General features: G+C 38.8%; 43 protein-coding genes and 4 tRNA genes (1 of these 47 running past the window's edge). 11 read left to right on the top strand and 36 right to left on the bottom strand.

Annotation, left to right across the window (positions count from 1 at the left end; genetic code table 11):
- Positions 1-115: 115 nt before the first annotated feature.
- From DW173_RS01500 to DW173_RS01525, 6 genes are all read right to left on the bottom strand, one after another.
- Positions 116-189: transfer RNA gene (locus DW173_RS01500), tRNA-Arg, on the bottom strand.
- A gap of 21 nt (positions 190-210) precedes the next feature.
- Positions 211-284 (bottom strand) — tRNA-Arg (locus tag DW173_RS01505).
- Between the two features lie 20 nt (positions 285-304).
- Positions 305-378: transfer RNA gene (locus DW173_RS01510), tRNA-Arg, on the bottom strand.
- Between the two features lie 79 nt (positions 379-457).
- Positions 458-2,758 carry a patatin-like phospholipase family protein gene (locus DW173_RS01515; RefSeq protein WP_008022360.1) on the bottom strand — a complete coding sequence of 767 codons (2,301 nt, stop codon included), beginning with the start codon at positions 2,756-2,758 and terminating at the stop codon, positions 458-460.
- Between the two features lie 171 nt (positions 2,759-2,929).
- Positions 2,930-4,975, bottom strand: coding sequence for a molecular chaperone HtpG (gene htpG / locus DW173_RS01520; RefSeq protein WP_117684117.1), 2,046 nt, complete (start codon positions 4,973-4,975; stop codon positions 2,930-2,932).
- Between the two features lie 133 nt (positions 4,976-5,108).
- Positions 5,109-7,637, bottom strand: a complete 2,529-nt coding sequence (locus tag DW173_RS01525; RefSeq protein WP_004314507.1) for an ATP-dependent Clp protease ATP-binding subunit — start codon at positions 7,635-7,637, stop codon at positions 5,109-5,111.
- Positions 7,638-7,991: 354 nt separating this feature from the next.
- Here DW173_RS01525 and gyrA point away from each other — a divergent pair, with 354 nt between their 5' ends.
- Both gyrA and DW173_RS01535 read left to right on the top strand, forming a co-directional pair.
- Complete coding sequence (gene gyrA / locus DW173_RS01530; RefSeq protein WP_008022356.1) at positions 7,992-10,568, top strand: DNA gyrase subunit A; 2,577 nt, start codon at positions 7,992-7,994, stop codon at positions 10,566-10,568.
- Positions 10,569-10,600: 32 nt separating this feature from the next.
- On the top strand, positions 10,601-11,815 hold the full coding sequence (locus DW173_RS01535; RefSeq protein WP_008022355.1) for a tetratricopeptide repeat protein: 1,215 nt from the start codon (positions 10,601-10,603) through the stop codon (positions 11,813-11,815).
- A gap of 232 nt (positions 11,816-12,047) precedes the next feature.
- On the opposite strand, the gene DW173_RS01540 is transcribed toward DW173_RS01535, so the two are convergent.
- The 19 genes from DW173_RS01540 to tsaD all read right to left on the bottom strand — a co-directional run bounded on the left by DW173_RS01540 (position 12,048) and on the right by tsaD (position 29,650).
- A complete protein-coding gene (locus DW173_RS01540; RefSeq protein WP_087318607.1) occupies positions 12,048-13,169 on the bottom strand; it encodes a universal stress protein in 1,122 nt (373 codons plus the stop codon).
- Positions 13,170-13,246: 77 nt separating this feature from the next.
- Complete coding sequence (locus DW173_RS01545) at positions 13,247-13,537, bottom strand: hypothetical protein (RefSeq protein ID WP_004295969.1); 291 nt, start codon at positions 13,535-13,537, stop codon at positions 13,247-13,249.
- Positions 13,538-13,666: 129 nt separating this feature from the next.
- Positions 13,667-14,500, bottom strand: a complete 834-nt coding sequence (locus DW173_RS01550; protein WP_004314372.1) for a tetratricopeptide repeat protein — start codon at positions 14,498-14,500, stop codon at positions 13,667-13,669.
- Between the two features lie 18 nt (positions 14,501-14,518).
- Entirely contained in the window at positions 14,519-16,339 is a 1,821-nt protein-coding gene (locus tag DW173_RS01555; protein WP_120143516.1) for a BatD family protein, read from the bottom strand.
- A gap of 31 nt (positions 16,340-16,370) precedes the next feature.
- A complete protein-coding gene (locus tag DW173_RS01560) occupies positions 16,371-17,093 on the bottom strand; it encodes a tetratricopeptide repeat protein (protein ID WP_008022343.1) in 723 nt (240 codons plus the stop codon).
- Between the two features lie 8 nt (positions 17,094-17,101).
- Complete coding sequence (locus tag DW173_RS01565) at positions 17,102-18,130, bottom strand: VWA domain-containing protein (protein ID WP_004314368.1); 1,029 nt, start codon at positions 18,128-18,130, stop codon at positions 17,102-17,104.
- A 45-nt stretch (positions 18,131-18,175) separates the two neighbouring features.
- Positions 18,176-19,159, bottom strand: a complete 984-nt coding sequence (locus DW173_RS01570) for a vWA domain-containing protein (RefSeq protein WP_004314367.1) — start codon at positions 19,157-19,159, stop codon at positions 18,176-18,178.
- 49 nt (positions 19,160-19,208) lie between these two features.
- The gene (locus DW173_RS01575) at positions 19,209-20,297 is read right to left on the bottom strand and encodes a hypothetical protein (RefSeq protein WP_120143518.1); all 1,089 of its coding nucleotides are present in this window, start codon (positions 20,295-20,297) and stop codon (positions 19,209-19,211) included.
- Positions 20,297-21,166 carry a DUF58 domain-containing protein gene (locus DW173_RS01580; RefSeq protein ID WP_004314365.1) on the bottom strand — a complete coding sequence of 290 codons (870 nt, stop codon included), beginning with the start codon at positions 21,164-21,166 and terminating at the stop codon, positions 20,297-20,299. The genes DW173_RS01575 and DW173_RS01580 overlap by 1 nt, the downstream gene beginning before the upstream one ends.
- Positions 21,167-21,249: 83 nt before the next feature.
- Entirely contained in the window at positions 21,250-22,245 is a 996-nt protein-coding gene (locus DW173_RS01585) for an AAA family ATPase (protein WP_004314364.1), read from the bottom strand.
- A gap of 240 nt (positions 22,246-22,485) precedes the next feature.
- Positions 22,486-23,904 (bottom strand): HU family DNA-binding protein, encoded by a 1,419-nt coding sequence (locus tag DW173_RS01590; RefSeq protein ID WP_049702830.1) that lies wholly within the window; start codon positions 23,902-23,904, stop codon positions 22,486-22,488.
- Between the two features lie 13 nt (positions 23,905-23,917).
- Positions 23,918-24,190, bottom strand: coding sequence for an HU family DNA-binding protein (locus DW173_RS01595; RefSeq protein ID WP_049703368.1), 273 nt, complete (start codon positions 24,188-24,190; stop codon positions 23,918-23,920).
- Positions 24,183-25,493, bottom strand: coding sequence for a 30S ribosomal protein S12 methylthiotransferase RimO (gene rimO / locus DW173_RS01600; RefSeq protein ID WP_015531108.1), 1,311 nt, complete (start codon positions 25,491-25,493; stop codon positions 24,183-24,185). The genes DW173_RS01595 and rimO overlap by 8 nt, the downstream gene beginning before the upstream one ends.
- On the bottom strand, positions 25,490-26,449 hold the full coding sequence (ftsY, locus tag DW173_RS01605; protein WP_009041129.1) for a signal recognition particle-docking protein FtsY: 960 nt from the start codon (positions 26,447-26,449) through the stop codon (positions 25,490-25,492). The genes rimO and ftsY overlap by 4 nt, the downstream gene beginning before the upstream one ends.
- A gap of 139 nt (positions 26,450-26,588) precedes the next feature.
- Positions 26,589-26,747 carry a DUF4295 domain-containing protein gene (locus DW173_RS01610; RefSeq protein WP_004295982.1) on the bottom strand — a complete coding sequence of 53 codons (159 nt, stop codon included), beginning with the start codon at positions 26,745-26,747 and terminating at the stop codon, positions 26,589-26,591.
- Between the two features lie 17 nt (positions 26,748-26,764).
- Complete coding sequence (rpmG, locus tag DW173_RS01615) at positions 26,765-26,953, bottom strand: 50S ribosomal protein L33 (RefSeq protein ID WP_002560155.1); 189 nt, start codon at positions 26,951-26,953, stop codon at positions 26,765-26,767.
- A gap of 21 nt (positions 26,954-26,974) precedes the next feature.
- Complete coding sequence (gene rpmB, locus DW173_RS01620) at positions 26,975-27,235, bottom strand: 50S ribosomal protein L28 (protein ID WP_004314359.1); 261 nt, start codon at positions 27,233-27,235, stop codon at positions 26,975-26,977.
- A 123-nt stretch (positions 27,236-27,358) separates the two neighbouring features.
- Entirely contained in the window at positions 27,359-28,591 is a 1,233-nt protein-coding gene (locus DW173_RS01625) for a competence/damage-inducible protein A (protein ID WP_049702831.1), read from the bottom strand.
- Between the two features lie 39 nt (positions 28,592-28,630).
- Entirely contained in the window at positions 28,631-29,650 is a 1,020-nt protein-coding gene (tsaD, locus tag DW173_RS01630; protein WP_120143520.1) for a tRNA (adenosine(37)-N6)-threonylcarbamoyltransferase complex transferase subunit TsaD, read from the bottom strand.
- A gap of 200 nt (positions 29,651-29,850) precedes the next feature.
- Between tsaD and DW173_RS01635 the strand changes: the two genes are divergently transcribed.
- Positions 29,851-34,305 carry a translocation/assembly module TamB gene (locus DW173_RS01635; protein WP_008771030.1) on the top strand — a complete coding sequence of 1,485 codons (4,455 nt, stop codon included), beginning with the start codon at positions 29,851-29,853 and terminating at the stop codon, positions 34,303-34,305.
- A gap of 91 nt (positions 34,306-34,396) precedes the next feature.
- On the opposite strand, the gene DW173_RS01640 is transcribed toward DW173_RS01635, so the two are convergent.
- Positions 34,397-35,254, bottom strand: coding sequence for a PepSY-like domain-containing protein (locus DW173_RS01640; protein WP_117684112.1), 858 nt, complete (start codon positions 35,252-35,254; stop codon positions 34,397-34,399).
- A 21-nt stretch (positions 35,255-35,275) separates the two neighbouring features.
- Positions 35,276-35,713 (bottom strand): PepSY-like domain-containing protein, encoded by a 438-nt coding sequence (locus tag DW173_RS01645; protein ID WP_008019169.1) that lies wholly within the window; start codon positions 35,711-35,713, stop codon positions 35,276-35,278.
- Between the two features lie 319 nt (positions 35,714-36,032).
- On the opposite strand from DW173_RS01645, the gene DW173_RS01650 reads away from it, so the two are divergent.
- From DW173_RS01650 to DW173_RS01660, 3 genes are read left to right on the top strand one after another with little or no spacing between them, the layout of a single operon-like run.
- Positions 36,033-37,184 (top strand): NEW3 domain-containing protein, encoded by a 1,152-nt coding sequence (locus DW173_RS01650; protein ID WP_117684111.1) that lies wholly within the window; start codon positions 36,033-36,035, stop codon positions 37,182-37,184.
- A 3-nt stretch (positions 37,185-37,187) separates the two neighbouring features.
- Positions 37,188-37,931, top strand: coding sequence for an ABC transporter ATP-binding protein (locus tag DW173_RS01655; RefSeq protein ID WP_004314352.1), 744 nt, complete (start codon positions 37,188-37,190; stop codon positions 37,929-37,931).
- Positions 37,924-38,880, top strand: a complete 957-nt coding sequence (locus DW173_RS01660) for an ABC transporter permease (RefSeq protein ID WP_007752792.1) — start codon at positions 37,924-37,926, stop codon at positions 38,878-38,880. The genes DW173_RS01655 and DW173_RS01660 overlap by 8 nt, the downstream gene beginning before the upstream one ends.
- A gap of 131 nt (positions 38,881-39,011) precedes the next feature.
- On the opposite strand, the gene DW173_RS01665 is transcribed toward DW173_RS01660, so the two are convergent.
- The 4 genes from DW173_RS01665 to DW173_RS01680 all read right to left on the bottom strand — a co-directional run bounded on the left by DW173_RS01665 (position 39,012) and on the right by DW173_RS01680 (position 42,970).
- Positions 39,012-40,286 (bottom strand): sensor histidine kinase, encoded by a 1,275-nt coding sequence (locus DW173_RS01665; RefSeq protein ID WP_007752795.1) that lies wholly within the window; start codon positions 40,284-40,286, stop codon positions 39,012-39,014.
- Positions 40,287-40,308: 22 nt separating this feature from the next.
- On the bottom strand, positions 40,309-40,986 hold the full coding sequence (locus DW173_RS01670; RefSeq protein ID WP_007752797.1) for a response regulator transcription factor: 678 nt from the start codon (positions 40,984-40,986) through the stop codon (positions 40,309-40,311).
- 211 nt (positions 40,987-41,197) lie between these two features.
- Positions 41,198-42,691, bottom strand: a complete 1,494-nt coding sequence (gene proS, locus DW173_RS01675) for a proline--tRNA ligase (protein WP_007752799.1) — start codon at positions 42,689-42,691, stop codon at positions 41,198-41,200.
- A 206-nt stretch (positions 42,692-42,897) separates the two neighbouring features.
- Positions 42,898-42,970 (bottom strand) — tRNA-Gly (locus tag DW173_RS01680).
- Positions 42,971-43,201: 231 nt separating this feature from the next.
- Here DW173_RS01680 and DW173_RS01685 point away from each other — a divergent pair.
- From DW173_RS01685 to DW173_RS01705, 5 genes are all read left to right on the top strand, one after another.
- On the top strand, positions 43,202-44,614 hold the full coding sequence (locus DW173_RS01685; protein WP_117684110.1) for a TolC family protein: 1,413 nt from the start codon (positions 43,202-43,204) through the stop codon (positions 44,612-44,614).
- A gap of 6 nt (positions 44,615-44,620) precedes the next feature.
- A complete protein-coding gene (locus tag DW173_RS01690) occupies positions 44,621-45,607 on the top strand; it encodes an HlyD family secretion protein (RefSeq protein ID WP_117684109.1) in 987 nt (328 codons plus the stop codon).
- Positions 45,608-45,629: 22 nt separating this feature from the next.
- Complete coding sequence (locus DW173_RS01695; protein WP_087322305.1) at positions 45,630-46,814, top strand: ABC transporter permease; 1,185 nt, start codon at positions 45,630-45,632, stop codon at positions 46,812-46,814.
- On the top strand, positions 46,798-47,970 hold the full coding sequence (locus tag DW173_RS01700; protein ID WP_117684108.1) for an ABC transporter permease: 1,173 nt from the start codon (positions 46,798-46,800) through the stop codon (positions 47,968-47,970). Before DW173_RS01695 ends, DW173_RS01700 begins: the two co-directional genes overlap by 17 nt.
- 241 nt (positions 47,971-48,211) lie before the next feature.
- Positions 48,212-52,201 (top strand): two-component regulator propeller domain-containing protein, encoded by a 3,990-nt coding sequence (locus tag DW173_RS01705; protein WP_120143521.1) that lies wholly within the window; start codon positions 48,212-48,214, stop codon positions 52,199-52,201.
- 148 nt (positions 52,202-52,349) lie between these two features.
- On the opposite strand, the gene DW173_RS01710 is transcribed toward DW173_RS01705, so the two are convergent.
- The 5 genes from DW173_RS01710 to DW173_RS01730 all read right to left on the bottom strand — a co-directional run.
- The gene (locus DW173_RS01710) at positions 52,350-52,769 is read right to left on the bottom strand and encodes a DUF1893 domain-containing protein (protein ID WP_008022321.1); all 420 of its coding nucleotides are present in this window, start codon (positions 52,767-52,769) and stop codon (positions 52,350-52,352) included.
- 8 nt (positions 52,770-52,777) lie between these two features.
- Positions 52,778-54,181: an aldo/keto reductase gene (locus DW173_RS01715; protein ID WP_055234984.1), complete on the bottom strand. Its 1,404-nt coding sequence runs from the start codon at positions 54,179-54,181 to the stop codon at positions 52,778-52,780.
- A gap of 19 nt (positions 54,182-54,200) precedes the next feature.
- Positions 54,201-55,709 carry a 4Fe-4S binding protein gene (locus tag DW173_RS01720; RefSeq protein WP_008022317.1) on the bottom strand — a complete coding sequence of 503 codons (1,509 nt, stop codon included), beginning with the start codon at positions 55,707-55,709 and terminating at the stop codon, positions 54,201-54,203.
- 189 nt (positions 55,710-55,898) lie between these two features.
- Positions 55,899-56,369 carry an MBL fold metallo-hydrolase gene (locus tag DW173_RS01725; protein WP_008022315.1) on the bottom strand — a complete coding sequence of 157 codons (471 nt, stop codon included), beginning with the start codon at positions 56,367-56,369 and terminating at the stop codon, positions 55,899-55,901.
- Positions 56,370-56,525: 156 nt separating this feature from the next.
- Positions 56,526-57,671: the end of a carboxypeptidase regulatory-like domain-containing protein gene (locus DW173_RS01730; protein WP_008022313.1), read on the bottom strand. 1,476 nt of this gene lie beyond the right edge of the window; only the last 1,146 of its 2,622 coding nucleotides appear in the window; its start codon lies off the right edge, out of view — the gene reads right to left on this strand; it ends in the stop codon at positions 56,526-56,528.

Here is a 57,671-nt window from a genome sequence, read left to right on the forward strand (position 1 = left end):
ATGATGCAAAAATAAGAATTTTAACGCAATCCCCCAAGGTTTCAGACTGAGCCCCGATTTCTTCGATGAAATGGGGGAAAAATAAAATCCTCCACATAAAATGCAGAGGATTAAGTGATCGCGACAGGATTCAAACCTGTAACCGGCTGATCCGTAGTCAGCTACTCTATTCAGTTGAGCTACGCGACCCTATAATTTGTAAGTTTTCAGTGACCGCGACAGGATTCAAACCTGTAACCGGCTGATCCGTAGTCAGCTACTCTATTCAGTTGAGCTACGCGGCCATTTTGTTAATTCAAAAAAGTGATCGCGACAGGATTCAAACCTGTAACCGGCTGATCCGTAGTCAGCTACTCTATTCAGTTGAGCTACGCGACCATTATTTCGTTTTAACGGGTGCAAAGATACGGACTTTTCCCGAACTAGCAAGCTTTTCAACGACTTTTTTTGTAGAAAATTATTCTATGAACCGATAATTGAATAGTTGCCAACCTATACTTAGTCCGACATTCCACTCCCTTTTCGGTGAGCTATAATGATTTACATATGCAGAGATGTCTCCAAAAGGTAATTGACATACAACAGAAATTTCTCCTAAATATTCAAACTTGGAGAAAGCTTTTCCATAATATGCTTTATTCAACGAGTTTTTTTCGATTGGATAAATGGGCATAAAGCCATAAAATTCTCCCCGAAGATGGAACATCTGGTTTAAACGGTAAATAGGCCGAATACCGGCTCCCACAAATTGATTGGCACGAAAGGCTTCGTTGTAGGTCAATTTACTGTGTAGCGTGGGCGAAAACTCTCCAGCCTGCATCATTGTGGCCGTATAGTTCTCGGAAAAGTTTTTAGAGGCATATAATGCCTTCAAATACCACCCTAAAACCCAATGTTCACTCATATTATGATATTTCTCTTTCATGTATGATAATTGTAACCATGAGTGATGGTCTTTATTATTGTTGTTGGTGGTACTTCCTTCGCCTGGGTAGAATCGCTCTTTTCCAACGAAGATCTGGGCAACAAGAGCTTCTCTGTATCCACGTGTAGGGTATTGTTTAGAATTTAGGGTGCTTCCATTAAAGCTGATTGATCCACCGAATAAATCATAGCGACTTTTGTCAAATTTGTCATTTCCAAAGTCAATGACGCTTTTCTGAAAATATTTATCTTCTATTTTCGCAATTCCGACCCCAAACTCTGCTCGCTTGCTCGAAAGGAAAGGTAATCCGACCTGCAATTTTAAGAAACGTTCGTCTTTCTGATTAAAGGCGGGTTTGTTATTTCGCGAGAAAAGTTTGTCTTTCTTGAAATAGTCGAAAGTACTGATTGAGCCTATAAGGCGGTATGAGGTAGGAATGGCAGTGGCGAAGTCAATTTTTGCCATAAACTGCACGTTATTATATACTTTTCCGAGTTGCCCGTCAAGGATAAACTCTTTGGCATAGTAGTTTAAATCCTGATAGCTAAGCCCCAGATAGATCTGATTGGAGTTGGAAGTGGATATATTTCCTCCCAACCGCACAGCAAAATTATTTTCTAATTTCACCTTTAAATGTAGATCGTAGGTATCGTCTTCCGGATTATAAATTGCATGTGGTATAATTTCGGAAATCATTTTATCAGATAACAATCGGAAATAACCTTGTTTTAAATCCTCATAAGTGAATTCTTTGTTGTCTGATTTATGAAATTCTCTTTTAATATATACTTGTTGTTGTGGATTAGCTCCGTCGATGATGATATTTTTAAAGCGTAGCTCCGGAAAATTACTCCGGTATACCATTCTTCTTAAACGTATATTGTCCAGATTTACACGCCGATGGATACGACTTTTGATTGAATCCATCATGCTGATGGTTCGATTATATCCTATATCGTGTAATTCGTCAATGCGTTGAAAATCCATTAGATTGACATTGTCATATTTGAACGTCATTAAAATCCCCATGGAGTCCGGAATGGAATAGTCGGTTTTCTGCATCACCATATTTTCAATTTGACTCATGAGGTCATTTTCTTTGGGTTTAGTGGGATTGGTTGACACGACGCTTCCTATGATGACATCCGGATGAAAATCATCTCTCATGACATCTGTAGGAAAGTTATTATAAATACCTCCGTCATAGGCTAATACATTGTCTATTTCAATAGGTTTAAACATGAATGGGAAGCTCATGGAAGCTCTGACGGCATCTCCTAAATCTCCTTCCTTCATGACTAATTGTTTCTTGTTGTATACATCGGACGCAATGCAGCGGAAAGGAACAAAAAGTTTATCAAAATCTCCCTTACAAGCAGCTGTGGCACGTGCATATAGGTCTACGAAAACGAGATTCATCTGAATCGGATTGACAACACTGGTAGGCAGGAATTGAGGTTTCAAACTTTTCAGTGAGTCTTTGAATGAAAAACGAATATTGAAGAATTCGGGAGTGGGAAGATTCTTTTTGAAGTGATATACATATTTCTCTTCCACTTCTCCGGAATACCATCGTTTAAAGTCTTCCGACTTGAGAAGTTCTACCATGTCGTCAGGAGAGTATCCCATAGCATATAAAGAACCGATAATGGCTCCCATAGAAGTGCCTGCAATGTAATCAATAGGAATGTTGTTTTCTTCCAAAGCGCGAATGATACCGATGTGTGTCATCCCTTTGGCGCCACCACCGCTTAATACAAGTCCTACTTTTTGGGCATGGATAGCCGGAATAATCAGCCATAAAGTAATTAACACTAAAAAAATCTTTCTCATAACCCAAATCAAACAATTGAATTTTTTGTCTATTAAGTGTTCAAATATATACAATACTTTTCAATTAATCGATATTTTACCGATCGTTTTAAATTGAAAAAGAGCATTACAACGTGTATTTAACGTTGAATGCTCTTTCTTGAAGTATGTGTAATGTTTAAAGGGGCGATATTAAATCAATTCTATGCTACGTTTTACGAAGTTATTCAAAGCTTCACCTCTTAGCATATTGTTTTGCAATAAGGCCAAATCGATCAGCTGGCGGATAACTTTATTATTGCTTGCGTAGCCGATAAAGATAGCTTCTTTCTTACTTTTCAGATCATCCCACTTCTTATCCAGATTGTTTAGTTCATCTTTTTCTGATGTGGGAATTTCTTCTTCTTTCTTATCCTTCTGCTTGTCTTTCAACTCGTTGCGTTGTTTGTTGACATTGTCCATTTCAGAAAGTATCGGAGCTACTTCTGCCTGACAAGCACTTTCTTCTTCATTCAATACCTGTTTTATCAACTTATGGTCTGAATTCAGAATTAGATTAAACATATCAGGCATTTCACCATAGAAACTCATTCCGGCCTGAATATTCGCCATTTCCTTCATACGACGCATATATTCGCTTTGAGTAATCATGACTGGAGCTGAATTTTCTCCTAATGCCTGTGTCATGACATTGAATTCAACTTTATCCATTTTAGGCAATTGACTCTTGAAGGCTGTTGTGATTGCATCCTGTTTATTGGCTTCCAACGTTTCACCTTTCTTATCTTCTTTTACAATAAGATTGTCAACGACATCGCTGTCTACACGAGTGAAACGGGATTTTTCAAGTTTTTGTTCCAGCATGCTCACCATAGCTACATCCAACTGGCCATCCATGAGCAGAACATTGTATCCTTTGTTGGTGGCAGCTTCAATATAACTATATTGCTCATCCTTGTTATTTGCATACAGATAGATTAGGTTTCCATCTTTATCTGTCTGATTATCTTTAATAAGAGTCTGATACTCTTCAAATGTGTAATGATTGTCATTTGTATCGGTGAAAAGGGCAAATTTTTGCGCTTTATCATAGAAATCCTCTTGTGTGAGCATTCCGTAATTGATAAATATTTTTAAATCATTCCACTTTTCTTCAAATTGCTTACGGTCATTCTTGAATATAGACTGTAAACGGTCGGAAACCTTCTTTGTGATATAAGTTGAAATCTTCTTCACGTTCGAGTCGCTTTGCAAATACGAACGGGAAACGTTCAACGGAATATCCGGAGAATCGATTACGCCATGTAACAAAGTCAGGAAGTCCGGCACAATACCTTCAACCGAGTCCGTAACATATACCTGGTTGCAATATAACTGAATCTTATTCTTATTTAATTCAATATTGCTCTTTACCTTCGGGAAATAGAGGATACCAGTCAAATGGAATGGATAATCAACATTCAGGTGAATCCAGAATAGTGGTTCATCAGACATTGGATATAACTTACTATAGAATGATTTGTAATCTTCATCCGAAAGTTCGCTAGGTTTACGTGTCCACAAAGGAGTGGTATCATTGATTATATTATCTTCGGCTGTTTCTACCTGTTTGCCGTCTTTCCATTCTTTCTTTTTCCCAAATGCAATGGGAACAGGAAGGAAGCTGCAATATTTCTTCAGAAGCTCGGAAATACGTGCTTCTTCGAGGAATTCTTTGCAGTCATCATCAATGTATAAGATGATGTCTGATCCACGATCAGCTTTTTCAATTTCTTCAATAGTGAATTCAGGGCTGCCATCACAAGTCCATTTTACGGCTTGTGCACCGTCTCTGTATGATTTAGTGATAATTTCCACTTTCTTTGCAACCATAAAAGCAGAGTAGAAGCCAAGTCCGAAATGTCCGATAATGGCATTTGCGTCATTCTTATATTTCTCCAGGAAGTCGTTAGCTCCTGAAAAGGCTATTTGATTGATGTACTTTTCAATTTCCTCTGCAGTCAAACCGATACCACGGTCGGAAATAGTAATGGTATCTTTGCCCAATTCAACGTGAACGGTTAAATCACCCAGTTCACCCTTAAATTCGCCAATAGAAGCAAGCGTATTCAGCTTTTGAGTGGCGTCTACCGCATTAGATACTAACTCGCGCAGAAAAATCTCATGGTCACTGTACAAAAACTTTTTAATGATAGGGAAAATGTTCTCTGTTGTAACCCCAATATTACCTTTTTGCATAATACGTATATTTTTTAGTTTATCTATTGATTAATTTTAATTGATGTTTGTTCAGATAGAGACAAAAAAAATGCCAGACCCGAAGGTCTGACATTATGGCATATTATTTTATTTTCTTATTCAGGAAATAATTTTATTCCGGAGTGACAACTTTCATCTCCAATTCACCTTTTTCTTCATTGAGAGATACCTGAATAGTATCTCCCTCTTTTAAAGAGGAGGAAATAATGAGCTCGGATAAGCCATCCTCCAGATAAGTTTGAATTGCTCGCTTCAAAGGACGGGCGCCATATTGTACGTCATATCCTTTGCCGGCGATAAATTCTTTCGCCTTATCTTCAATAACAAGCTTGTAACCAATAGATTCTATTCTATCATACAATCCTTTCAGCTCTATGTCTATAATCTTTGTTATTGCTTCCAGAGAAAGTTGGTCAAACGTGATTATTTCATCTACACGATTGATAAATTCGGGCGCGAATGATTTATTTAGAGCTTTTTGTATTACGCTTCGCGAGAATTCTTTATCATCCAGGCGGCTTTGTGTCGCAAAACCAACGCCACGTCCAAATTCTTTCAGCTGACGGGTTCCTATATTGGAAGTCATGATAATAACAGTATTTTTGAAATCCACCATTCTGCCATAACTGTCAGTCAGACGACCTTCATCCATAACCTGAAGCAAGATGTTGAACACATCCGGATGTGCTTTTTCTATCTCATCAAGCAATACAATCGAGTATGGTTTACGGCGCACTTTTTCTGTCAGCTGGCCACCTTCTTCATATCCTACGTATCCCGGAGGTGCTCCAACCAGGCGTGAAACAGTGAACTTTTCCATATATTCACTCATATCTATACGAATCAGTGCATCAGCAGAACCAAACATATATTTGGCTAACTCTTTTGCTAAGTGAGTTTTACCAACTCCTGTCGGGCCTAAGAACATAAATGTACCAATTGGCTTATTAGGATCTTTTAGCCCTACACGGCTTCGCAAAATAGCTTTAACCAGTTTTTCTATTGCTGTATCTTGTGCGATGACTTTAGCCTGCAAATCTTCTTTCATACCTGCGAGCTTGATACCTTCAGCCTGTGCCATCCGTTGTACCGGAATGCCTGACATCATTGAGATGACATTGGCAATTTCTTCTGCATCAACAGTTTGCCTGTTTTCCTTCAGATTGGCTTCCCATTCTTTTTTCATTTCATCTAATTGGACAGAAAGCTCTTTTTCTTTATCACGGAAGCTGGCTGCAAGTTCGAAATTCTGCGATTTCACAGCTTCGTTTTTCTTGCTTTTGGCTTCTTCGATCAGTTTTTCTTGTTCTTCTATCTCTTTGGGCACATTGACATTGGTAAGATGTACACGTGAACCGGCTTCGTCTAAAGCGTCAATAGCTTTATCAGGGAAATTACGATCTGTGATATAGCGGTCTGTCAGCTTGACACATGCTTCCAATGCTTCATCCGTATAATACACATTGTGGTGGTCTTCATATTTATCCTTGATATTACGCAAAATCTGCAAAGTTTCGGCAGCGGTAGTCGGTTCTACTATTACTTTTTGGAAACGACGTTCCAAAGCGCCATCTTTCTCAATGTTCTTACGATATTCATCAAGAGTGGTAGCACCGATACATTGTATTTCTCCTCTTGCCAATGCCGGTTTTAGCATATTGGCAGCATCCATAGAACCTGCCGCAGAACCTGCGCCTACAATCGTGTGGATTTCATCAATGAATAATATTACATTCGGATTTTTCTGTAATTCATTGAGAATGGAACGAATACGTTCCTCAAATTGTCCACGATATTTGGTTCCTGCTACAACAGCAGTCATATCAAGAGCAACCACTCGTTTATCAAACAGAATCCGCGAAACCTTTTTCTGAATGATTCTTAATGCAAGACCTTCAACAATCGCTGATTTTCCTACACCAGGCTCACCAATCAAAATCGGATTATTCTTTTTGCGGCGGCTTAAGATCTGCGCTAAACGTTCGATTTCTCTCTCTCTGCCGACAACAGGATCCAAGCGTCCTTCTTCTGCCGCTTTTGTCATGTCAGTACCGAAATTGTCAAGTACCGGCGTGTCATTAGACGGCTTTTTTGAAGCGGTTTGTGCCTGTTGGCGTTCGTCCGAACCACCTCTGCCGGAACGGGGAGAGGACATTTCTTCGTCATCATCATCGTCTTCCGTGAAACCCATACCAGAGTTTATATCTGGCTGCAATGTAGCTTGCTCCAGTACTTTCACATAATTTATATCGTTTGCTTCAAGTACAGAAGCGGCCATATTGTTTTTTTCTCTTAAAATAGCCAATAATACATGTTCTGTATCAGCGATGTTACTTTTCATTCCACGAGCTTCTAAAATACACATTTTTAATATCTTTGCCGCATCATTAGATAACGGTACCTCTGCATCAGGCAATAACATATCATCAGCTTCTGCCTTCAGTTGAGCTTCAATCTGTTGCTTTATTGCAGCTAGATTGGTGTTGAGTTTAGACAATATCTCGATAGCTTTTCCTTCACCGTCACGGAGGATTCCCAGAAGCAGGTGCTCAGGGCCTATATACCTACTTCTCAACCGATTCGCTTCTTCCTTACTATAGACGATAATGTCGGAAACTCTTTGTGAGAATTGATTATTCATACTTTTCCTTTTCTTCTAAGGGTTATTCACTGGCAAATATACGCATTAATCAAGTTTGTATTGCAATATTTGCTTTATTTCTTATATCTACAAATGGCGTGCCATAAAAACGGTGTATTTGCATTATATATATAAGGTATAACAAATATCCAGCTCTTTTTTACCAATGTTATCTATCTTTCCATATTATATTTATCGTTTTTATCTTTTTATTTTCGAATTTTAAAGTTTAATGAATTGTCGTCCCGGTCATGCTAAAACTTTCTTTCTAAAAACTTTCGTATATCGGGGAAAAGTAGTACTTTAGCGTGGTTTTTCACAAACCGTAGAATGTATAATTAATAATCATTTTAAATGCTTGAACAAGACAGAATTATAAAGATTAACATCGAGGAGGAAATGAAGTCATCGTACATTGACTACTCCATGTCGGTCATCGTTTCACGTGCCCTTCCGGATGTTAGAGATGGATTTAAGCCTGTTCACCGTAGAATTTTATACGGAATGATGGAATTGGGCAATACTTCAGACAAACCTTATAAGAAATCAGCCAGAATTGTGGGTGAGGTACTCGGTAAGTACCATCCTCATGGAGATTCTTCTGTTTATTTTGCAATGGTGCGTATGGCTCAGGAATGGGCAATGCGTTATCCTTTGGTAGATGGACAGGGGAACTTTGGTTCTGTAGACGGTGATAGCCCTGCTGCTATGCGTTATACAGAAGCTCGTCTTAATAAGTTGGGTGAAGCAATGATGGATGACCTGTATAAGGAAACCGTCGATTTTGAGCCTAACTTTGATAATACGCTGGTAGAACCTAAAGTTATGCCGACACGTATCCCGAATCTTCTGGTGAACGGAGCATCCGGTATCGCTGTAGGTATGGCTACAAATATGCCTCCTCATAATCTTTCAGAAGTAATTGAAGCATGTGAAGCATATATTGATAATCCGGAAATTACAGTAGAGGAACTGATGGAATTTGTCAAAGCACCAGATTTCCCTACTGGTGGGTTTATATATGGTGTGAGTGGTGTACGCGAGGCATATTTGACTGGACGAGGACGTGTAATTATGCGTGCGAAAGCCGAAATCGAAAGCGGACAGACACATGATAAGATCGTAATAACCGAGATCCCTTATAATGTAAATAAGGCCGAGTTGATTAAGTATATAGCTGATCTTGTAAATGATAAGAAAATAGAAGGTATCTCAAATGCCAACGATGAGTCTGACCGTGACGGTATGCGTATTGTTATTGACATCAAACGTGATGCAAATGCAAGTGTAGTGTTGAACAAACTCTATAAAATGACAGCTTTGCAGACATCTTTTGGCGTAAATAATGTTGCTTTGGTTCATGGACGTCCAAAGACGTTGAATCTGAGAGATTTAATTAAATATTTCATCGAACATAGACACGAAGTTGTTATTCGTCGTACTCAGTTCGATCTTCGTAAAGCGAAAGAACGCGCGCACATTCTTGAAGGTTTGATTATCGCTTCGGATAATATTGATGAAGTAATTCGTATCATTCGTGCAGCAAAAACTCCTAATGACGCTATAGCAGGCTTGATTGAGCGATTCAACCTGACAGAAATTCAGTCTCGCGCAATTGTAGAAATGCGTTTGCGTCAATTGACAGGTCTGATGCAGGATCAGCTTCATGCGGAATACGAAGAAATAATGAAGCAGATAGCTTATTTGGAAAGTATTTTGGCTGATGATGAAGTATGCCGTCAGGTAATGAAAGATGAATTGTTGGAAGTTAAAACGAAATATGGAGATGAACGTCGTTCTGAAATCGTTTATTCTTCAGAAGAGTTCAATCCGGAAGACTTCTATGCAGATGATCAGATGATTATTACAATTTCTCATATGGGTTATATCAAACGTACTCCGTTGACTGAATTCCGTGCACAAAATCGTGGTGGTGTAGGTTCGAAAGGTACGGAGACCCGTGATGAAGACTTTGTAGAACATATTTATCCTGCTACCATGCACAATACGATGATGTTCTTTACACAAAAAGGCAAGTGCTATTGGCTGAAAGTATATGAAATACCTGAGGGAACGAAGAATTCTAAGGGACGTGCTATTCAGAATTTGTTGAATATTGACTCGGACGATAATGTAACTGCATACTTGCGTGTGAAGAGTTTGGAAGATTCTGAGTTTATTAATAGCCATTATGTATTGTTCTGTACTAAGAAAGGGGTAATAAAGAAGACATTACTAGAACAGTATTCTCGTCCTCGTCAGAATGGTGTAAATGCCATAACTATCCGTGAAGATGACAGTGTTATTGAAGTTCGTATGACGAATGGAAACAATGAAATCATCATTGCCAATCGTAATGGACGTGCAATTCGTTTCCATGAAGCAGCAGTTCGTGTAATGGGACGTACAGCAACAGGTGTACGCGGTATTACATTGGATAATGATGGCCAGGATGAAGTAGTAGGAATGATTTGTATCAAAGATTTGAAGACAGAATCTGTGATGGTAGTTTCCGAACAAGGATATGGCAAACGTTCTGAAATAGAAGACTATCGTAAGACGAACCGTGGTGGTAAGGGTGTGAAGACCATGAATATTACCGAAAAAACAGGTAAGTTGGTAACAATCAAGTCAGTAACTGATGAAAATGACTTGATGATTATCAATAAGTCTGGTATCACTATTCGTTTGAAAGTGGCTGATGTTCGTATTATGGGCCGTGCTACTCAAGGTGTCCGTCTGATAAATTTAGAAAAACGTAACGACCAGATTGGTTCGGTATGTAAGGTTATGACAGAAAGTCTTGAAGATGAAATTCCGGCAGAAGAAGCAGAAGGAACAATTGTGAGTGATCCGAATGCTGATGCTCCTGATATTGATGATGTAGCAGACGTAAATGAAAACGAAAGCAACAACGAAATCGAGGAATAGACATAATATTAATAATTAATCAAACAACAATCATGAAAAGAGTATTATTTTCGATGGTTTTATTGATGGCTGTTAGCTTCTCATTCGCACAGATGAAAAATGTGAAAGAAGCAAAGAGTATGGCTAATGACGTAAAACCTAATTTTAAGCAGGCTGAGCAGCTTATTAAAGAAGCTATGAAGAATCCTGAAACGAAGGATCTTGCTGACACATGGGACGTTGCTGGATTTATTCAGAGACGTATCAACGAAGAGCAAATGAAAAATGCTTTTTTGAAAAAACCGTATGATACATTGAAAGTGTATAATAGTATTCTGAAAATGTATGAGTACTATACTAAGTGTGATGAATTAGCGGAAATACCTAATGAAAAGGGAAAAGTTAAAAACAAATACCGGAAAGCAAATGCTTCAAGTATGTTGGCTGAACGTCCTAATTTGATTAATGGTGGTATTCAGTATTTTAACTTGGATAAGAATAAAGAAGCCTTGAAATTCTTTGCAACATATGTTGAATCAGCTTCGTATCCGATGCTAGCTGATAAAGAATTGGCTAAGAATGATACTCTTATCCCACAAATTGCATATTATGCTACATTGGCTGCTGATAGGGTAGGTGATAAAGATGCTATTATTAAATATGCCCCAATGGCTTTATCTGATAAGGACGGAGGTAAATTTGCAATGCAATTGATGGCTGATGCCTATAAAGCTAAAGGTGATACTGCTGCTTGGATTAAATCTTTGGAAGAGGGTATCCTAAAGTTCCCTGGAAATGATTATTTCTTTGCTAATTTGGTTGATTATTATAATAGCTCTAATCAAGCTTCAAAAGCTATGGAGTTTGCTGACAGAATGTTATCTAATGATCCGAACAATAAGTTGTATTTGTATGTAAAAGCATATCTTTATCATAATATGAAAGAGTATGATAATGCAATCGAATACTACAAGAAAGCTATTGCTGCTGATCCGGAATATGCAGAAGCATACTCTAATGTAGGCTTGGTATATTTGATGAAAGCACAGGATTATGCTGATAAAGCAACAACAGATATCAATGATCCTAAATATGCTGAAGCACAGGCTGTAGTTAAGAAATTCTACGAAGAAGCTAAACCATTCTATGAAAAAGCTAGAGCTTTGAAACCTGATCAACAAGATTTATGGTTACAAGGTCTTTATAGAGTTTACTATAACTTGAACATGGGACCTGAATTTGAAGAAATCGATAAACTGATGAAGTAATATCGTTTTCAGGAAAATTATAAGTCTGAAAAATATGGGAAGGTTGCTAGAAATAGTAACCTTCTTTTTTTCGTATAATTCATATTGAGGAGAGATAATCAAAAAATACATATGTATTTTTCTTCAATTGATAAAAATTAAAAAGGAGCAATATAATAACATTGCTCCTTTTTAATTAAACATAATATTGATTATTCCATAATCGTAAATGCCCGTTTTTTGCTTGATCTGATCAGCTATTAATAATAAGTAATGGCGTATCAGAATGAAAAATCATTTTTCTAGCAATACTTGGATTAAATAACCGAGCAAATATATTCCTTTTGTAAGAAGTCAAAGTGATTATATCTATTTGATTATCTTTGATATACTGATCAAGCCCTTTTAGCAAATTATCGTTCATTACTACATCATAATGAATTTCAAGCCCTGGATATTGCTTGTGAAAATATTCTTTTATACCTGCTAGTTTTATTTCATTCCAGGTATCTTTGGAATCAGTAAGATGTATTAAAGATACAGAAAAATGGAATGATTTCCAAGTATTAAAGAATGCTTCGAAAGCAATTAAATCTCTTTGATCAAAATTGGTAATAAAGGCGATCCGTTTTACTTCACTAAACTGTTTAAATGGTGTGTTTTCGGGAATGGCCAGTACAGCTGTGCGGCTTCTATCAATAACTTCAGCAGTTACACTGCCAATCAAATCGATATCTTTCTGATTCTTTCCCCGAGTCCCCATGATGATAACCATAGGACGCTGTTCCTTAGCATATCTTAAGATTTCTTCTTCTGGAATACCTTCACGTAAGATACAGCTATATTTAATATTGGGAAAATCACCCGATGTGACTTTTTCTTTTATCTTTTCTGATAAGGCATTGAGGTCAGAATGAACTTTCTGAATAATCGTTTTTACGGATTCTTCATCTCCAATCTGGTAATTGAAAACATCTCCATATGGTAATGATGAAGCATATATAGGCGTAAAATAGACGTGCAACAAAATGACTTCAGCATTTTCTGTTTTTGCTAGGTTAAATGCAAATTCACACGCTTTCATCGAATAATTAGAGAAGTCAACGGGAATTAAAATCTTATTTGACTTATTTTCTGTTTTGGGCTCCTTCTCTCCCACTATACTTTCAGACAGCCATGTAGAACTTTCTGTTATTTTCAAAGCACGTGGCAGATCGCTTTCCTTTATGCGTAAACGCACCCCCGAAGAAACAACCGGTTGTATTTGATTTACGTTATGAATGTATGTTTCTATACCTTCATTTTCCAAGACATTCTTTAAGATCTGCGCTTTAGTGTATGTCAGAATGGCTAGGGTTACTAATTTGTCTTCCATAAATGTACATTTTATAAGGTGAAAACAAATAAGAAATCCCAATTGTTTGATTCAATTGGGATTCAGTTTGTTATATTTTAAACTTGCACAGATTCGGTAGCCTGTTCTTTTTGCATACTCATATTCAATTCATCTAGGATTTTTAAAGCCCGATCAAGAACGGTCGTATCATCCAACATTACAAGCCCACCATCTGGACCGGGCTCAAGATGTATTCCGACACTTTTTCCCTCCTTGAAATTGTGTCCTCCGAAAAAGTTTCGCACTGTATCTACGTGCAAACCAAGTTCGTCTGCTATTCTATGCATGCTACCGCTAGGCAATGAATCTTTAATTTTACGAAGTTCATTAAACGTTATTGTTCTCATGTCTCATAAATTTAATGGTTAATACTATGTGATTTTTTTATCACGCTATAAACTTAAGCAAAAAAAAAAGATAAAACAAATTATTTGCTTATCTTTTTTTCTTGAATTTATAAAATCTATTAATGACCTTTATATTACTTCAATAGCGGAAGCTGGTACCCATCCTACTTTTCCATCTTCCAACCGAATTTCTTTCCATTCTTTCATAGAGTTGTCCTTGACGTTTACTTTTCTCCCTTCATGCAGAATAAACAAACTGGTACCACTCTCGCTTGGAGTACTTCGAACTGTTACACTTGGGTTCATTACTATAGCTTCATTTCGATTGACTAAATGTTCTTTTTGTTGTGAAGCAAAAAGATTAGAGCAAATGGTGACAATCAGAAAAACAATTCCTAATATGAAGCCTACTTTCTTTAACACAATCTGTTTAGAGAATATAAAAAAGTAAAGAGCTATAATCAATAGAATAAAGGATACAATACCCCATGTGGCCCATGCATCTACACTCATGCTATTTGTCAGAGATTTGATCCATGAAACAAAGAACACTTCAGGAACAGGCTCAACTTTGTCTATTGTCTTTGCGCGTGCCACTTCAAGATTAGCACGTATATCGCCATTTCCAGGTTGCAATAACAAGGCACGCTCATAATTTAAAACAGCTTTCGCTATCTCTCCTATTTTATAATAACTATTTCCCAGATTGTAATAAACGTCAGCAGCTTCTCCATTTTTTAATAATGCTTCATATATTTGAATAGCTGCTGCATAATCTTCTTTTATATATGCGGAATCGCCTTCAGCTTTTGTGGCATCTTCCAGTGTGTTACTGGAAAATGTGGTGTGTGAAGCGTGGATAGAATCAGCTCCATTGGTTTGTTTAGAATCAATGTTTAACGAATCTTGTGCAAAACAAGTAAGTGACATTGATAATAATATAAAAAATAATATCTTTTTCATGACACAATCTCTTCTGGGTTAATGTTTTATCGAATTCTCCATTTTGCTTATTACTTCTATTGAAGAAGAATAAACTTTATCCATGGCTTGATTTTCATCACCTGGAGCAAACCGGGCAAATTCACAGTCATTCAATGCATTCAGGAATTCTTTGATTAGTTCCTCATTTACTCCATGATTTCTTAGCTTCTCTTCAATATTATCTTTAGATAAACGAGATACCGGAATATTCAGTTTGTCACTTATATATCCCCACAGTGCCTTTAAAACTTCATCATAGAAAGCATCTTTCTTATTTTCTGAGAGTAATTTTCCAGCTAACTTCATACGTTTTGTTGCTACTTTATTGGCTTTCTTCGTACGCATTTTAGCTACGTTCGCATTTTCAGCAGCTTGCTTACGATAAATAATAAAGAAAATAATAAAGGCAAGAGCCGGAATGATATAGAATAGCCAATATGTCATTGAACCATAGAAGAAACTTCCTTTAGGCTGGAGAGTAACTTCGTTTTGTTTGATGTAACGGATGTCCTCACCTAATACTTTCAAATCCTCTTTATTAGTGAAATTAGCAATTACTTGATCTGCATTACCCACACCTTTCTCAACGTTTATTACATATTCTTCTGTTTTCAGCGTTTTATAAGATTTGGAGCGAATATCAAAATAACTGAAAGATACTCCTGGAATCTTATATGTTCCAGCATGTCTCGGAATTGCTAAATATTCGATAACCTTATTACCTGTAAGTCCTTCCCGGGTTAATCTGACTTGATTGTCTACTTTGGGATCGTATACTTCAAAATCATCTGGGAATTTAATTTCTGGATTAGAAATTAACTTCAGGTTACCTGTACCGGATATTACTAGTTTAATAGTAATAGCATCATTGGTTTTCAGTTCCTTGTTGTTGATAGATGAAGAAATATTGAACTCTCCCACTCCACCGGAGAAATCTGCCGGTTTACCTGCAGGAAGCGGATTTACATTTATTGCTATTTTAGGGGTGGAAATTGATTTTTTTATTTCAATGACATTACTTCCTCCATTGAAGAAAGCATCAAAAGGATCATCAGATTGTACAGGTTTACCAACTGTCATCTGGAATTGAGCAGGATCAATATATAGTTTTCCTGATTGTTGCGGGAAGAGAACGAACTGACGATAAACTGTCGTATAGTAATTACGTCCCTGATAATGTTCCGGAGTCCATCTCGCATTTGTAGTCATTTCGATTTCTTGAGAATGGAAACCTTTAAAGTCGGGTAACTTTGCATTATTCAGTTGTAAATTGGATTCTCTGGTGTATATTTTATAGGTCAGGACAAATGCTTCCTGTTCGTACACATTCGTTTTACTGGCACTTGCTGTAATAAACAAGTCTTGGTTAGAGACCCCTGTACCAGATGAGGAATGTGTAGAAGAGCTACTGCTACTATTGCTACTACCTTGATCTTGTGGCAATACTTTAATCCTTACTGAATTTGATACCATTTGATCGCCATCAGCAATAATTGAGGCACCGGGTATTGTGTATTCTCCGGCATTATTTGCCATTAATATATATGTGAATGTAATACTACTAGTAGACGTAACATTACCATTTACTATTTGAGTATTACTTTGTTGTGAACGGCTTGGCCCCATCAACACATCAAAACCTTTGATCGATGGTGCCCGGAAATCTTTCACTTTTTGTGTAGTAACAGTATACGACAGCCTGAACTGGTCACCTACTACCACTGCGTCAGGAGCAGAAGCAGTAAAAGACACTTTATCAGCAAGCATCTGAGTGCTATATGCTATCAATGCCATCAATATAATAATCAGTTTTTTCATTGCTTATGAAATTTATATCATCAACTTTATATTACCAATCTTTTTCTAAGCGACCACCTTGCATAACTTTTTGTTGCTTTTTCACTTTGTCTTGCACATCTTTTTCATCCTGCATTACAGAATTCAGCAATTGTTCAGCATTCTCCTTTGACATCTGATTATCTTGTTTTTTTTCTGACTTCGGTGGTTGCTGCTGATCTTTCTTTTCATCTTGTTTCTGATCTTTCTGCTTGTCTTTATTCTGGTCTTGTTTTTGATCTTGCTTTTGTTGATCTTTATTCTGATCCTGATTTTGGTCTTGATTCTGCTGATTTTGTTGATCTTTCAACATTTTCTGTGCAAGAGCCAAATTGTACCGGGTTTCATGATCGGCAGGATTATTACGCAATGACATTTTATAGGCGTCCACAGCCTTTGCATAATCTTTACCAGCTTGGAAAAGTACTCCCATATTGTGGTAGATATGGGCGAGCTTCATTTTATCCTTTTCAATTTTGCTGGCCGATACGTATTGTTCCATGGCATCCTGAAACTTTTGCTGTTGCGAAAGAGTATTTCCCAAATTGTACATAGATACTGTAGACTTGGGATTTACTTCCAGAGCTTTCCGGTAGTTTACCTCTGCGTCAACAAATACACTATCATTAAACAGACGGTTTCCCTTACGGATATAGTCGCGTTCTGCTTTCTGAGCCGAGACACCGGCTGTCGCTAGCAGAAATACAGCGAATAGAATATATTTACTTTTTAACATACGTATAACTATTTCTTATTAGAAAACAGGTGAATGTTCTTAAATAAAGGATTCTTGCGGTCCAAAATTAAGATTTCTGCCAATAACAATAGTAGAATAACCCATGCAATAGCTTGGAATTGTTCGTTAAACTCTGTATATACTTTTGACTCTACATCAGACTTCGCCATTTTGTTCACTTCTTGATTAATAGCTCTTTGGGCTGAATTAGAGTTGTCTACTCGTACATATATACCTTTTCCTTCCTTAGCAATTTCCTGGCACATAGCTTCATTCAAACGGGTAACAATCACATTACCTTCCCGGTCGCGGCGATAATCATTCGTACCTTCTACCGGAATGGGGGCACCATCAGGCATACCTACTCCCAATACACTTACTTGAATACCTTTTTCTGCAGCGGCTTTGGCGGCTTCCACTGCACCACCCTCATGATTTTCACCGTCAGTAATAACAATAATAGCACGTCCTACCCCTTCTTGCGGAGTGAAACTACGAGCTGCTAAATTGATTGCTTCCCCGATAGCTGTACCCTGTTTAGAAATCAACGAAGGATTGATGGACTCTAAAAACATCTTAGCGGAAATATAGTCGCTTGTAATTGGTAGTTGAGTAAAAGCGTCACCTGCAAATACAATCATACCTACCTTATCATTGTCAAGTTCATCCACTAATCTGGAAATTAATCTTTTTGCTTTTTCCAGACGGCTAGGCTGTACATCTTGGGCTAGCATAGAGTTTGAAATATCCAAAGCTATAATTACCTCTACTCCTTTACGCTTAACCGTTTCCAGCTTAGAACCGAATTGGGGGCGTGCTAATAATACGGAGAACAAGCCAATAGCAACAAAAATAATCCAGAATTTTACATCCGGACGATATTTGGATACATCAGGCATTAATTGAGCCAATAAAGTCGGGTCTCCGAAGCGTCGGATATTCTTTCTTCTCTTGTAGTTGGAATACAAGTAGAAAGCTGCTAAAAAAGGTAATAGCAGCAATAAGTATAAATATGTAGGTTCTCCAAATCGAAACATCTTCTTACTATTTTATGATTGACAAATAACGATTGACAAACATTCTTATGGAATTTTCTTGAGTACCGAATTGCGTAGTAGTACTTCCAACAAGACACAGAGGAAAGCTGCTAAAGCAAACCAATGATACTCTTCGTCTCGTTTACTGTACTCTTTTACGTTCAGTTTCGTCTTTTCCAGTTTATCAATTTCTTCATATACTTCTTTAAGCTTCGAGTTGCTCGTAGCCCGGAAATAGTTACCATCTGTCGTTCCGGCAATCTCTGTCAATGTCTTTTCATCAATTTCTACCGGCATACTTACATATTGCACCGTATTTCCGACTGGATAAGGATAAGGAGCCATTCCATTGGTACCTACTCCGATGGTATATACACGAATACCAAAGCTTTTTGCTATTTCTGCCGCTGTCATAGGCGAAATATCTCCCTTATTATTAGTACCATCCGTCAATAAGATAATAACTTTAGATTTCGCTTTGCTATCTTTTAAGCGAGTCACAGCATTAGCAATACCCATACCAACCGCAGTACCGTCAGTGATAAGGCCGCATTTAATATTATGTATCATATCCAACAATACGGCATGGTCTACAGTCAACGGACATTGAGTGAAAGTTTCTCCTGCAAATAATGTAATACCGATATTATCATTGGGGCGTCCGTTGATAAATTCAGCAGCTACATCTTTGGCAGCTTCAAGTCTGTTTGGCTTTAAGTCTTCAGCCAGCATACTGGTAGAAACGTCAATAGCCAGCATAATATCAATTCCTTCTATTTCACTGTTCTGCCACTTGTTAGTAGTTTGCGGGCGTGCAAGAACCAAGATAACCAACACCAAAGCAATGCAGCGCAGTAGAAATGGAACATGCAACAAATAGTTCTTATAACTTTTAGGTGTATGTGCATATACCCGAGCATCTGAAATTTGAAGGGTTGCTTCACTTTTCTTTTGTTTCAGGATATACCATACAATATATGGTATAAGCAATAATAGCAAAAACAGATATTCAATATTGGCAAAAACCATTTTATTTATGATTTAACAGTTTACTATTTAGTATTAAGTTATACACTCTTTATACAAAAAGATTGTATAACTGCAGACCTATATATATAAAGGTACCAATCAGTGCTGCTGATAACAGTGCAATTCCGCAAATCAGCATAGCTTTAACACGTAAAGAACGTTTCTCAATGATAGTGATTTCCGTTGGTTGCGGTTTCTGGTTTTCCTCTTCCGGTTGTTTTGTCTCATTGATAAAATCGATGGCATTAATTAAATTAGCATCGTTTTCATTCATCTGAGGATCATGTTTGGCAAACTTAACTAAATCAGCGGTCTGGAACAAAAGTTTCAAGTCTGATATAGCCTCTTTATCATTCAACTCCAATAGCTGGTCAATTATTTCAGAAGAAGTCATTTCTAATGCGTTAAATCCGAAACGGTCCTTAATATAGGTGCGAAGTGTATCCGTTAGTTCGGTATAATACTCCTTCGATTGTCCTTTCTGCCATACCTTCTCTGTTTTGATACGTTCTATCTCTTTCATTGCAGCCTGATGTGGCGGCAATTTAGGTTCAACTTTTATTTTACGGATAATAGGTTTATTATCACGTATACGAATAATGAGATAGATCAGTAAACCAAGCAAAGGTAAAGCCAGGAATGAACAAGCAATTAATCCATACCAGTCTTCCCACGCAAAAGGAGCTTTCATCACAGGTTTCTGCCCAAAGAACTGGTCCGGATGTAATGTATCAACCGGCATCGAATATACTTTCAATGCCAGAGCTTTGGATTTATATACTTTATCATCTACGGTAACCGGCATTGGTGGTAGATAATATAGAGCAGAGTCAAAAGAAGTGATAATGTATTCTTGAGTAATCAACATTCGTTGGCGATCATTCAGGAATTGAGTATCCGGTTTGACTGTTTCTATAATTTCCACACCTCTTACTAATGTATCGGTGTAAGCAGGAAAAATAGCACGCTGTTTAGCATCCATGGCTACTTGCAATTGCACTTTCGCCTGTTCGCCAATCAGTATCTGCAATGAATCAATTTTTGCTTCTACCGTGACAGACTGTGCTGCTGCTTTGCCTACAGACAATAGAGCTAATAATGCTATCAGAATAATATTTCTATTCATCTTTGATTCCATTAATTTCGTTTGGCAAATAAATTCAACAATGCCTTTACGTAATCCTGGTCGGTTCTGACAGATACAGCATCCACGTTACTTTTAGTGAAAGTATCGTTAAGTTCAGTCTGCTTTTGTATCCACCAGTCACGATGTGCCCGGCGTACAGCTTTGGAAGAGGTGTCGATCCATTGTTCATGTCCAGTTTCCGCATCTTTGATTCGCATCAGTCCTACTGGGGGAAGATCACTAACCCTCCTGTCGTACACTTGTAATGCTACTACATCATGTTTTCTATTAGCAATGGTCAGTGCATTCTTAAAGCTGTCCTGATCAATAAAGTCTGATAAGATAAATGCGGTGCAACGTCTTTTCATCACGTTTGTCAAATATTCTAAGGCAAGACGAATATTTGTACGACGGCTTTCCGGCTGAAAATCAATCAATTCGCGGATAATATATAAGATATGTTTACGTCCTTTCTTGGGAGGAATAAACTTTTCTATCCGGTCTGAAAAGAAAATCACACCAATTTTATCATTGTTCTGAATAGCAGAGAAAGCAAGCGTGGCAGCGATTTCCGTCACCATATCTTTCTTCAACTGCTTGATCGTACCAAATTCCAAACTTCCGGAAACATCGACCATTAACATAACTGTCAGTTCACGTTCTTCTTCAAACACTTTCACATAAGGTTTATTGAAGCGCGCAGTCACATTCCAGTCTATGTCACGTATATCATCGCCGAACTGATACTCACGGACTTCCGAAAATGACATACCCCTACCCTTGAAAGCCGAATGATATTGGCCTGCAAAGATATTGTTAGACAATCCTCGTGTCTTTATTTCAATTTGGCGAACTTTTTTTAGTATTTCACTTGTTTCCATTTATACAGTAGTTAAGTAGTAAGTAGTTAAGTAGTCATGTATAGATATTAATGACTACTTATTGACTGTATTATAACTACAAATTAGGGCACTTCAACCTTATTCAGAATCTTACTGATGATTTCGTCCGAAGTCATATTATTAGCTTCAGCTTCGTATGTCAATCCAATACGATGGCGGAGAACATCATGTGCTACAGCGCGTACATCTTCCGGAATTACGTAACCGCGACGCTTGATAAATGCATACGTACGAGCAGCCAAAGCCAGATTGATAGATGCACGAGGTGAACCTCCGAATCCGATCATATCTTTCAGTTCCTTGAGGTCATATTTTTCAGGGAAACGGGTTGCAAATACAATATCTACAATATAACGTTCAATCTTCTCATCCAGATACACTTGACGAACAACCTTACGTGCTTCAATAATTTCATCCGCTTTGAGAATAGGCTTCACATTGAACTTCTCACCATTGATATTTTGGCGAATAATCAGTTTTTCTTCTTCCAGCTTCGGATAATCAATGACAACTTTCAGCATGAAACGGTCAACTTGTGCTTCAGGAAGCGGGTAAGTACCTTCTTGTTCGATAGGGTTCTGAGTAGCCAGTACAAGGAAAGGTTCCGGTAATATGAATGTTTCTTTACCAATAGTAACCTGACGTTCCTGCATTGCTTCCAGCAAAGCACTCTGTACTTTGGCAGGAGCACGGTTGATTTCATCAGCTAATACAAAGTTTGCGAAAATTGGTCCCCGCTGCACTTTAAAAGATTCATCTTTCTGACTGTAAACCATTGTACCAATAACGTCGGCAGGCAATAAGTCCGGCGTAAACTGGATACGGCTATACTTCGCATCAATCAGAGAAGCGAGTGTTTTAATAGCCAAAGTTTTCGCCAAACCAGGCACACCTTCCAAAAGAACGTGACCATCGGAAAGTAATCCGATAAGCAGTGATTCAACCAAATGTTTCTGACCAACAATGATTTGGTCCATCCCTGTCGTAAGATTGGTAACGAAAGCACTTTGTCTTTCAATCCGCTCATTTAGCTCGCGGATATCAATTGATTCAGCCATAAATACTTAATATTTTATTATTTAAATCCCTTTTATTTTATGTAAGCCTTTCCTGTGTGTTGTAAGGCTTCTTATTTTGCCTCCAAAAGTACGCCATATAATTAACGATTGCAACTAATTTTTATTAAAAAACAATGCGAAATCTTTAGATTAAGGTACTTTCATACGCTTTTGTACATCCATAACATTTCACCCGATCAATACAGGATTTGCATGATCGGGTGAATGGATTATTGCTATTTATTCTTTTGTAAGTTCCGGTATTTCAATTGTTGTGCCATATGGTACGTTATTGGGGTTCTTAATAACCTTCGGATTGTGCTTCACAATGTATGGCCACATTGCTTTTGTACCATAAAAACGCAAGGAAACCCTAGTCAAAGTTTCTCCTTCTTTGATTGTATATTTCGTTTTGGTTCCTGTAATTTTATAAGATGCTGAATCCAAATAAGCAGATGTAGCGGGTTGCTGTGGGGCTGTCTGGGGTTCTGCTTTGGTAGGAACAGTTTCTTCTTTTTGAGTAACAGGTGGTGTGGGCATAACAACTTTAGGTGCATCAGGAGTTATTTCCTTTATGGTATCCTTCCGTTCAATTGTATCGGAAAGTTGTGTTTCCGGTTGAACGGGTTGAGTTGTCACAGGTGGCATATCCAGCGCATTCTTGTCAGATGAAGAAGAAAATAAATCCGGGTAATAAATAAACAGGATAACACCTCCACATAATAACAAAACGATTACAATAACGGCTATTAAATAAGGTACAGGAGATTTTTCCTTTACTGGAGCTGTTTTTTTAGAAGCCGGTTGGGATACTTGTTCTGATTTGACCGGTTTTATCGTTTCTTTTTTAGCAGGAGGTATTATAGGAGCCACAGGTTGCAGATTTGCTTTCATAAGCTCTTGTTCTATAATTTTCTCGGCAGTGATCTCCTCTTTTTCTTCTATTATAGGTGCTGCTGGTTGTTGTTCTACCATTGCAACTTCCTCCTCCGGGACTTCTTCATCTTCCAGCTGTTCGACTTTTTCTTCGATATCAGTTTCTGTACTGGTCTCTTTAGGCTCTATATGAGAGGATGGCTCAATAGATTCTTCTACCATAGATACATTCTCAACAATAACAGGTTCCTCAATGAAGTCTTCCACAGATGGTTGAGCAGTTATTTGCTCTTCCTGAATCAACTCTTTTTCTGAAAGCTCATCATCAGTGCTTTCATATTCCTCTGTTACAAGGGAGGCCGTATTCTCACCAATCTCATTCAATACAGTTTGTGCTGATGCTTCCTCACCTGCTTCTTCTTCCTCTGTATCTTCTATCGGAGTATCTTCCAAAATTGTATTTTCATTCAATACAACAGTCTCAAAGTGCGCGAAAGGCTTATTTATTGTATCTCTTAGATTCGCATCCGGAGAAAATGAGACTTTTGTATGTCCCTTTATCTGGAAACGTTCTCCTGTGTTGACATTGACACTTTCCCGGCTATCTACATCAATAAGTTTGAAAGTTCCCAATCCTTTGATTTTTACAGTCTTTTCGTTCTCCAAAGCTTGTTCTATCAAGAGAAAAAACTCTTTAACAAACGCTTCGGCGTCTTTCTTGGTCATGCTATGTTTGGCTGCCAATAAGTCAGTAAGGTCTTGAATTGTTAGTCTTTCATTCATAACGGGAAATTATTTATTTAAACTTATCTTTCAATGTATTGCTAGGTCTATAAGATAGCACTAATTTGGGTGGAACCAACATGCGTTGTTTGCTTGCCGGGTTGATTGAAATTCGTTCCGCTTTCTTTTTAACTTCAAAAGAGCCGAATCCTTGAACTGCAATCACATTACCTTCTTCCAATTCTTGTGTCATACTGGACAACAAAGAACCCATCAATTCGGAAGTATCCTTGATTGTGTATCCCAATCTTTCCGCTAGTTCGGATGTAAATTCCTTATTATTCATAGTCATTTATAATCTTTGCATATAAATCAAAATCGTCTGCATTCGTCACTTCTACCTGATAAAACTGTCCGATCTTAAGTTCTCTCTCTGAACGCTTAACCAGCACTTCCGGATCTACTTCCGGTGAATCAAATTCTGTTCGTCCAATATAATAATCTCCTTCCAAACGGTCGATGATAATTTTCATCTGTTTACCGATTTTTTCTGCACTCAATTCAGCCGAAATACCTTGCTGGATATCCATTAATTCATCAAGTCTGGCCTGTTTAACCTCTTGTGGAATAGAGTCTTCGTATGCTTCTGCAGCATAGGTTCCCTCTTCTTCGGAATATGCGAAAGCTCCCATCCGATCAAAACGTACTTTGCGCACAAACTCTTTAAGCTCTTCGAAGTCTTCCTCGGTTTCTCCGGGATGCCCTACCATTAAAGTTGTTCGCAGGTGAATGCCCGGCACTTCTTTACGAAATTGTTCAATCAATCGGTAAGTATCCTCTTTGCTCACTTGCCGACGCATTAATTGCAACATATTGTCACTGATATGCTGAAGAGCAATATCCATATATTTACATACATTATCGCGTTCACGCATAACCCGGAATAAATCCGTTGGGAAATGTGCCGGATAGGCATAATGCAACCGAATCCATTCCACGCCAGGGATATCGGAAATACGTTCAATCAGTTCCGGAAGCATTTGCTTCTTATACCGATCGATTCCATAATAAGTCAATTCCTGTGCGATCACCTGAAATTCTTTCACGCCTTGCGATACCAGGTATCGTACTTCGTCCAAAATTTCCTCCATCGGTTTGGAGATATGGCGTCCTGTAATAATGGGAATGGCACAATAAGAACATTTGCGGTCACACCCTTCTGAAATTTTCAGGTAAGCATAGTGCTGGGGAGTTGTCAATGTCCGTTCGATATATAACTCATCATGATAGACCTTTCCTAAATCTTGTAAAAGCTCCTTCCAATTGAACTTGCCATAAAATTTATCTACTTGCGGAATTTCAACAGCCAATTCCTTCAGATAACGTTCGGAAAGACAACCCATCACGAAAAGTTTCTTTAAATCCCCTTCTTCCTTTCTTTCAGCAAACTCCAGAATCATATTTATGGACTCCTCTTTGGCATCACCAATAAAGCCACACGTATTGATTACTGCAATTTCTCCTTGTGGATTTTCAGTATCATGGGTTACGCTATATCCGACTTCTTCCAGTTGGCGCATTAACTGTTCGGAGTCAACCAAGTTTTTAGAGCATCCTAAAGTGATAATATCTATTCTCTTTCTTTTCATGCGTTCTCTCCAAACAAGGAATCAACGAATTCATTTTTACGGAATACTTGCAGGTCTTCCATACCTTCACCTAACCCGATATATTTAACAGGAATCTTGAATTGATCGGAAATACCAATCACAACACCACCTTTAGCGGTTCCGTCAAGTTTAGTGATAGCCATAGCAGTTACTTCGGTTGCCAGAGTGAATTGTTTGGCTTGTTCGAATGCATTTTGTCCGGTGGAACCGTCCAATACCAATAAAACTTCATCCGGTGCATCGGGCACGACCTTCTTCATCACATTCTTGATTTTGGTCAGCTCGTTCATCAAGCCCACCTTATTATGCAGGCGACCGGCTGTATCGATTATAACCACATCTGCGTTGTTGGCAACGGCAGAACTAAGAGTGTCATAAGCCACAGATGCAGGATCCGCTCCCATTTTCTGTTTGACAACAGGAACCCCTACCCGTTCTCCCCAAATCATTAACTGTTCTACGGCTGCAGCGCGGAAAGTATCGGCTGCTCCCAAATAAACCGATTTGCCTGCTTTTTTGAATTGATAAGCCAGCTTGCCGATAGTTGTAGTCTTCCCTACTCCATTCACTCCCACAACCATAATTACATAAGGTTTCCTTGTGATGGGTACGTCAAAATCAGCTACATCATCCGAGTTGTTTTCGGTAAGTAAAGCTGCTATTTCGTCACGTAATATAAGATTCAGTTCTTGAGTATTCACATACTTATCAGCCGCAGCGCGTTTCTCGATGCGTTTGATAATATTTAAAGTTGTTTCTACACCTACGTCAGATGTGATCAGTACTTCTTCCAGATTATCTAATACTTCATCGTCTACTTTTGACTTACCAGCCACAGCACGAGCAATCTTACTGAATACGCTCTCTTTGGTTTTAGATAATCCTTTATCTAAAGTTTCCTTCTTCTCCTTTGAAAAAAAACTAAAAAATCCCATATTGACACTTGTTTGTATAATACATTTGCTACAAAGATATAACAAAGGATTGGAAAAGTAAAAAAAAGAAGCAATAAAAAATCCCCTCATTGTTCACCAACGAGAGGATTTTGCAGTTATAGCGTATATGCTATTTCGATTATTTTTTGAAAAAGTCTTGTACTTTTTCGTTCGGAACCATTTGTTCATCAAAAACGTATGCTCCAGTTTTCGGAGATTTTACCATTTTGATAACCTTGGTATAAGCACGACCTTCTTTTGAACCTTCGTGCAAACTTGCTACTGTTTTCTTTGCCATGGGTTATACTACTTTTATTATTTAATTTCCTTGTGTACTGTTACTCTCTTCAGAATTGGGTTGTATTTTTTCAACTCAAGTCTTTCTGTAGTATTCTTTCTGTTCTTAGTTGTGATATAACGAGATGTTCCCGGCATTCCACTGTCTTTGTGTTCTGTACATTCCAGAATCACTTGTACTCTGTTACCTTTTGCTTTCTTTGCCATTGTAAGTTTTCTCCTCTACGTTTAGCCGATTACTTTAATGCTTTTCCAATCACAATAACCTTTAGCCACTGCTTCAGTCAGCGCAGCATCCAGTCCTTTTTTGTTGATAATACGCAACCCGTTAGCGCAAAGGCTAAGGCTGATCCAACAATCCTGTTCTACATAATAGAACTTTTTGTTAAACAAGTTCAAATCAAAGGTTCTTTTAGTTCTTCTCTTTGAGTGTGAAACATTGTTGCCAATCATGGCTTTCTTTCCGGTAATTTGACAAATCTTCGACATTTCTATCTTATTTTTATAGTTTTATATCTATACTTATTTCAAACAGGACGCAAAGTAAGCACTTTTATCCGTATAAAACAAGAATTTCTTAAAATAATTCACTTTCAGGCACCTATTTTTTCTTTATTTGAGTAAATCACGGAGCATTAATAGGGCATTATTGCCAGCTCTTTCAATGTTCATGCTTCTTCCGCGGTTTGTTTCTTGCTTGTAAGTATGAATTTCGTTTTTATAACCAGCAGCTATCCAAACAGTTCCCACCGGCTTTTCCGGAGTACCACCTCCAGGGCCTGCTATCCCTGAAGTAGCAACAGCGCAATCTGTTTTTAATGCTTTCATCGCACCTTTTACCATTTCAATCACAGTTTCCTCACTGACAGCTCCATATTGTTCCAAAGTTTCGGAGGAAACGTGCAAAAGCCCCATTTTCACTTCATTAGAGTAGGCCACTATACTTCCATTAAAATATTCAGAACTGCCGGCGATGGAAGTCAACCGTGCGGCAATACTGCCCCCGGTACAACTTTCTGCGGTGGAAACGGTCAATTTCTTCTTTTTTAAAAGCTCACCGACTATAACCTCCAATGATGTATCTTCTTCACTGAAAATATCTTCACCAAGTATTTCCTCTAATTTTAACTTTTCACGTTCAAGAAGAACTTTTACTTCTTCTCTGTTTTGTCCTCGTCCTGTCAGTCTAAGACGAATAATGCCAAGTTTGGGTAGATATGCCAATTTAATGCATTCCGGTAAAGCGTTCTCCCACGATTCTAACTTTTCGGCTAATACAGATTCCGGATAGTGCTGTACGAGAAATGTTTGATGCATAATAACATCCGTTTGAAACCTATCGTGCAGCTTAGGTAACACGCTTTCTGTCATCACAGCAATCATCTCTTGTGGAACGCCCGGCATGGAAACAAGTACCTTGCCATCCCTCTCGAACCAACTGACAGAAGCACTTCCCACAGGGTTATTTATTACCATACAATCTTTCGGGACCATTGCCTGGCTTTTATTGAGTGCATTCATTGGTATTTTTCCTGCCAGTACCCGTTTTACGTTTTCGAATACTTCTTCGTTAAAAACCAGTTCCGTATGGAAGTATTTACATAAGGTCTGTTTGGTAATATCGTCTTTGGTAGGTCCGAGTCCTCCGGTTACTAAAACAATATTCACCCTTTCCATCGCATTATCAATCGCTTCCATGATTTCTTCTTCCCGGTCACGGATTGAAACAATACGAAGAACCTCAATACCTATTTTATTTAATTCCTGCCCCATCCAGGCAGAATTAGTATCGACAACCTGTCCTATCAGCAGTTCATCGCCAATGGTTATTATTTCGGCAAACATACTTCTTAGTTTTATCCTATTATATATAAGGTATACTTATTATAATGTCACACGGGAATAAGCCGGAAGATCAATAGAGCAAAAATCCTTATCCAGGTATTTGAAATATCCGGTAATGGCAATCATTGCTGCATTATCGGTAGTATAACTGAATTTAGGGATGAAAATATTCCAACCATATTTCTCAGCGTGTTCTTGGAAAGCATTGCGTAATCCGTTATTTGCGGAAACTCCTCCGGCTACTGCTATTTCATTAATTTTATATTCTTTGGCAGCTTTCCGTAATTTATCCATCAGAATGTCCACTACAGTAGCTTCCAATGATGCTGCAAGATCCACTTTATGGTGCTCTATAAAATCCGGATCATCTTTTAGCCAGTCGCGTAATGAATATAAAAAGGAAGTTTTCAATCCGCTGAAACTGTAATCTAAACCGGGAATATGCGGTTTGCTAAATGTAAAAGCTTTCGGATTTCCCTGGCGTGCTAATTTGTCAATGATTGGCCCACCCGGATAGCCAAGTCCCATCACTTTAGAACATTTATCAATTGCTTCACCTGCTGCATCGTCAATAGTCTGTCCGAGGATCTCCATATCATTATAGGCTTTTACCAGTATGATTTGTGAATTTCCTCCGGATACCAGCAAGCAAAGAAATGGGAAAGCGGGCTGTCTTTCTTCCTCTCCTTCTGCTTTAATAAAATGTGCTAAAACATGTCCGGTCAAGTGATTAACGTCAATCATTGGAATGTTTAAGGAACGAGCAAATCCTTTTGCAAAGGAGACTCCGACAAGCAAAGACCCCATCAATCCTGGACCACGAGTGAAAGCTACTGCGCTCAACTCTTCTTTGGTGACACCGGCACGTTTTAATGCTTCATGTACTACCGGTACGATGTTTTGTTGGTGTGCCCGTGAAGCCAACTCGGGTACTACTCCACCGTATGCTTCATGTACGACTTGACTTGATACCACATTTGACAGCAAATAACCATCCTTGATTACGGCTGCCGACGTATCGTCACAGGAGGATTCAATTCCTAAAATTATTGCACTCATAAGTATTTAAACTATTAAACGGTGCAAAAGTAATCATAAAACTACGATTCGTAACGAACTATTTTATATTTTTGTTCGCAAAATAAAAGTTATCGCATATCAGAACGCTGAAAAAGACTGTACGCTGGGTAGTTGGTATTGTACTGGGAGTATATATCGGGACTATTGTTTTGCTGAATATACCAAGCATTCAGCAAACAATGAGTGTATTTGTGGCTAAAGAACTTTCCGAAGTTTTAAACACAAAGGTAGTGATTGGTAGAATTAATATCGGTCTATTGAACCGTATTATTATTGATGATGTATTGCTTGACGATCAAAGTGGTCAGGAAATGCTCAAAGTCACTCGTTTATCCGCCAAGTTTGATATTATGCCTTTCTTTAAAGGAAAGATATCTATTAGCAGTGTTCAGCTCTTCGGATTTAATATCGATCTCCGGAAAGAGACTCCGGAGTCTCCTCCTAATTTTAAATTTGTTTTGGATGCTTTTGCTTCCAAAGATACAGTAAAGAGAGAAAGTTCACTTGATTTACGAATTAACTCCATCCTGATTCGTCGTGGAAGGATGTCCTATCATGTGTTATCGGAACAGGAAACACCGGGAAAATTTAACGCCAAGCATATTCAGCTTCAAAATATCATAGCCAATATATCGCTGAAAGCCTTAAGTAAGGACTCTTTGAATTTAGGAATCAAGCGATTGAGCCTTGATGAAAAGGCATCCGGCTTTTCTTTGAAAAAAATGAGTTTGAAACTGGTTGCCAATGACAAGCAGACAAACATTGATAATTTTACTATAGAGTTGCCCGAAACATCTCTTAAGCTGGATACCATTCATTTAGAGTATGATAGTTTGAAAGCTTTTGACCGTTTTACAGAACAAGTGCATTTCTCTTTCCGTACTTTGCCGTCGCAAGTTACTCTAAAAGATATTTCTCCTTTTGTTCCTATCCTATCGCATTTCAAGGAACCGGTAACATTGGATATGGAGGTGAAGGGAACTGTGGACCAGTTGACTTGTTCGCATTTGGAAATTACGGCCGACGACCGCCAGTTTCGTTTGCGAGGGGATGTGTCGCTTCAGGACTTGTCGCGTCCACAAGATGCGTATGTATATGGAACACTTTCCGAGCTTTCGGCCAATACTCGTGGAGTCGGCTTCTTAGTGCGTAATTTGAGTCACAATTATAATGGAGTTCCTCCGCTTCTCGAACGTTTGGGAAATGTAAGTTTTCAGGGAGAGATTTCAGGATACTTTACGGACCTAGTTACTTACGGGCAATTACAAACGAGCCTTGGAAATGTAAAAACCGACTTAAAATTGAGTTCTGACAAGGCTAAAGGACTGTTTGCATATTCCGGTGCTGTCAAAACTGAAGATTTCCAGTTAGGTAAGTTATTGGATAATGAGAAGTTGGAAGAAATCACTTTCAATCTGGATGTACATGGGCGGCACATTACCGGGCAATTGCCAGCTGTGGAATTGAAAGGATTGATCGCTTCGGTAGATTATAGCAGATATAGATATGAAAATATCACATTGGATGGAGAATACAAACAAGGTGGATTTAATGGTAAAGTGGCGTTGGATGACCCTAATGGATCGATTTATCTGAATGGAGATGTAAATGTTACGTCTAAAGTGCCTACTTTTAATTTTCTTGCAGTAGTCAACAAAGTACGTCCACATGATTTGAATCTTACGACTAAATACCCAGATGCGGAGTTCTCTTTAAAACTGAAAGCTAATTTCACAGGTGGATCAGTGGATGAGATGATTGGAGAAATCAATGTGGATAGTTTGGAATTTACAGCTCCGGATAAAGCATATTTTATGCAGAATATGAATATCCGGGCTACCAAACAGAACGGCGAGAACCAACTAAGATTGACTTCTGAATTCCTGAAAGCAAGTATAGAAGGTAAATTCCAGTACCACACATTACCTGCCAGTATTCTGAATATCATGCGGAAGTATGTGCCGTCTTTAATATTACCTCCCAAGAAGCCGATTGAAACACATAACAATTTTCTGTTTGACGTACATATATATAATATGGACATTTTATCTACAATCTTTGATATACCGTTGACAGTGTACACTCATTCCACATTGAAGGGATATTTCAATGATGCCTTACAACGCTTGCGTGTAGAAGGATATTTTCCCCGTCTGCAATATAAAAATAACTTTATTGAGTCGGGCATGATTCTGTGCGAGAATCCTGCAGATCATATTCGTGCACAGGTTCGTTTGACTTCTTTGAAAAAGAAAGGGGCAGTCAATCTATCCTTGGATGCACAAGCTAAAGATGATAATGTCAGTACGACATTGAATTGGGGGAATAATGCTGCAGTGACATATAGCGGGCAATTGGCTGCCGTTGCCAAATTTCTACGTACAAGCGGGGAAAAACCATTGTTGAAAGCGATGGTGGATGTAAAACCTACTGATGTTATTTTAAACGATACTCTTTGGAAGATACATGCTTCACAAGTGGTGGTCGATTCAGGCAGGGTGGATGTGAATAACTTCTACTTTAGCCATCAGGATAGATATGTACGTATTAACGGCCGGCTCTCCGAGAATCCTAAAGATACTGTAAAGGTTGATTTAAAAGATATAAATATGGGATATGTATTTGATATTGCAAGCATATCCGACGATGTGAATTTTGAAGGTGATGCAACGGGAACAGCTTATGCAAGCGGAGTGCTAAAGAAACCTATTATGAATACCCGTTTATATATAAAGAACTTTTCACTTAATCAGGGTCGCTTGGGTGATTTGGATATTTATGGTGAGTGGGATAACGAAAATAGAGGTATCCGGTTGGATGCATCCATTCAGGACATATCCCCTTCTCCGTCACGTGTCACAGGTATTATTTATCCATTGAAACCCGAGAGCGGACTTGATTTAAATATTGAAGCAAATGAATTGAACTTAAAATTCCTCGAACATTATATGAAGTCTATTGCCAATGATATTAAAGGACGTGGGACGGGAAAAGTACATTTCTATGGAAAATTCAAAGGATTGAATTTGGATGGTGCGGTTATGACAGACGCTTCCATGAAGTTTGATATTCTGAACACACATTTTGCTGTAAAAGACACGATTCATCTAGCTCCTACCGGATTGACATTTAATAATATACATATATCCGACATGGAAGGACATTCGGGAAGAATGGACGGATATTTGCATTTCCAGCATTTTAAGAACTTAAACTATCGTTTTGAGATACAGGCAAATAATATGCTTGTGATGAATACGAAGGAATCGGCAGATATGCCTTTCTATGGTACGGTATACGGTACCGGAAATGTATTACTTGCCGGAAATGCCACACAAGGGTTGGACGTAAACGTGGCTATGACAACCAACCGAAATACTACCTTTACTTATATTAATGGCAGTGTAGCATCGGCTACCAGTAATCAGTTTATTAAGTTTGTAGATAAAACCCCCCGTCGTACTATTCAGGATTCTATTCAGGTAATCTCATATTACGAACAAATACAGCAAAAACGTCAGGCAGAAGAAGAGCAGAAAACGGATATCCGTTTGAATATTCTGGTGGATGCAACTCCCGATGCCACCATGCGAATTATCATGGACCCTATTGCTGGAGACTATATCAGCGGAAAAGGTACGGGAAATATTCGAACGGAATTTTATAATAAGGGTGATGTGAAGATGTTTGGTAATTATCGGATTAATCAGGGAGTATATAAATTCAGCTTGCAGGAAGTAATCCGTAAGGACTTTATAATCAAGGATGGAAGCACAATAACGTTCAATGGAGCACCTCTGGATGCTAACATGGATATACAAGCTTCATATACAGTGAATTCTGCTTCCTTGAATGACTTGATACCGGATGCTTCGGCTATTATCCAACAACCCAATGTACGTGTAAATTGTATCATGAATTTAAGTGGTATGCTGGTACGTCCGACTATCAAGCTGGGCATAGAGCTTCCAAATGAAAGGGATGAAATACAAACATTGGTGCGTAACTATATCAGTACGGAAGAACAGATGAATATGCAGATCCTTTACCTGCTGGGTATTGGTAAGTTTTATACGGAAGATGCACGGAATAATAATCAAAATTCGAATGTGATGTCTTCGGTGCTCTCATCTACCCTCTCCGGCCAGTTGAACAATGCACTTTCACAAGTCTTTGAAACAAATAACTGGAATATAGGTACGAATTTGAGTACGGGTGATAAAGGTTGGACGGATATGGAAGTAGAAGGTATTCTATCGGGACAATTATTGAATAATCGTTTATTGATAAACGGAAACTTCGGTTATCGGGATAATCCGATGGCTAATACTAACTTTGTAGGAGACTTTGAAGCAGAATGGTTGATTACCCGTTCGGGAGATATACGCTTAAAGGCTTATAATGAGACGAATGACCGCTATTATACAAAAACAAATCTGACTACACAGGGAGTAGGTATCATGTACAAGAAGGACTTCAATAAATGGAGTGATCTCTATTTTTGGAATAAATGGCGGTTGCGTAATAAGCGCAAACGGGAAGAAGCAGAAAAGGTGAAAACGCATCAAACGGACAGTATCACTGATAAAACAGCCAAATCGGCAGTAAAGAGAAATCATTCGCAACAACAATAAACATATAATAAACGATGACATGATTCCAGGCGGATATGTCATCGTTCATTATATGTGAGAATTATGTAATCAGGAGCATGTGCATCCTTTTTTATGGGATGACAATGCCGTCTTCATTGATATTTACTTCAAGATCTACATTCATTTTTTCCAGTTCAATCCGATAATAGATGGTGCCATCTGCTTTTTCAATACGTTTCGCTTCGTCAAAACGATATTCTCTATATTGATTATTAATCGTATTTTTGACAGCTTCGGGCAGTTCATTTTGACGTACTTCCCATGAAGTAGAATGCCAATCTCCGGTCTGATCGAACAAAACATCTTTTGATATTCCGTTATGAATGATATCCACTTCCGTATATCCGAAATCCCAGTCATTTCTATCATCTTCTACATCTATTTCCATGATTTTGGCATTCGGATATTTTTCATTAATGAAGTTTCTCATTGCTTCAGTCAATTGAACGGGAAGATGACCGGTGTTATCATCATCAGTGTCTACGATACTTTTAATCAGAGTTCCGTCCGCAGAATAATATAAGTCTATCTCCTGGTTCTGATTTTCGACTTCAATTACGAAAATAGTCTCAACGCCTGTCCGCTCCAATTTGTCTACATCATCTTGTTTCCACGAAGCATATTCACTCTTTTCAAAAGAAGTTTTCACAGCTTGCGGTAATGCATTGTAAGGAATGTCCGTTTCCGTCATTTGCCATTTTCCATCTTGGGTAAACCATGCAGATGCTTCATATCCATCATAGAAATCTGCTACATAATATCCGCACTTAGTTTCCCATTTCACATTTGCAGCATTAGGGTATTTAGATGCAAATGCGTTTTGAAGTTCGGTAGGAACAGCAATTGAATTATCGTCGTCGTTATCACAACTTTGTAGGCTCCATGTAACGCAAAGTGCCAGTAAGAGTGTATAAATCTTTAGTTTCATCTTTGTTCTATTTTAAAAGGTTTAGAAGTCAATATCAATCAAATTAAATTTCAAGTCGAATTTCAATTCCGTACGGTTGGACAGTTTTACTTCATAATCTTTTTTATCCCTCTCTATTTTCAGGATTTTAGCATCGGGATAATTGGTCGTTACATATTTTTGAATTGTTGCAGGGATAATAGCTGTAGGTACCGCGCTATATTTGCAATTCACTTCTTCCCAGTTTCCTTTGTTATCAAATTCTACTTTATCGCCATTAGTGAAAATCACTTCATAACTTTTATAGAAGAAATCACTTTCCATTTTGGCTAATGCTACTTTGCTGTCGGCAAAATGCTGTTTGATAAACTGCTGTGCCTGTTGTGGCATTTGAGTTACCTGAATAGGTTTGTCGTCATCTGCACGAGCTACTGTTTGCAAAGTAAAAAAACATACTAATAAGAATACTAACTTTTTCATAATCGTTGTTTTTTAAATATTGGTTTTTACTACTATTATTAATTTCGCATTGCAAAGATGAAAGGAGAATCTGAAAAGATTTGGGAATTTTGAGAATTATCGAAAAAAATCTCATAAAAATATAGTGACGCTATCCTGTTAACATAGCGTCACTATCTATAAAGGATACCGTCACCATCCCATAAGGATAGCGTCACTATAATTTCTTCCTGAAATTAGATTCTTTAGGATTCTTTTAAAACTACTAATATACACATCGTTTATTTTTGCACACACGAATTTGACGATATTCATATTAAATAACCATAAGAACTTTTTTATGACTATGAGAACAAATTATTTTTTATTATTAGCTATTCTATTGGGGGTTATTCCCATGAGTTACACACACGCCAATGATTCAATACCGAAAAGCGTGATTCTGTACACACCTTACACAAAAATCTCCGTATCGCCCGGAGCGTCAATTGATTACAGTATTGATCTTATCAACAACACGGACCAATTGACGAATGCGAATCTTTCTGTCAGCGGATTATCCGCCAGTTGGAAACACGAAATGAAATCCGGTGGCTGGAGTCTTAGCCAGTTGTCGGTACTTCCCAAAGAGAAAAAGACTTTTAATTTAAAAGTCGAAGTTCCATTAAAAGTGAATAAAGGCAATTATCATTTTGTGGTATATGCCGGAAGCGCTAAACTTCCCTTGGATGTGGTGGTTGCTCAAAAAGGAACGTACCAAACCGAATTTACTACTGACCAGCCCAACATGCAGGGAAATTCGAAATCAACCTTCACTTTCAGTGCTACTTTAAAGAATCAGACCGCCGATCAGCAACTATATGCTTTGATGGCTAATGCCCCCAGAGGGTGGAATATCGTTTTTAAACCGAACTACAAACAAGCCACTTCTGCACAAGTAGAGGCAAACAGTACACAAAATGTAAGTATAGATATTACCCCTCCTGCCAATGTAGAAGCCGGTAGCTATAAAATTCCGGTACGTGCTGCTACAGGTACAACTTCTGCCGAATTGGAACTGGAAGTAGTTGTCACCGGTTCTTATCAAATGGAACTGACTACTCCTCGCGGGTTATTAAGCACAGATGTCACAGCTGGTGATGTGAAAAAAATAGAGCTGGAAGTAAGAAACACTGGTTCTTCATTACTGAAAGACATTCAGTTGTCTGCCAATAAACCTGCAGACTGGGAAGTTACTTTTGAACCTTCAAAGGTTGACGCATTAAAAGCTGGAGAGACATCAACGGTAATGGCTACTTTGAAAGCTTCTAAAAAAGCACTGCCCGGGGACTATGTGACTACTATCATGGCTAAAACTCCTGAAGTAAATGCCGACGCGCAGTTCAGAATTGCGGTAAAAACTCCGATGATATGGGGATGGGTAGGTGTGCTTATCATCATTGCTACTATCGGTGTGGTTTACTATCTGTTCCGTAAATATGGAAGGAGGTAAATGATGGGCGAACAAGTGATCGTACTTACCGATTTGACCAAACAATATGGTAATTTCACTGCTGTAGATCATATTCGCCTGAATATCCGGAAAGGGGAAATCTTCGGATTGTTGGGACCGAATGGTGCCGGAAAATCAACTACTATCTTAATGATGCTAGGGTTGACGGAGCCTACTTCGGGAACAGTTGAAATCTGTGGAATAAATTCTACCACTCATCCTATTGAAGTAAAAAGGAGGATAGGTTATTTGCCTGAAGATGTAGGATTTTATGATGATATGACAGGACCGGAGAACTTGATCTATACAGCGCGATTAAATGGTATTCCTGATAAGGAGGCGAAAACCAAAGCTATGGAACTGATGAAGCGGGTAGGCCTTGAAGAACAGTTAACCAAAAAGACCGGAAAATATTCTCGTGGTATGAGACAGCGGTTGGGATTGGCTGATGTGCTTATTAAAAATCCGGAGATTATTATCCTCGATGAACCGACTTCAGGAATTGACCCGGCCGGTGTTCAGGAGTTTATCGAACTGATTCGCTGGTTGAGTAAGGAAGAGGGGTTGACTGTACTTTTCTCTTCCCATCACTTGGATCAGGTACAGAAAGTATGCGACCGGGTTGGTTTGTTTAGTAATGGCCAATTACTTGCGTTGATCGATATGGCAGAACTGAAAGACAAGAAACAGGAATTGTCTGATATTTATAACCATTATTTTGAGGAAGGAGGAGAAAGACATGAATAAAGTCAATCATCCTTTTTGGGTGATCGTCAACAAGGAAATTTCCGACCATGTCAAAAGTTGGCGTTTCATTATATTAATAGGTATTATAGCGCTTACCTGCATGGGATCGCTATATACAGCACTCACAAATATTGGTGAAGCTATCAAGCCTAATGATCCGGACGGCTCGTTTTTATTTTTGAAGTTGTTTACGGTTTCAGATGGGACTCTCCCCTCTTTTGTACTGTTTATTAACTTCTTAGGACCTTTATTGGGAATCGCCTTAGGATTTGACGCAGTCAATTCCGAACAAAATAAAGGAACGTTGAGCCGTATGCTGTCCCAGCCTATTCATCGTGATTGCATTATTAACGCGAAGTTTGTGGCTGCTCTAATTGTAATAGGTATCATGCTGTTTGTATTGGGCTTTTTGGTAATGGGCTGTGGATTGATTGCCATTGGCATTCCTCCTACAGCAGAAGAGTTTTGGCGAATTGTTTTCTTCATCATTACCAGTATCTTTTATGTAGCATTTTGGCTGAATTTAGCTATTTTGTTTTCACTTCGTTTTCGTCAGGCAGCGACTTCTGCATTGGCATCGGTGGCTGTTTGGTTATTCTTTAGCGTATTCTATACCATGATTGTTAATTTGGTGGCAAAAGGTTTAAGCCCGTCACAGATGGCGTCGCCTTATCAGATTATCAGTTATCAAAAGTTTATTTTGGGATTGATGCGTTTGGCACCGAGTGAATTGTTTAATGAAGCTACCACTACATTATTGATGCCTTCTGTTAGAAGTTTGGGACCATTGACTATGGAACAGGTGCAGGGAGCTATTCCCAGTCCGCTCCCGTTGGGACAAAGTCTTTTAGTCGTATGGCCGCAACTGACGGGACTGATTGCAGCAACAGTTATCTGTTTCGCTATCTCTTATATCATGTTTATGAGGAGAGAAATACGATCCCGATAACTGACTCACCATAAAAGACGCAAAGGACACAGAGAAATAAGTTAAATGAATACAGCTGATAGATCGGATGATGATTACCGACAAGTTATTCACTTTTTACTCCGTGTCCTTTGTGTTTTCTGAATAAAAAATTATTGTCTGGAAATCTCGAAGCAGTGCTCTTTCTGTTCGAAGTAATATCTTATACTCAAGTGTTGCAAACGACAGATAGAATCGGCTATTGCTAGTCCCAGACCTGTAGATCCTTCCTTTTTAGTTCCTTGATAGAAACGTTCGAAGATATGTTCCTTATCCAACGGATTTTCTACTCCTGAATTTCGGAAAGTAATACTGTTTTTGGTAACAGTGATCCGGATATGTCCCCCGTCAATGTTATGTACAAATGCATTTTTTAGGAGATTCGTGAGTAAAGCAACAGCCAGAGATTCATTCATTGTCACATTGAAAATGTCCTGTTCATCGATAGTTACTTCTATGTTACGATAGTCGTAAACTTCTTCGTAATCTTGCAGATATTGTTTGAGAAGTCCATTTAGTTCCAATTGCTTGGTATCTGTAAACTGGCCATTGTCAATTTTGGTAAGCAATAGTAGAGATTTGTTTAATTTAGTGATGTATTCTAAAGTCTGGTGAGTTTTCATCAGTTCTTCCAGTTGTTTTTCTGATAACGAATCATCTTCCATCAACATTTCCAATCGGTTACGGCAGATAGCAAGTGGAGTTTGTATCTCATGTGAAGCATTTCCGATAAATTGTTTTTGTTGTTCGAACATCTGCTCCGTACGTTCTACATAACGAATAGCAGCCTCATTTAATTTTCGGAATTCCGTGATTTGGGTTTCGTTACTCAACGGCTTATTCTTTTTTCCTGTTTGATAACCGTCCAGCCAATGAAGAAGCACATAGAGCGGTCGCATATTCCGATAGAACACCCATACGGAAATGATAATAATGCAGAATAACAGAGCTACATACAAAAATATAATCCATACTTGGATGGCATCTCTCAAATCATCTTTTTCAATGCTGGGAGTTGATACTGTCAGTTCGTGGTATCGTCCTTCATCGTCTTTAAAGATAGTAGTAAGAATACGTGCCGGTTCGGTTTCCTCTTTTTCTTCAATATATACCATAGAGTCTTTATATTGAATATCCTCCCGGCTTTCTGCATATTCTTTGCTTACTTCCATCATATAATATTGATTGTTGGAGCCGTTGGTTTTAGAAGGTAGCTCCTCTCCTGCCAATGCCCGGATAATGATGGTTTCCGAATAATCTTCCAGAGCGTCATCCACTTCATCGTTGACTTCATCAATCATCGTAACATAAAAAAAGATAGCCCAGACCGTCAGTATGAAGGTCAAAGCAAGCGTAATACGAAGAATGATGTAATATATTAATTTCATGGACAATATTCTCTTTCTTTTTTTATTCTACTACCATTTTATACCCAAACCCATAGACCGCTTTGATTTCAATGTTTGCACCCGAATCTTTGAGCTTTTTGCGAAGATTCTTAATCTGTGCATAAATGAAGTCAAAATTATCAACCTGGTCAATATGATCTCCCCATACTGATTCGGCCAAAGTGTTTTTATTGATTAATCTTCCGGGACGATTGATAAAATATAACAGGATGTCATACTCTTTTCTATTTAGCTCCACTTCTTGATCGTTGACAAATACACGATATTTATCCGGTTCTATTCGTACATTACCTTGGCGGATATCAATTTCTCCGTCATGCTGATGACGGCGAATCACGCTTTTAATTCGTGCATTTAGTTCAACCAAATGAAATGGCTTCGGTAAATAATCATCCGCTCCCAGTTCCAGTCCCAAAACTTTGTCTTCCAAGGAGTCCTTTGCGGAAATAATAATTACGTTCTCCCGTTTATGGAGAGCTTTCAGCCGTTCAAGAAGATCAAGTCCGCTTCCGTCCGGTAGCATGATGTCCAATAAGATACAATCATAGTCGTAGTCTTCAACTTTGCGTAGAGCAGAATTAAAGTCACTGGCTGTTTCCACAACGTAACGTTCTTTTTCAAGTGAACATTGAATCAGTTCTCTCAAAGAGGGTTCGTCTTCTACAATCAATATCTTCATAACTTTGTCTCCTTTCTTTTTTACAGCTACAAAGAAAAGGGATATTTCTGAAATAAAACTGAAATGGATTGAAAAAAGAGTTTGAAATAACCATTGAATGTCCTATGAACTATTTGGACAGGTCACAAATAATATAATATGGAAGGAAAAAGAAAAGGATGAAAGCGATTGAATCGTTTCCATCCTTTTTATAATTATGTGTGATTTCTATTTAATAAGAACGTGCAAATATCACGCGGCAAGCAGATGGTTTGCCTGTTACCATACATTTACCCGGTTCCTTGTCTCCCGGAACAAATGAATCGAACGGAATACAACGAATGGTTGCTTTGGTTTCTTCCTTAATCTTTTCTTCCGTTTCAGTGGTTCCGTCCCAATGAGCCAGAATAAATCCACCTTCTTCGATTTTTTCTTTAAATTCGTCGTAAGTATCTACTGTTGTAATCTTGGAGTTACGGTAGTCCAATGCTTTCTTGTAGATATTAGCCTGCATTTCTTCCAGCAAGTTTTGAACATACGTTTCAATGCCTTCACAAGTAACTGTTTCTTTTTCCAGTGTATCACGGCGCATCACTTCCATGGTGTTGTTTTCAAGGTCGCGACCACCCATAACCAAACGAACAGGTACACCTTTCAATTCATAGTCGGCGAATTTAAAGCCCGGACGTTTATTATCTGCATTGTCATATTTAACAGAGATACCTAATGCTTTCAGTTTCGCTACAATGCCTTCTACTTTAGCATCGATTTGTTTCAGTTGTTCGTCATTCTTATAGATAGGAACGATCACTACCTGAATAGGAGCCAAATGCGGAGGTAATACCAATCCGTTATCATCCGAGTGAGTCATAATCAATGCACCCATCAAACGGGTAGAAACGCCCCATGAAGTAGCCCAAACATACTCCAACTTGTTTTCTTTATTAACAAATTGAACATCGAATGCCTTTGCAAAGTTTTGTCCCAGGAAGTGGGAGGTACCACTTTGCAACGCTTTTCCATCCTGCATCATGGCTTCAATTGTATAAGTATCAAGTGCACCGGCAAAACGTTCGTTGGCTGATTTTACTCCCTTTACAACAGGAACGGCCATATATTTTTCTGCAAATTCACCATATACATTCAGCATTCTGATTGCTTCTTCTTCTGCTTCCTCACGAGTAGCATGAGCAGTATGGCCTTCTTGCCACAGAAATTCAGCAGTACGCAGGAAAAGGCGTGTGCGCATTTCCCAACGGAAAACGTTAGCCCATTGGTTGCAGAGAATAGGCAGGTCACGATATGACTGAATCCAATTCTTATAAGTATTCCAGATGATTGTTTCTGATGTCGGGCGGATAATTAATTCCTCTTCCAATTTAGCTGCAGGATCTACTACAACTCCTGAACCGTCTTCTGCATTCTTCAAGCGATAATGCGTTACAACGGCACACTCTTTAGCAAAACCTTCTACGTGTTCAGCTTCGCGGCTTAAGAATGATTTCGGGATTAATAACGGGAAGTATGCGTTTACATGTCCTGTTTCTTTGAACATATCATCCAATTGACGTTGCATTTTTTCCCAGATGGCGTATCCGTAAGGCTTAATCACCATACATCCGCGCACAGCAGACTGTTCTGCCAAGTCAGCTTTTACCACCAAATCGTTGTACCACTGTGAGTAGTTTTCACTACGTTTGGTAAGGTCTTTCAGTTCTTTTGCCATTATATTTTTCTATTTAAAGTTTTCTTGAGTGTTAAAACAGGGTGCAAAAATACGAAAAATGCATGAATTGCCCTATTCTTCATGCATTAATTTTCTAAAGTCATGTTTTGTTTCTTTTCCTCTATAATATGTATTTCAATAGAAAAGGGGCTTGGAAATAAAAAAATCAGGCAGTGTATTTAAGTTAACTGTCTGATTTTCAAAAGAGCGGTAAACGAGGCTCGAACTCGCGACCCCCAGCTTGGGAAGCTAGTGCTCTACCAACTGAGCTATTACCGCATATTTACTGTGTTTCCCGACTTAAAAGCCTTATGAAACGGTGATGCAAAGGTAAACATAATTTTTATATCTCAAATAAAATCACAGAAATTTTAATGAAAGAAAAAAGTAATGTCAAAGTTGCTTTTACTCTTTTGTTTTGATGAAAAAAGGACCGGAACTGAAAGAGCGTGAACAAACCTCTCTTTTCATCTGTTAGAATATCTCGAAATCAGATATAACCTAACCAGTATGAAAAAAAATAAGCGACTTTTTATACTATTGACTTTGTATTTCTCCATCAGTCAGATAGATGCACAGACACCATTAAGTTTTGAAGAATCACTGCATCTGCTGAATCAGGGAAATCAGAGTTTGAAAATTGCAGATAAGAGTATTGAGATTGCGAAGGCTGAACGTGATAAACTGAATGCTTTCTGGTATCCCAGTCTTCAGTCTACGGGTGCGTTTGTGCACATGTCGGAGAAGATTGAAGTAAAACAGCCCCTATCGCAGTTTACTGATCCAGCTAAAGACTTTGTACATTCCATTATTCCGGATGATCAGGTCATTTCATCCATACTAGATCAAATTGGAGCCAACACACTGGTGTTTCCCCTGACTCCCAGAAACCTGACTACTGTTGATTTATCAGCCGAGTGGGTGCTCTTTTCCGGTGGTAAACGTTTTCGTGCCACCAATATCGGAAGAACGATGGTCGACTTGGCACGAGAAAGTCGGGCACAGGTATCGGCTAACCAGCAAAACCTATTGGTTGAAAGTTATTATGGGCTTCGGCTGGCACAACAAATAGTGACTGTTCGTGAAGAAACTTATAACGGATTGAAGAAACATTATGAAAATGCCTTGAAATTAGAAGCGGTAGGAATGATTGACAAAGCAGGCAGACTTTTCGCCCAAGTGAATATGGATGAAGCTAAACGAGCATTGGAAGCTGCGCGGAAAGAAGAAACAGTAGTGCAAAGTGCTTTGAAAGTCTTGCTAAATAAAAAGGATACAGATGCTAATATCATTCCTACCTCTCCCCTTTTTATGAATGATTCACTACCACCTAAAATGCTTTTTGATCTTTCTGTAAACAGCGGAAACTATACGCTCAATCAATTACAGTTACAACAACATATTGCCAAACAGGAAGTACGGATTGCTCAAAGCGGATATCTGCCGAATATAGCCCTTTTCGGAAAACAAACCTTGTATTCGCATGGTATTCAGAGTAATTTGTTGCCACGTACCATGATAGGTATTGGTTTTACATGGAATCTCTTTGACGGACTGGATCGGGAGAAGAAAGTACGGCAATCGAAATTGACGGAACAAACACTGGCTTTGGGACAGATGAAGGCTCGCGACGATTTGGCTGTTGGCGTAGATAAACTTTATACGCAGTTGGAAAAGGCACAGGATAATGTAAAAGCTCTAAATGCAACAATTGCTTTAAGCGAAGAACTGGTTCGTATCCGAAAGAAATCTTTCACAGAAGGGATGGCAACCTCTACCGAGGTTATTGATGCTGAAACCATGCTTGCCAGTGTAAGAGTAGCTCGTTTGGCAGCGTATTATGAATATGATGTGGCACTTATAAATCTACTCTCGCTTTGTGGCACACCGGAACAATTTGCAAACTATCAACCTAAACCGTAACAAATAATGAAACCAACTAGTAAAACCCTATCATGGGCTTTTGTTATCATCCTTTTGGCGGTCGGTATTTTTACCGGCTTGGGAGTTATACTAATGCATAAACAACAGCTAGTTCTGCAAGGACAGGCTGAAGCAACAGAAATCCGTATCAGTGGAAAACTTCCCGGTCGTATCGATACTTTCTTCGTTCAGGAAGGCGATTGGGTACACCAAGGAGATACTCTTGTCGTTATTAATAGTCCTGAAGTACATGCCAAGTATCAACAAGTGAATGCATTGGAACAAGTAGCGGTACAGCAAAACAAGAAAATAGATGCCGGAACCCGTCGTCAGATTGTGGCTACTGCATTGCAGTTGTGGAATAAAACGAAGAGTGACCTTACTCTCGCTCAAACAACCTACAACCGTATTCTCACTTTATATAAAGACAGTGTTGTCACTTCTCAAAGGAAGGATGAAGTAGAAGCGATGTATAAAGCGGCTGTAGCAGCCGAGCGCGCTGCCTATGAGCAGTATCAGATGGCTGTAGACGGTGCACAGAAAGAAGATAAAGCATCAGCTGCCAGTATGGTGGATGCTGCACGAAGCACGGTGGATGAAGTTTCGGCTTTGCTGGTCGACTCCCGGTTGACAGCTCCGGAAAACGGACAAATAGCAACGATCTTTCCTAAACGCGGAGAGTTGGTTGCGCCGGGAACTCCCATTATGAACCTGGTGGTTATGGATGATATACATGTCGTTCTTAACGTACGGGAAGATCTGATGCCACAGTTTAAAATGGACGGAACATTCGTTGCAGATGTACCCGCCATCGGTAAAGAAAATATAGAGTTCAAAATCTATTATATAAGTCCGTTAGGCAGTTTTGCTACTTGGAAATCAACCAAGCAGACCGGAAGTTATGACCTACGTACATTTGAGATTCATGCGCGTCCGACTCAAAAAGTGGATGACTTGCGTCCCGGTATGTCCGTGTTATTGACTTTAGACTAATTGACATCAAATAAACCAGAGAATGGATGAATCACAAACATATTCCCCCTTTCGTTCCGTATTATTAAGAGAATGGCAGCGAATGACTTCGCGGCGCCTTTATTTTGGCGTCTGCATTGTTTTGCCGTTGTTCACCCTTTTCTTTATGGCTACGATTTTTGGCAACGGACAGATGGAAAATATTCCTATCGGTATTGTCGATCAGGATAACACTGCTACTTCCCGGACTATTGCCAGGAATATCTCTGCCGTACCGACTTTTAAAGTGACAAAGCATTTTGCAGATGAAGCGGCTGCCCGTGAATCTGTACAAAAGAAAGAGATTTATGGTTATCTTTCCATACCTCCCCAATTTGAGCAAGATGCTATCACCGGAAAGAATGCAACACTCTCCTACTATTATCACTATGCATTATTGTCGGTAGGCGGTGAGTTGATGGCGGCATTCGAAACATCATTAGCTCCGGTGGCTCTTTCCCCTGTGGTGATGCAAGCCGTGGCTCTCGGAGTAGAACAGAATCAGATTACCACCTTTTTATTACCGGTGCAGGCTAATAACCATCCGATATATAATCCAAGTTTGGATTATTCGGTATATTTGAGTCAGCCCTTTTTCTTTGTTTTGTTTCAGGTCTTGATCTTGTTGATTACTGTCTATACGGTCGGTATTGAAATTAAGTTCCGTACAGCAAATGATTGGTTGACGACTGCTAAAGGCAATATAGTAACTGCTGTTTTGGGTAAGTTATTGCCTTATACCATTATATATATATTGATAGGGTGGTTAGCTAATTATGTCATGTTCGGTATCCTGCATATCCCTTTTCAGGGGAGTTGGTGGTTAATGAATATCATGACCGTGCTTTTCATCATTGCGACGCAGGCTTTAGGGCTGTTTTTATTCTCGCTGTTTCCGGCAATTTCACTGGTGATAAGCGTAGTCTCTATGGTAGGTTCTTTGGGAGCTACCTTGTCTGGGGTGACCTTTCCGGTTCCCAATATGTATCCGTTGGTGAGGGATGCTTCCTATTTGTTTCCTGTCCGCCATTTTACGGAGATGATGCAAACCATGCTTTATGGAGGCGGTGGTTTTATCCATCTTTGGCCGTCGGCTGTGATACTCTGTATCTTTCCGTTGCTGGCCCTATTGTTGCTTCCCCATTTAAAACGAGCTATAGAAAGTCATAAGTATGAAAACATTAAGTAAGTTACAACAGTTATCATTCATCATTCGTCGTGAATTTCTAGCTATCAGTACTAGTTATGCAGTTCTGCTTGTGTTGATGGGAGGAATCTTTGTCTACGGATTACTCTACAATTATATGTATGCACCGAATATTGTAACCGATGTTCCTGTTGCCGTAGTCGATAATTCGCATAGTGAATTAAGTCGTGACTTTATCCGTTGGCTGGATGCTACTCCCCAAGCAGAGATTTATAGCCAGGCGATGGACTATCACGAAGCAAAAGAATGGATGAAAGAAGGCAAAGTACAGGGAATACTCTATCTGCCTCATGATTTTGAGAAGCGAGTGTTCCGGGGAGATGAAGCCGTATTTTCTCTTTATGCAACTACGGATGCTTTCCTGTATTTCGAGGCTTTGCAGGGGGCTTCATCGCGTGTCATGCTGGCTATTAATGATAAATACAGGCCTGATGTAGCTGTATTTCTTCCGCCTCAAGGATTGCTTGCCGTAACTATGGCAAAACCGATCAATGTAATAGGAACTGCACTTTATAATTATACAGAAGGCTATGGCTCTTATCTTATTCCCGCAGTTATGATGATTATAATCTTCCAGACTTTATTGATGGTTATTGGTATGGTGACCGGAGAAGAGCACAGCAACAGAGGAATCCGTGCTTACACTCCTTTTGGATATGGCTGGGGAGTTGCCATTCGTATAGTGGCGGGAAAAACATCCGTATACTGTGCTCTTTATGCCATCTTTGCTTTTTTTCTATTAGGCTTGCTCCCCCATTTTTTCAGTATTCCTAATATTGGAAACGGACTATACATTGTATTATTATTGATTCCATACCTGATGGCGACCTCCTTTCTGGGGTTGGCAGCTTCCAGGTATTTTACGGATTCAGAAGCTCCCCTACTCATGATCGCCTTTTTCTCTGTAGGATTAATATTTCTTTCCGGGGTTTCCTATCCGATGGAACTAATGCCTTGGTATTGGAAAGCTGCACATTACATTCTTCCCGCTGCACCAGGCACACTTGCTTTTGTGAAATTGAATTCTATGGGAGCCAGTATGGCGGATATCAGACCGGAATATATAACCCTTTGGATACAAGTATTTATTTATTTTATAATAAGCATATGGGTTTACAAGAAAAAACTGGAAATCTGATCCTATTGGTTAAATTAACGAAACCAAAACATGCGCTAATTGTGACATACAATCAAAGAATACTTTCAGATAAATCAACTTCTATATGCAAATAATCAACTTTGGAAATAAAATTGTTTCCAAATGAATGTTTTCTTAGAGAATTTCTTCTACTTCTTTGCATTTTTCATTGCTTTTGTCTAGTTTCGTTAATTGTTATATTTATATGATTGCTAGAAGTAGTTTAAAAACAACTGTTTATATGAAATACATTATATATATTCTCCTTTTTTTTCCTATTTGGGTTACAGCACAGACATACAAATATATAGGAATAGAAAATGGTTTGAGCAATCGCCGGATATTCAATATTCAGAAAGATACACAAGGGTACATGTGGTTTCTCACCAATGAAGGAATGGATCGTTATAACGGTAAAGATATAAAACACTATAAATTAAATAAAGAAGCTAGTACTTTAGATGCTCCTGTACGTTTGGGATGGTTGTATACAGGTCCACAAATTGGTATATGGGTGATCGGTAAGCAGGGACGGGTTTTTCGATATGAAGCAAACGAAGATGATTTCAGAATGGTATATAAACTACCGGATATTTCTGAAACAATTAGTTGTGGCTATTTGGATCGGAATAATAACATTTGGCTATGTTGTAAGGATTCTATATTACTATATAATATAAATGATGCTCACATTCTTCAATTTTCCAATATACTACATAGTAATATCACAGCGATAGAACAAATAGACGAACAACATTTCTTTATAGCAACAGAGCTAGGCGTTCGATATGTTAAACTGGAGAATGGCATTTTGGAGACTATTCCTGTTAAAACACTGGATTATTTTCATGCGCAAGTAAGTGAATTATATTTTCATAAGCAATTAAAAAGACTATTTATCGGTTCATTTGAAAGAGGAGTTTTTGTGTACGACATGAATACACAGGAGATTATACGACCGGAAGCTGATCTTAGTGACGTAAATATAGCTCGCATCAGCCCGTTGAATGAAACGGAGTTACTGATTGCAACAGAAGGAATGGGAGTATATAAGGTTAATGCAAATACTTGTGAGCTGGAACATTACATTGTTGCTAATTATCAAAGTTATAATGAAATGAATGGGAATAATATCAATGATGTATTTGTGGATGAAGAAAAGCGGATATGGCTTGCTAACTATCCCACAGGGATTACGGTGATTGATAATCGCTATGAGAATTATCATTGGATGAAACACGCTATGGGCAATGTCCAATCATTAATCAATGACCAGGTACAAGCGGTCATTGAAGACCATGAAGGTGATTTGTGGTTTGGAACTAGTAATGGTATTAGTCTTTATAATTCAAAAACAGGTCAGTGGCATTCATTCCTAAGTTCTTTTAATCAGCAACTAAAAGACAAGAATCATATTTTTATTACTCTATGTGAAGTGTCTCCCGGCATTATATGGGCAGGAGGATATACTTCCGGTATTTATAAAATAAATAAAAATACTCTATCAGTTGAATACTTCTCTCCTTACCTGCTTTCTCACGTCAATATGCGTCCGGATAAATATATTCGTGATATAGTTAAAGATTCAAGAGGGTATATCTGGTCGGGAGGATATTATAATCTAAAATGTTTTGATTTGGAGACTAACACTACACGTCTATATTCAGGATTGAATTCCATTACGTCCATTGTTGAAAAAGACAAAGATAATATGTGGATTGGGACTGCTATCGGATTGTATTTATTAAATCGAAATACTGGTGAATATCAGTATATTGAAATGGAGGTAGGGATTACTTATATCAATACGCTTTATCAGGCAGATAATGGGTTGTTATATATCGGGACAAATGGTATGGGAGTATTTATCTATCATCCTCAAGATAAAACTTTCGAGCATTACTTTTCTGATAACTCTGCATTAGTTTCAAACAGAATATTTACAATATTGCCGGAAGTAGATGGACGTATAATGATGAGTACGGAGAATGGAATAACCTGTTTTCATACTAAAGAAAAGATATTTCGTAATTGGACCAAAGGAGAAGGATTGCTACCTTCATATTTTAATGCAGCAGCAGGAACGGTGCGTAAAAATAAAAACTTTGTATTCGGTAGTACGGATGGAGCAATTGAACTTCCGGTGAATGTGAAATTTCCGGATTATAAGTTCTCCAGATTGATATTCAGCGATTTCCATCTTTCTTATCAACCTGTTTATCCGGGTGTCAAGGGTTCCCCTTTACAGAAGAGTATTGATGAGACAGATGTATTAGAGCTGGCATATGATGAGAATACGTTTTCATTTGAAGTTTCTACAATCAATTATGATTCTCCCGGAAGTGCACTATACTCATGGAAATTAGAAGGGTTTTATGAAAAATGGACTCAACCGGGAGCAAATAATTTGATTCGTTTCACCAATTTGCCTCCGGGTAAATATACCCTTCATGTGCGTGCAGTATCCAGAGAAGAACATGACATTGTTTTTCAGGAACGTACTATGAAAGTTATCATCACACAGCCTTTTTGGTCGAGTTGGTGGGCTATCCTGTGTTATATCCTGTTGGTAATCGGAGGATCTTATTTCGTTCTGCGGGTGATAAATCTAAGAAAGCAAAAAAATATATCTGATGAAAAAACGCAGTTCTTCATTAATACGGCGCATGATATACGTACTCCATTAACTTTGATAAAAGCACCTTTGGAGGAATTATTGGAAGAAGAGACGCTTACCGACAATGGAATCACTCGTACGAACATTGCATTGAGGAATGTAGAAGTACTTTTACGACTGGTCAGCAATCTGATTAATTTTGAACGGACGGATGTATATTCCTCTAAAATGAGTATTTCCGAGTATGAGTTGAATACCTATATGAATGATATATATGATACATTTGCTTCTTATGCAGCCATCAGGCGCATTGAATATACATACGAGAGTACTTTCAGCTATATGAATGTATCGTTTGATAAGGAGAAGATGGATTCAATTTTGAAGAATATAATATCAAACTCGCTAAAATATACTCCGGAAAATGGCAAGGTCAGCATTTCCGTATCCGATACGAATGATTCATGGAAAGTAATAATCAAGGATACAGGTATAGGTATTCCTGCCAGTGAACAAAGTAAGTTGTTCAAGCTCCATTTCCGTGCCAGCAATGCTATTAACTCTAAAGTGACGGGTAGTGGTATCGGATTAATGCTGGTAGGAAAACTGGTCAGCCTTCATGGAGGTAAAATTAGTGTAGATAGTGTTGAGCATCAAGGTACGACAATCAAAATTGTTTTTCCGAAAAAGAATAAGACTTCTCAAAATATCAGTGACGAAGCACCTTCTAAATTTGAGGCGTTGGCTCCTGTACTGCCCGCTCCGAATGTACCAGCAAAGACAACCGCTACGATAGATAATCCAAATTTACGACGGATTCTTGTTGTAGAAGACAATGATGAGCTACGCTCCTATCTGGTCAGTTCATTATCTTCTATATATAATGTACAAGCTTGCGCTAACGGAAAGGAAGCGTTGATTATTATCAAAGAATATTGGCCGGAACTGGTTCTTTCTGATATCATGATGCCGGAGATGCGGGGAGATGAATTGTGTGTTGCTATCAAAAGTGATATTGAGATTTCACATATTCCTGTGTTGTTGCTCACTGCTTTGGGAGAAGAAAACAATATTCTGGATGGACTGTCGATTGGTGCGGACGAATATCTCATCAAACCTTTCAGTGTGAAAATATTACGGGCGAATATCGCTAATCTGTTGGCAAACCGGGAACTGTTGCGCATGAGATATGCCAATCTGGATATAGAAGCGAAATCAATGGTTCCATCTGCAAACGGTACTAACAGCCTCGATTGGAAGTTTATATCAAGTGTAAAGAAAATCGTGGATGAGAATATAAACAACCCTGAATTTTCCGTTAATGTGCTCTGTGAATCAAGTGGCATGAGCCGTACCAGTTTCTATTGTAAATTGAAAGCATTGACGGGACAGTCTCCGACAGAGTTTATTCGGGTGATGCGTTTGAAACGTGCTACCGAGTTATTGAAAGAGGGTGAATATGCCATTAATGAAATTTCAGACATGGTTGGATTCTCTGAAACTAAATATTTCCGGGAAGTATTCAAAAAATACTATAAGATGAGTCCGAGCAGGTATGCTAAAGGAGGAGGTAATCCCACTGCTGCTGATATGGAAGATGACGACGAAGATTGATAAATAGAAAAATAGATGAATAAGTCCTATTATTATAATATGTTCTCCCCTGCTATAAATATCTTTAGCAGAGGAGAACTTTCTTTTTCAAGACTTAACAAGCTGTATTTTTTCTCATACTTTATTTCGTGTTTCAGTTATCTCTTTCTTACTTCCTACTTCTGATTTTTTCCAGGAAATCGCGGATCAGTGGTAATATTTCTTCTGCTGATTCCACTTCGCTACACATAGTTTCTACTGGACATCCTCCTGTACGGTCGCGGTTCCAGATAAAAGCAACTTCCTGCGCAAAATCGACTTTCACATCTGATTTCCGGAATAGCTCCAAAGCCTTGGTACTGATAATATCCGTATATAATTCTTTTATACCACCCAGAATTATCAGGGCGGCAGCTCCCTTGCCAACCACTTTGTCGGCAATCAAAGCTCCTTTAAGAAACTCCGGTTCCTGTGTTAGCAAATCATATAGATCGGCTACGCCACGTTGAGTGAAAGTGCGGATTTTTCCTCCGTTGGCAATGGTACAGGAATATCCTCCCGTATGTAATAGATTAATTAATTCTTCCATCGTTTCTTTTATAAAGTACCTTGTTTCAATTGTTCTACAAACTGGTCTATCCGGTGCAGTTCTTTCGGAATATCAATGTTTTGCGGGCAATGAGCCACACACTGATTGCAACCGATGCAATGGCTTGCCTGACGAAGTTTAGGCACACTACGGTCATATCCGACAAGAAAAGCGCGTCGGGCTTTCGCATAATTTTCATCCTGTCCGCTTCTGGCGACATTACCTTCATTGACACAACGGTTGTAATGCAACAATACAGCAGGTATATCCAGCCCATACGGACATGGCATACAGTATTTGCAGTCGTTACAAGGGATAGTAGGATATTTCAGCATTAATTGTGCTGTTTCTTCGAGGAATTCTTTTTCTTCATCAGTCAATGGTTCCAAAGGAGAATAAGTGCGAAGATTATCCTGCAGATGCTCCATATAAGTCATGCCGCTTAATACAGTCAGAATATCCGGGAATGAACCGGCAAAACGGAAAGCCCAGGAAGCGACACTGCTTTCCGGACGACGTTGTTTGAGCCGTGCCACCAGATTATCGTTTAACTTGGATAGACGTCCTCCCAAAAGTGGTTCCATAATGATGGCAGGAATCCCCCGTTTGGCCAGTTCGCCATAGAGATATTCCGCATCCGTATTTCGAGTATTGGTCTCTTTGGCATGTTTCCAGTCTACATAGTTGAGCTGTATTTGTACAAAATCCCATTTAAATTCATCGTGTCGTGAGAGCAGATAATCATATACTTCAATATCGCCATGGTAAGAAAATCCGAGATTCCGGATACGTCCGGCTTCACGCTCTTTAACCAGAAAATCAAGTATTCCGTTATCCAGGTATCGTCCTTTAAGGGCTTCCATTCCTCCCATGCCGATGCCGTGGAGCAACATATAATCAATGTAGTCGACTTGTAGCTCCGCAAATGATTTGTGGTACATCTTGAGCGAGGCTTCGCGAGACCACGTATCAGGAGAGAAATTAGACAATTTGGTAGCGATGTAATATTTATCACGGGGATGACGACTTAATGCAATACCTGTTGCCTTTTCGGAAAATCCTTGTACATACGCCGGAGATGTATCGAAATAGTTTACTCCGTGAGCGATTGCATAATCTATCAATCCATTGACGGCATCCTGGTCGATAACTTCACCATTACCATCGGGAGCAGGTTTGAGCGGCCAACGCATACAACCATATCCCAAAAGTGAAACACGGTCACCGGTGGTTGGAGATGTGCGGTAAGTCATTTTATCGGTGGGCACCTCTCCTTCTCCTGTTGCGCTACTTGAAGAAGTAGTCCCCTTTGAAGAGCATCCGTATAGCAACCCGGTCGATGTGGCTGCGCTGATACCTACAATCTTAATGAAATCTCTTCTATTTATATCTTTCTTATTTTTTTCTTCCATAATCTTATACTGATTTAGATCAAATAATTCTGTGCATCTGGTGTCCGCTCACATAAATGGCGCTGAAAGGACGGGACGGACAAAGGTTTTCACACGCTCCGCAACCAATGCATTTTTCTACATTCACTACCGGAATTTTTAGAGAATCCGCTTTGTCAGGATCGGAAGCCACCATTTGTATGGCACCTGTCGGGCAATGGCGGGCACAGTTGCCACACTCCATTCCATCCGTCAAAGGCACACAGTTCTCTTTAATCCATACGGCATGTCCGATCTGAATAGCCGATTTCTCGGCAAGACTGGTCAGATGAATAGCATCTGTCGGGCATACTTCCGCACATTTTGCACATTCGGGACGACAATATCCACGTTCATACGACATTTCCGGTTGCATCAACGTCATCAGATTGTCCGAAGGACGCAACACCTGGTTGGGGCAAACAGATACGCATAATTGGCAGGCAGTGCAATGTTGAGCGAAATTGCGCGCGCTTAATGCACCTGGAGGATAAATCGGATTTTCTCTGTTCGGGATCTTCTTATCCTCAATAGTGGCTAACCCACCGTCCACTTTCTTTTCCTGTGCTTTCAGGACAGAAGTTGTCGCAAAGATAGCCGATGCCGAAAGGAAGCTACGGCGGGCATTATCAATCTGTTCGGTAGTGACAGCCTTTGCTTTCATATCTTCGCTTGTAGCTGTTTCGTTTTTAGGTTTCCGTCGAGTGTATTTAATGGCTCCATGCTTACACTTTCCAATGCAATCCATACAAGCCACACAACGACTATAATCAATTTCATGAGCTTTCGAATTGATACACGATGCTTTGCAATTACGGGCACATAAACCGCAACTATTACATTTGGAAGTATCAATCACCGGTTTGAATATCGCATATTTGGATATAAATCCCAATACAGTACCCACCGGACAGATGGTATTGCAATACGTTCGTCCATTACGCCACGCCAGAATGAAAAGGACAATGAGAGTGACAACGGCAATAATCAGTGTTGAAAGGCTCTTCATCCATACATCTACCTCATAAAAAGCATAACTATCCATTCGTTCGGCAAAGTACGCCAACAGGTTGTTTCCCCATTGCCATACCGGCGCGAAAAGGCTGGAAGCTATCCGTCCATAAGCACTATACGGAGCCAGTAAGATAGCCAAAGAATTCAGCCCTGCAACCATCATGATAATGAACATTCCTAAAACGCCATACCGCAACCATTTCATTGCCGATGAATAGCGGAAACGATTTTTCTTTTGTTTACCGGATATCCACGAAACGATGTCCTGAAACACTCCCAACGGACAGATAACGGAGCAATAGATACGCCCGAACAGGAATGTAAATACAACTAAAAACAATACGACACCTATATTCAAGGCTAATAAAGCCGGCAGAAATTGAATTTTCGCCAACCATCCGAACCATGTGTGCAATGTACCCGTAAAGTCGAGAAAAAGCAGGGTAATAAGCGTAAAGCACACAATGGCGGCTGAAAGTCTGATAGTACGTAGCATAAACTTTTTTAATTTTCAATTTATAGTAGTTATCTCTAAATGTCCAAAACTGTCAGGATTCAACCCAATGTATTTCAACGTTGCAAATTTAATCAGGGAAATTTGTTTTTTAACTATACAGATTACAGAATGTTTTACCAATTTTACTGATAAATAGAAAAGAAACGTTTAACCGTATTAGGTGAAGAGCTATTTTTCTAATGTCACGACCTCTCCGATCTCCGGAATCAATACATTGAGGTAATCTTTATTCTTCATCTCTTCTGCATTCTTCAAAGGCTCGTCCCAACGATGTTTGGCTAACGCATATTTAGAATGATGTACGGTCAGGACTCTCTTCGCTTTTAAGTCTCTGGCTGTCTGCGCCATATATTGGGGCATGAGGTGAATTAAGCTCCACTCTTTGTCGTATTGCCCGTTTTCGAGGATTGCAAGGTCGATATTGGGGAAGCGGTTGCCTATTTCCGCATAATGCGTATCATACCCTCCGTTTCTATAATTAGGAGATTTCATGACTCTCTCCAGCCGTTCCCCGCGAGGAGTTCTGCCGAAGCTGGGTTGATTGATAAAAACAACGACTGACACAGCCAGCAACGCTATTACAGCTAATATACATCCTACAATCATACGTGTTCTGAATTTCTTGAATATGATACGCATATAATTAATGACTAAATTATTTCACGCAGCAAATATACAGGTATTCAGAGAGCCCGTTAGTATATAGATTACAGATTGTTATACCATAATTACTGAAAGCAGTTGTCTGTTGGGTGTCAGTCTATTGTGTGAACAAACCTTTTCTTATTCAGTGCCTTAGAAATAAATTTTGTAGCTGATGTTCGGAATCAATCCCGATCCGTCTTTTTCTTCTACTACGCTTGTTCTTTCATTGTATTCATAGAAATGCATTCCGGTGCGCATACCTACATTCAGTATCTTTAGAGAGAACTCGTGAGACACTCTTTTCTTATTGATCCGGAAGCTGATAGAAACATCGCCGTTAATGGAAGGATTGAAACGTTTGGTGTATGCCTTGCTTTCGTCAAAAACGATGTCGCGTTCTTCCTGGCTTTTTTCTTCATCCACAGGAGTGTAGCGTCCCCCTCCCTGAAAAAACAGGCGTCCGTTTATACTTAATACATTTTGTTTGAGCCTGCCGACCATCCATTCTTTTCCGGCGAGCAAGTTCACTAAATAACTTTTGTCCAGTCTTGTATTTCGCCAGATACGGTCTCCTCCCCTATACTTCGACTTGAATAATGAACCTGTAATCATATAGTAGAAGCCATTTTTCATATACTGCTCCAATGTTATATCTATTCCATAGTTTTTCGCTGTTCCGGTGCTTGTTAGAATCCGGTCTAAATAGAATTCTTCGTAATTAATAATCGAAAAAGAAGAATTCTGTTCCACCGGTATGTGGAACAGGTATTGATAATAGGGTTCTATTTTCAGATGTAGACTTTGATTAATATTCCAGTCATAAGTAAATCCGAAATGATGTGCCTTAGAAAAATCCAGGTATCGGTTTGATTCCTTTTTACCATTGATTACCTGTTCGACAAAATAATAATCGAGCCTTTCCCTATGGCTGTGCAAACCGTAAGCTACCGCTAAAGAATGTGCAGGATTTATTTTCCATTTAAGTGCGACTCTCGGTTCTATCGACCAGTTCTTGTTTAAAGTAAAGTATTGTCCGGTAACTCCCAAACTGGTTGTCAGGTTATTGCTCAAGTTGATTACGGAACTACTATATGCCGAGAGGACTGTACTTTCTCCACTGCCTTTCGATATTTGTTCCATAGGTTTGTTTAATCCCAAATAAGGGCTGACTTTGTAATCAAGATCATATTTAAGTTCCGTAATGGTAATCCCTGTTCTGTTGGTATGCCTCGGACTGAATTTCTTATTCAGATATGAATTGAATACTAAATTCCATCTGCTATTCTGAATATCTGC

It is taken from the genome of Bacteroides sp. AM16-13 (genome assembly GCF_003602705.1).
Classification (GTDB): domain Bacteria; phylum Bacteroidota; class Bacteroidia; order Bacteroidales; family Bacteroidaceae; genus Bacteroides; species Bacteroides xylanisolvens.

What these genes read in the sequence shown, in the direction of transcription:
- DW173_RS01515 (WP_008022360.1), bottom strand. Translation starts at nt 2,758, where the DNA reads ATGAGAAAGATTTTTTTAGTGTTAATTACTTTATGGCTGATTATTCCG.
- htpG (WP_117684117.1), bottom strand. Translation starts at nt 4,975, where the DNA reads ATGCAAAAAGGTAATATTGGGGTTACAACAGAGAACATTTTCCCTATC.
- DW173_RS01525 (WP_004314507.1), bottom strand. Translation starts at nt 7,637, where the DNA reads ATGAATAATCAATTCTCACAAAGAGTTTCCGACATTATCGTCTATAGT.
- gyrA (WP_008022356.1), top strand. Translation starts at nt 7,992, where the DNA reads ATGCTTGAACAAGACAGAATTATAAAGATTAACATCGAGGAGGAAATG.
- DW173_RS01535 (WP_008022355.1), top strand. Translation starts at nt 10,601, where the DNA reads ATGAAAAGAGTATTATTTTCGATGGTTTTATTGATGGCTGTTAGCTTC.
- DW173_RS01540 (WP_087318607.1), bottom strand. Translation starts at nt 13,169, where the DNA reads ATGGAAGACAAATTAGTAACCCTAGCCATTCTGACATACACTAAAGCG.
- DW173_RS01545 (WP_004295969.1), bottom strand. Translation starts at nt 13,537, where the DNA reads ATGAGAACAATAACGTTTAATGAACTTCGTAAAATTAAAGATTCATTG.
- DW173_RS01550 (WP_004314372.1), bottom strand. Translation starts at nt 14,500, where the DNA reads ATGAAAAAGATATTATTTTTTATATTATTATCAATGTCACTTACTTGT.
- DW173_RS01555 (WP_120143516.1), bottom strand. Translation starts at nt 16,339, where the DNA reads ATGAAAAAACTGATTATTATATTGATGGCATTGATAGCATATAGCACT.
- DW173_RS01560 (WP_008022343.1), bottom strand. Translation starts at nt 17,093, where the DNA reads ATGTTAAAAAGTAAATATATTCTATTCGCTGTATTTCTGCTAGCGACA.
- DW173_RS01565 (WP_004314368.1), bottom strand. Translation starts at nt 18,130, where the DNA reads ATGTTTCGATTTGGAGAACCTACATATTTATACTTATTGCTGCTATTA.
- DW173_RS01570 (WP_004314367.1), bottom strand. Translation starts at nt 19,159, where the DNA reads ATGGTTTTTGCCAATATTGAATATCTGTTTTTGCTATTATTGCTTATA.
- DW173_RS01575 (WP_120143518.1), bottom strand. Translation starts at nt 20,297, where the DNA reads ATGGAATCAAAGATGAATAGAAATATTATTCTGATAGCATTATTAGCT.
- DW173_RS01580 (WP_004314365.1), bottom strand. Translation starts at nt 21,166, where the DNA reads ATGGAAACAAGTGAAATACTAAAAAAAGTTCGCCAAATTGAAATAAAG.
- DW173_RS01585 (WP_004314364.1), bottom strand. Translation starts at nt 22,245, where the DNA reads ATGGCTGAATCAATTGATATCCGCGAGCTAAATGAGCGGATTGAAAGA.
- DW173_RS01590 (WP_049702830.1), bottom strand. Translation starts at nt 23,904, where the DNA reads ATGAATGAAAGACTAACAATTCAAGACCTTACTGACTTATTGGCAGCC.
- DW173_RS01595 (WP_049703368.1), bottom strand. Translation starts at nt 24,190, where the DNA reads ATGAATAATAAGGAATTTACATCCGAACTAGCGGAAAGATTGGGATAC.
- rimO (WP_015531108.1), bottom strand. Translation starts at nt 25,493, where the DNA reads ATGAAAAGAAAGAGAATAGATATTATCACTTTAGGATGCTCTAAAAAC.
- ftsY (WP_009041129.1), bottom strand. Translation starts at nt 26,449, where the DNA reads ATGGGATTTTTTAGTTTTTTTTCAAAGGAGAAGAAGGAAACTTTAGAT.
- DW173_RS01610 (WP_004295982.1), bottom strand. Translation starts at nt 26,747, where the DNA reads ATGGCAAAGAAAACAGTAGCAAGTTTGCACGAAGGTTCAAAAGAAGGT.
- rpmG (WP_002560155.1), bottom strand. Translation starts at nt 26,953, where the DNA reads ATGGCAAAGAAAGCAAAAGGTAACAGAGTACAAGTGATTCTGGAATGT.
- rpmB (WP_004314359.1), bottom strand. Translation starts at nt 27,235, where the DNA reads ATGTCGAAGATTTGTCAAATTACCGGAAAGAAAGCCATGATTGGCAAC.
- DW173_RS01625 (WP_049702831.1), bottom strand. Translation starts at nt 28,591, where the DNA reads ATGTTTGCCGAAATAATAACCATTGGCGATGAACTGCTGATAGGACAG.
- tsaD (WP_120143520.1), bottom strand. Translation starts at nt 29,650, where the DNA reads ATGAGTGCAATAATTTTAGGAATTGAATCCTCCTGTGACGATACGTCG.
- DW173_RS01635 (WP_008771030.1), top strand. Translation starts at nt 29,851, where the DNA reads ATGAGTGTATTTGTGGCTAAAGAACTTTCCGAAGTTTTAAACACAAAG.
- DW173_RS01640 (WP_117684112.1), bottom strand. Translation starts at nt 35,254, where the DNA reads ATGAAACTAAAGATTTATACACTCTTACTGGCACTTTGCGTTACATGG.
- DW173_RS01645 (WP_008019169.1), bottom strand. Translation starts at nt 35,713, where the DNA reads ATGAAAAAGTTAGTATTCTTATTAGTATGTTTTTTTACTTTGCAAACA.
- DW173_RS01650 (WP_117684111.1), top strand. Translation starts at nt 36,033, where the DNA reads ATGACTATGAGAACAAATTATTTTTTATTATTAGCTATTCTATTGGGG.
- DW173_RS01655 (WP_004314352.1), top strand. Translation starts at nt 37,188, where the DNA reads ATGGGCGAACAAGTGATCGTACTTACCGATTTGACCAAACAATATGGT.
- DW173_RS01660 (WP_007752792.1), top strand. Translation starts at nt 37,924, where the DNA reads ATGAATAAAGTCAATCATCCTTTTTGGGTGATCGTCAACAAGGAAATT.
- DW173_RS01665 (WP_007752795.1), bottom strand. Translation starts at nt 40,286, where the DNA reads ATGAAATTAATATATTACATCATTCTTCGTATTACGCTTGCTTTGACC.
- DW173_RS01670 (WP_007752797.1), bottom strand. Translation starts at nt 40,986, where the DNA reads ATGAAGATATTGATTGTAGAAGACGAACCCTCTTTGAGAGAACTGATT.
- proS (WP_007752799.1), bottom strand. Translation starts at nt 42,691, where the DNA reads ATGGCAAAAGAACTGAAAGACCTTACCAAACGTAGTGAAAACTACTCA.
- DW173_RS01685 (WP_117684110.1), top strand. Translation starts at nt 43,202, where the DNA reads ATGAAAAAAAATAAGCGACTTTTTATACTATTGACTTTGTATTTCTCC.
- DW173_RS01690 (WP_117684109.1), top strand. Translation starts at nt 44,621, where the DNA reads ATGAAACCAACTAGTAAAACCCTATCATGGGCTTTTGTTATCATCCTT.
- DW173_RS01695 (WP_087322305.1), top strand. Translation starts at nt 45,630, where the DNA reads ATGGATGAATCACAAACATATTCCCCCTTTCGTTCCGTATTATTAAGA.
- DW173_RS01700 (WP_117684108.1), top strand. Translation starts at nt 46,798, where the DNA reads ATGAAAACATTAAGTAAGTTACAACAGTTATCATTCATCATTCGTCGT.
- DW173_RS01705 (WP_120143521.1), top strand. Translation starts at nt 48,212, where the DNA reads ATGAAATACATTATATATATTCTCCTTTTTTTTCCTATTTGGGTTACA.
- DW173_RS01710 (WP_008022321.1), bottom strand. Translation starts at nt 52,769, where the DNA reads ATGGAAGAATTAATTAATCTATTACATACGGGAGGATATTCCTGTACC.
- DW173_RS01715 (WP_055234984.1), bottom strand. Translation starts at nt 54,181, where the DNA reads ATGGAAGAAAAAAATAAGAAAGATATAAATAGAAGAGATTTCATTAAG.
- DW173_RS01720 (WP_008022317.1), bottom strand. Translation starts at nt 55,709, where the DNA reads ATGCTACGTACTATCAGACTTTCAGCCGCCATTGTGTGCTTTACGCTT.
- DW173_RS01725 (WP_008022315.1), bottom strand. Translation starts at nt 56,369, where the DNA reads ATGCGTATCATATTCAAGAAATTCAGAACACGTATGATTGTAGGATGT.